This is a genomic window from Bradyrhizobium sp. UFLA05-108 (genome assembly GCF_059803455.1).
In genome coordinates, this window is sequence record NZ_JBANAZ010000004.1 from 1 (window position 1) to 57119 (window position 57119).

53 protein-coding genes (1 of these 53 running past the window's edge) are annotated in these 57119 nt (G+C 64.0%); 15 read left to right on the plus strand and 38 right to left on the minus strand.

Annotation, left to right across the window (positions count from 1 at the left end; genetic code table 11):
* Nucleotides 1-221: 221 nt before the first annotated feature.
* The 6 genes from SO140_RS03905 to ltnD form a co-directional block, all read right to left on the minus strand.
* A complete protein-coding gene (locus SO140_RS03905; protein WP_449383978.1) occupies nt 222-1424 on the minus strand; it encodes an efflux RND transporter periplasmic adaptor subunit in 1203 nt (400 codons plus the stop codon).
* Entirely contained in the window at nt 1411-4596 is a 3186-nt protein-coding gene (locus tag SO140_RS03910; RefSeq protein ID WP_449383977.1) for an efflux RND transporter permease subunit, read from the minus strand. The genes SO140_RS03905 and SO140_RS03910 overlap by 14 nt, the downstream gene beginning before the upstream one ends.
* Before the next feature lie 350 nt (nt 4597-4946).
* Nucleotides 4947-6635 (minus strand): methyl-accepting chemotaxis protein, encoded by a 1689-nt coding sequence (locus SO140_RS03915; protein ID WP_449383976.1) that lies wholly within the window; start codon nt 6633-6635, stop codon nt 4947-4949.
* A 181-nt stretch (nt 6636-6816) separates the two neighbouring features.
* On the minus strand, nt 6817-8094 hold the full coding sequence (gene otnK / locus SO140_RS03920; protein ID WP_449383975.1) for a 3-oxo-tetronate kinase: 1278 nt from the start codon (nt 8092-8094) through the stop codon (nt 6817-6819).
* On the minus strand, nt 8091-8873 hold the full coding sequence (gene otnI, locus SO140_RS03925) for a 2-oxo-tetronate isomerase (RefSeq protein WP_449383974.1): 783 nt from the start codon (nt 8871-8873) through the stop codon (nt 8091-8093). The genes otnK and otnI overlap by 4 nt, the downstream gene beginning before the upstream one ends.
* Nucleotides 8874-8883: 10 nt before the next feature.
* Nucleotides 8884-9798: an L-threonate dehydrogenase gene (ltnD, locus tag SO140_RS03930; protein WP_449383973.1), complete on the minus strand. Its 915-nt coding sequence runs from the start codon at nt 9796-9798 to the stop codon at nt 8884-8886.
* 119 nt (nt 9799-9917) lie between these two features.
* Here ltnD and otnC point away from each other — a divergent pair, with 119 nt between their 5' ends.
* On the plus strand, nt 9918-10583 hold the full coding sequence (otnC, locus tag SO140_RS03935) for a 3-oxo-tetronate 4-phosphate decarboxylase (protein ID WP_449383972.1): 666 nt from the start codon (nt 9918-9920) through the stop codon (nt 10581-10583).
* A 335-nt stretch (nt 10584-10918) separates the two neighbouring features.
* On the opposite strand, the gene SO140_RS03940 is transcribed toward otnC, so the two are convergent.
* From SO140_RS03940 to SO140_RS03965, 6 genes are all read right to left on the minus strand, one after another.
* Nucleotides 10919-11623, minus strand: coding sequence for an ABC transporter ATP-binding protein (locus SO140_RS03940; RefSeq protein WP_449383971.1), 705 nt, complete (start codon nt 11621-11623; stop codon nt 10919-10921).
* A complete protein-coding gene (locus tag SO140_RS03945) occupies nt 11607-12338 on the minus strand; it encodes an ABC transporter ATP-binding protein (protein ID WP_449383970.1) in 732 nt (243 codons plus the stop codon). Before SO140_RS03945 ends, SO140_RS03940 begins: the two co-directional genes overlap by 17 nt.
* On the minus strand, nt 12335-13312 hold the full coding sequence (locus SO140_RS03950; RefSeq protein WP_449383969.1) for a branched-chain amino acid ABC transporter permease: 978 nt from the start codon (nt 13310-13312) through the stop codon (nt 12335-12337). Before SO140_RS03950 ends, SO140_RS03945 begins: the two co-directional genes overlap by 4 nt.
* Complete coding sequence (locus SO140_RS03955) at nt 13312-14190, minus strand: branched-chain amino acid ABC transporter permease (protein ID WP_449383968.1); 879 nt, start codon at nt 14188-14190, stop codon at nt 13312-13314. The genes SO140_RS03950 and SO140_RS03955 overlap by 1 nt, the downstream gene beginning before the upstream one ends.
* A gap of 34 nt (nt 14191-14224) precedes the next feature.
* Nucleotides 14225-15475: an ABC transporter substrate-binding protein gene (locus SO140_RS03960; protein WP_449383967.1), complete on the minus strand. Its 1251-nt coding sequence runs from the start codon at nt 15473-15475 to the stop codon at nt 14225-14227.
* 88 nt (nt 15476-15563) lie between these two features.
* Nucleotides 15564-16379 carry a putative hydro-lyase gene (locus SO140_RS03965; protein WP_449383966.1) on the minus strand — a complete coding sequence of 272 codons (816 nt, stop codon included), beginning with the start codon at nt 16377-16379 and terminating at the stop codon, nt 15564-15566.
* A 119-nt stretch (nt 16380-16498) separates the two neighbouring features.
* On the opposite strand from SO140_RS03965, the gene SO140_RS03970 reads away from it, so the two are divergent.
* Entirely contained in the window at nt 16499-17416 is a 918-nt protein-coding gene (locus SO140_RS03970; protein ID WP_449383965.1) for a LysR family transcriptional regulator, read from the plus strand.
* Between the two features lie 118 nt (nt 17417-17534).
* Nucleotides 17535-18785 carry a Zn-dependent hydrolase gene (locus SO140_RS03975; protein WP_449383964.1) on the plus strand — a complete coding sequence of 417 codons (1251 nt, stop codon included), beginning with the start codon at nt 17535-17537 and terminating at the stop codon, nt 18783-18785.
* 149 nt (nt 18786-18934) lie between these two features.
* Here SO140_RS03975 and SO140_RS03980 read toward each other — a convergent pair whose 3' ends face one another.
* On the minus strand, nt 18935-20008 hold the full coding sequence (locus tag SO140_RS03980; protein ID WP_449383963.1) for a tartrate dehydrogenase: 1074 nt from the start codon (nt 20006-20008) through the stop codon (nt 18935-18937).
* 190 nt (nt 20009-20198) lie between these two features.
* On the opposite strand from SO140_RS03980, the gene SO140_RS03985 reads away from it, so the two are divergent.
* Nucleotides 20199-20975, plus strand: coding sequence for an SDR family oxidoreductase (locus SO140_RS03985; protein ID WP_449383962.1), 777 nt, complete (start codon nt 20199-20201; stop codon nt 20973-20975).
* Nucleotides 20976-21082: 107 nt separating this feature from the next.
* Here SO140_RS03985 and SO140_RS03990 read toward each other — a convergent pair whose 3' ends face one another.
* Nucleotides 21083-22180 (minus strand): amino acid ABC transporter permease, encoded by a 1098-nt coding sequence (locus tag SO140_RS03990; RefSeq protein WP_474798114.1) that lies wholly within the window; start codon nt 22178-22180, stop codon nt 21083-21085.
* A 2-nt stretch (nt 22181-22182) separates the two neighbouring features.
* Entirely contained in the window at nt 22183-23370 is a 1188-nt protein-coding gene (locus tag SO140_RS03995) for an amino acid ABC transporter permease (protein ID WP_449383244.1), read from the minus strand.
* A 106-nt stretch (nt 23371-23476) separates the two neighbouring features.
* Between SO140_RS03995 and SO140_RS04000 the strand changes: the two genes are divergently transcribed.
* The 4 genes from SO140_RS04000 (at nt 23477) to SO140_RS04015 (ending at nt 27538) form a co-directional block, all read left to right on the plus strand.
* Nucleotides 23477-24349, plus strand: coding sequence for a MurR/RpiR family transcriptional regulator (locus tag SO140_RS04000; protein WP_449383245.1), 873 nt, complete (start codon nt 23477-23479; stop codon nt 24347-24349).
* A gap of 3 nt (nt 24350-24352) precedes the next feature.
* Complete coding sequence (locus tag SO140_RS04005; RefSeq protein WP_449383246.1) at nt 24353-25702, plus strand: aspartate aminotransferase family protein; 1350 nt, start codon at nt 24353-24355, stop codon at nt 25700-25702.
* Between the two features lie 12 nt (nt 25703-25714).
* On the plus strand, nt 25715-26728 hold the full coding sequence (locus tag SO140_RS04010; protein ID WP_449383247.1) for an amino acid ABC transporter substrate-binding protein: 1014 nt from the start codon (nt 25715-25717) through the stop codon (nt 26726-26728).
* Between the two features lie 171 nt (nt 26729-26899).
* Nucleotides 26900-27538: an aspartate/glutamate racemase family protein gene (locus SO140_RS04015; RefSeq protein ID WP_449383248.1), complete on the plus strand. Its 639-nt coding sequence runs from the start codon at nt 26900-26902 to the stop codon at nt 27536-27538.
* A 97-nt stretch (nt 27539-27635) separates the two neighbouring features.
* On the opposite strand, the gene SO140_RS04020 is transcribed toward SO140_RS04015, so the two are convergent.
* Nucleotides 27636-28280: a TetR/AcrR family transcriptional regulator gene (locus SO140_RS04020; RefSeq protein WP_449383249.1), complete on the minus strand. Its 645-nt coding sequence runs from the start codon at nt 28278-28280 to the stop codon at nt 27636-27638.
* Between the two features lie 162 nt (nt 28281-28442).
* On the opposite strand from SO140_RS04020, the gene SO140_RS04025 reads away from it, so the two are divergent.
* Genes SO140_RS04025 through SO140_RS04045 form a run of 5 tightly spaced genes read left to right on the plus strand, consistent with a single transcriptional unit; the run spans nt 28443 to nt 33256 of the window.
* Nucleotides 28443-28652: a ferredoxin gene (locus SO140_RS04025; RefSeq protein WP_449383250.1), complete on the plus strand. Its 210-nt coding sequence runs from the start codon at nt 28443-28445 to the stop codon at nt 28650-28652.
* A 53-nt stretch (nt 28653-28705) separates the two neighbouring features.
* Nucleotides 28706-29926 (plus strand): cytochrome P450, encoded by a 1221-nt coding sequence (locus tag SO140_RS04030; protein WP_449383251.1) that lies wholly within the window; start codon nt 28706-28708, stop codon nt 29924-29926.
* 33 nt (nt 29927-29959) lie between these two features.
* Nucleotides 29960-31282: an MFS transporter gene (locus SO140_RS04035; protein ID WP_449383252.1), complete on the plus strand. Its 1323-nt coding sequence runs from the start codon at nt 29960-29962 to the stop codon at nt 31280-31282.
* A 35-nt stretch (nt 31283-31317) separates the two neighbouring features.
* A complete protein-coding gene (locus SO140_RS04040) occupies nt 31318-31983 on the plus strand; it encodes a sulfite oxidase-like oxidoreductase (RefSeq protein ID WP_449383253.1) in 666 nt (221 codons plus the stop codon).
* A gap of 49 nt (nt 31984-32032) precedes the next feature.
* On the plus strand, nt 32033-33256 hold the full coding sequence (locus SO140_RS04045; RefSeq protein WP_449383254.1) for a bifunctional alpha/beta hydrolase/OsmC family protein: 1224 nt from the start codon (nt 32033-32035) through the stop codon (nt 33254-33256).
* A 1-nt stretch (nt 33257) separates the two neighbouring features.
* Here SO140_RS04045 and SO140_RS04050 read toward each other — a convergent pair whose 3' ends face one another.
* From SO140_RS04050 to SO140_RS04125, 16 genes are all read right to left on the minus strand, one after another.
* Nucleotides 33258-34340, minus strand: coding sequence for a YeeE/YedE family protein (locus tag SO140_RS04050; RefSeq protein WP_449383255.1), 1083 nt, complete (start codon nt 34338-34340; stop codon nt 33258-33260).
* 33 nt (nt 34341-34373) lie between these two features.
* Nucleotides 34374-35378: a quinone oxidoreductase family protein gene (locus SO140_RS04055; protein ID WP_449383256.1), complete on the minus strand. Its 1005-nt coding sequence runs from the start codon at nt 35376-35378 to the stop codon at nt 34374-34376.
* Nucleotides 35379-35429: 51 nt separating this feature from the next.
* Nucleotides 35430-36761 (minus strand): phenylacetate--CoA ligase PaaK, encoded by a 1332-nt coding sequence (gene paaK / locus SO140_RS04060; protein WP_449383257.1) that lies wholly within the window; start codon nt 36759-36761, stop codon nt 35430-35432.
* Nucleotides 36762-36796: 35 nt separating this feature from the next.
* Nucleotides 36797-37246, minus strand: coding sequence for a hydroxyphenylacetyl-CoA thioesterase PaaI (gene paaI, locus SO140_RS04065; RefSeq protein ID WP_449383258.1), 450 nt, complete (start codon nt 37244-37246; stop codon nt 36797-36799).
* Between the two features lie 102 nt (nt 37247-37348).
* On the minus strand, nt 37349-38431 hold the full coding sequence (gene paaE, locus SO140_RS04070) for a 1,2-phenylacetyl-CoA epoxidase subunit PaaE (RefSeq protein WP_449383259.1): 1083 nt from the start codon (nt 38429-38431) through the stop codon (nt 37349-37351).
* Between the two features lie 130 nt (nt 38432-38561).
* Entirely contained in the window at nt 38562-39065 is a 504-nt protein-coding gene (gene paaD / locus SO140_RS04075; RefSeq protein WP_449383260.1) for a 1,2-phenylacetyl-CoA epoxidase subunit PaaD, read from the minus strand.
* Complete coding sequence (gene paaC, locus SO140_RS04080; protein ID WP_449383261.1) at nt 39059-39835, minus strand: 1,2-phenylacetyl-CoA epoxidase subunit PaaC; 777 nt, start codon at nt 39833-39835, stop codon at nt 39059-39061. The genes paaD and paaC overlap by 7 nt, the downstream gene beginning before the upstream one ends.
* On the minus strand, nt 39835-40122 hold the full coding sequence (gene paaB / locus SO140_RS04085) for a 1,2-phenylacetyl-CoA epoxidase subunit PaaB (RefSeq protein ID WP_092186062.1): 288 nt from the start codon (nt 40120-40122) through the stop codon (nt 39835-39837). The genes paaC and paaB overlap by 1 nt, the downstream gene beginning before the upstream one ends.
* Nucleotides 40123-40132: 10 nt before the next feature.
* The gene (gene paaA, locus SO140_RS04090) at nt 40133-41125 is read right to left on the minus strand and encodes a 1,2-phenylacetyl-CoA epoxidase subunit PaaA (protein WP_449383262.1); all 993 of its coding nucleotides are present in this window, start codon (nt 41123-41125) and stop codon (nt 40133-40135) included.
* Nucleotides 41126-41200: 75 nt separating this feature from the next.
* Nucleotides 41201-42067 (minus strand): phenylacetic acid degradation operon negative regulatory protein PaaX, encoded by an 867-nt coding sequence (gene paaX, locus SO140_RS04095; RefSeq protein ID WP_449383263.1) that lies wholly within the window; start codon nt 42065-42067, stop codon nt 41201-41203.
* A gap of 146 nt (nt 42068-42213) precedes the next feature.
* The gene (locus SO140_RS04100; RefSeq protein WP_449383264.1) at nt 42214-42984 is read right to left on the minus strand and encodes an esterase/lipase family protein; all 771 of its coding nucleotides are present in this window, start codon (nt 42982-42984) and stop codon (nt 42214-42216) included.
* 186 nt (nt 42985-43170) lie between these two features.
* Nucleotides 43171-44457 (minus strand): DUF445 domain-containing protein, encoded by a 1287-nt coding sequence (locus tag SO140_RS04105; protein ID WP_449383265.1) that lies wholly within the window; start codon nt 44455-44457, stop codon nt 43171-43173.
* A 167-nt stretch (nt 44458-44624) separates the two neighbouring features.
* Nucleotides 44625-45080 carry a phasin gene (locus tag SO140_RS04110; protein ID WP_449383266.1) on the minus strand — a complete coding sequence of 152 codons (456 nt, stop codon included), beginning with the start codon at nt 45078-45080 and terminating at the stop codon, nt 44625-44627.
* A gap of 215 nt (nt 45081-45295) precedes the next feature.
* Entirely contained in the window at nt 45296-45889 is a 594-nt protein-coding gene (locus SO140_RS04115) for a GNAT family N-acetyltransferase (protein WP_449383267.1), read from the minus strand.
* Nucleotides 45886-46968: an alpha/beta fold hydrolase gene (locus SO140_RS04120; protein WP_449383268.1), complete on the minus strand. Its 1083-nt coding sequence runs from the start codon at nt 46966-46968 to the stop codon at nt 45886-45888. The genes SO140_RS04115 and SO140_RS04120 overlap by 4 nt, the downstream gene beginning before the upstream one ends.
* A complete protein-coding gene (locus SO140_RS04125; RefSeq protein ID WP_449383269.1) occupies nt 46965-47345 on the minus strand; it encodes a hypothetical protein in 381 nt (126 codons plus the stop codon). The genes SO140_RS04120 and SO140_RS04125 overlap by 4 nt, the downstream gene beginning before the upstream one ends.
* Before the next feature lie 168 nt (nt 47346-47513).
* On the opposite strand from SO140_RS04125, the gene SO140_RS04130 reads away from it, so the two are divergent.
* The gene (locus tag SO140_RS04130) at nt 47514-48434 is read left to right on the plus strand and encodes an alpha/beta fold hydrolase (protein WP_449383270.1); all 921 of its coding nucleotides are present in this window, start codon (nt 47514-47516) and stop codon (nt 48432-48434) included.
* On the opposite strand, the gene SO140_RS04135 is transcribed toward SO140_RS04130, so the two are convergent.
* From SO140_RS04135 to SO140_RS04160, 6 genes are all read right to left on the minus strand, one after another.
* Nucleotides 48431-49105, minus strand: coding sequence for a polyamine aminopropyltransferase (locus SO140_RS04135; RefSeq protein WP_449383276.1), 675 nt, complete (start codon nt 49103-49105; stop codon nt 48431-48433). The genes SO140_RS04130 and SO140_RS04135 overlap by 4 nt on opposite strands.
* 31 nt (nt 49106-49136) lie before the next feature.
* Entirely contained in the window at nt 49137-52373 is a 3237-nt protein-coding gene (locus tag SO140_RS04140; RefSeq protein WP_474798125.1) for a bifunctional cytochrome P450/NADPH--P450 reductase, read from the minus strand.
* A gap of 130 nt (nt 52374-52503) precedes the next feature.
* Complete coding sequence (locus SO140_RS04145; RefSeq protein WP_449383277.1) at nt 52504-53499, minus strand: alpha/beta fold hydrolase; 996 nt, start codon at nt 53497-53499, stop codon at nt 52504-52506.
* Between the two features lie 23 nt (nt 53500-53522).
* Nucleotides 53523-55073 carry a WS/DGAT/MGAT family O-acyltransferase gene (locus SO140_RS04150; RefSeq protein WP_449383272.1) on the minus strand — a complete coding sequence of 517 codons (1551 nt, stop codon included), beginning with the start codon at nt 55071-55073 and terminating at the stop codon, nt 53523-53525.
* Between the two features lie 47 nt (nt 55074-55120).
* On the minus strand, nt 55121-55924 hold the full coding sequence (locus SO140_RS04155) for an esterase/lipase family protein (protein ID WP_449383273.1): 804 nt from the start codon (nt 55922-55924) through the stop codon (nt 55121-55123).
* Entirely contained in the window at nt 55924-56181 is a 258-nt protein-coding gene (locus SO140_RS04160; protein ID WP_449383274.1) for a DUF6489 family protein, read from the minus strand. The genes SO140_RS04155 and SO140_RS04160 overlap by 1 nt, the downstream gene beginning before the upstream one ends.
* Nucleotides 56182-56487: 306 nt before the next feature.
* Here SO140_RS04160 and SO140_RS04165 point away from each other — a divergent pair, with 306 nt between their 5' ends.
* On the plus strand, nt 56488-57119 hold the 5' portion of the coding sequence (locus SO140_RS04165; protein WP_474798128.1) for an ABC transporter substrate-binding protein. The gene runs 970 nt beyond the window's last position; only the first 632 of its 1602 coding nucleotides appear in the window; the start codon lies at nt 56488-56490; its stop codon lies beyond the right edge, outside the window.

Here is a 57119-nt window from a genome sequence, read left to right on the forward strand (position 1 = left end):
AGCCAGCATGGTGAATCAGAAACAAGCTGATTTGGGAATCCCAAATCGATTCAACCTAACCCCATCCCGCTTTAGTTCTCGTGTCCCGGACGCGGTGCTGCGCTTAGCGCTGCTCCGCAGAGCCGGGACCCAGATGGGCAACAGGCTGCGCTTTGGCAAGTGGGCCCCGGCTCAGCACCGCATCACTTCGTGCTGCGCTGCGTCCGGGGCACGAGACCACCCTAGCTCCTCGGCGCCTGCTTTTCGGACGCGGTGGCGGGCTTGCCCTTGGCGCCACCGTTCACCACCCGCACCTGGTCGCCGTCGGCGAGGCCGTCGGGCGGCGCGGTGATGACGCGGTCGTCGGGAGCCATGCCGGAGGCGATCTCGATCTCGCGGCCGAGATCGCGCGCGATGGTCACGGTCTTGAACGCCACCTTGTCGTCGGGCGTGACGGTCGCGACGCGCAGGCCGCTGCCGTTGAAGATCAGGGCGCTTGCGGGAATGCTGAGCGGCGCGGAATCACGCTGCAAGTGCAGCTTCACGCTGGCATAGCCGCCGGGCATCAGCTCGCCGCTGGAATTGTCGAGCCCAAGCTGCATGCGCGTGGTGCCCGAGGAGACGTCGACGGCCTGCGAGGAGGCTTCAACCGTCGCCGGGAAGGTCCGGTTCGGATACTCCGGCAGCGTGATACTGGCCTTGGCGCCGATCTTGATCGCCGGCACATAATTCTGCGGCACGCTGACGTAAACGCGCAGCTTGGTGATGTCTGAGATCACGAACATCGAAGGGCCCGAGCCGCCGCCCGCATTGATCAACGCGCCGACATCGGTGTCTCGTGCAGTGACGACCCCGTCGAAAGGCGCAGTAATCTTCTTGTAGCCGGCGAGCGCCTCGAGGCGCTCGACATTGGCCTGGCCCGAATTGACGGCAGCCTTCTTGTTGGAAAGATCGGCGGTGCGCTCGTCGATCTCCTGGGCGGAGACGAAGTTGGAGGCGACCAGCGTCTTGCGCCGGTTCAAGGTCGCTTCCGAGAGCCTCGCGCTCGCCTGCTGGCTGGCGAGATCCGCGCGGGCTTGCAGGAGTTGCTGGTCGAGGTCGGGCGCCTCGATCTCGGCGATCACCTGCCCTGCCTTGACGCGAGTGCCGATGTCGGCGCTCCAGCTCTTCAGATAGCCCGAGACGCGGGCGAAGATCGGCGCGCGGTAGTAGGCTTCCAGCCGGCCCGGCAGGTCGATGGTGGCGTTGAGTACCTTGGCGTTGGGTAGCGTCACCGCGACACTTGGAATGGCCTGGTCGTCAGTCCACTGCTTCAGCTTCGAGCCCTGCTCCTCGCGGGCGCGGATACCAGTGCCGACGACGAGACCCGCCGCGATCAGCGCCACGACGCCAAATATGCCCAGTTTCCGGCGCGACACCGGCGAGCGGGGTTCAGTGGACGGCATGCGGCTTCTCCGGTGAGGCAGCGGCGGCGGCCTTGGCGCCTTGTTTCTTGTGTACCATACTAAAGACCACGGGAACAAACATCAGCGTGGCGAAGGTCGCGAAGATCAGGCCGCCGATCACGGCGCGCCCGAGCGGTGCGTTCTGCTCGCCGCCCTCCCCCAGCCCCAACGCCATCGGCGCCATGCCGATGATCATGGCGAGCGCCGTCATCAGAACCGGGCGGAACCGGACAAAGCCGGCTTCCAGCGCCGCTGCGACGGGATCGCCGAGCTCTTCGTAGCGCTCGCGGGCAAACGAGATGACGAGCACGCTGTTCGCCGTCGCCACGCCCATGCACATGATGGCGCCCGTCAGCGCAGGCACCGACAGCGTCGTCTCGCTCGTGAACAGCATCCAGACGATACCAGCGAGCGCCGCCGGCAGCGCGGTGACGATCACGAACGGGTCGGACCAGGATTGGAAGTTCACGACGATCAGGAAATAGATCAGCACCACGGCCGCCAACAGGCCGAACAGCAGCCCGGCAAAGGCGCTGTTCATGGTCTGCACCTGGCCGAGCAGCACGACGGAAGACCCCTTCGGCACCTCCTTGGCGGTATCGGCGATCACCTGGCGGATATCGGTTGCAACCGCGCCGAGGTCGCGGCCTTGCGTGGTCGCAAAGATCTGCACCAGCGACTGGATGTCGTATTGCGACACCACCGCGCTCGATGTCGAGCGCTTGATGTCGGCGATGCCGCCGAGGATCGGCGACTGTGAATTTCCGGCAGCCGTGATCGGCAGCGTCTGGAGGGCACTCAGAGAATCGATCTGATACTGCGGCGTCTGCATCACGATGGAATAGGACACGCCGTTGTCGGGGTTGAGGTAGTAGGTCGGCGCGACCTGCGAGGAGCCGGCGAGGTTGACCACGAGGCTGTTGGTGACGTCGCGCTCGGTCAGGCCGACATATTGCGCGCGGGTGCGGTCGACGTCGATGTTGAAGGTCGGGTTGTTCGGCGACTGCTGGATGCGCGCATCCGCCACGCCGGGAATGCGGCGAACCCTGGCAAGCAGCTTGTTGGCGTAAGCGAAGTTCGCTTCGAGATTGGCGCCACGGATCTGCAAATCGATCGGCGCCGGAGCGCCGAAGTTCAGGATCTGGCTGACGATGTCGGCCGGCAGGAAAGCGAAGCTGACGCCTGGGAACAGACGTGGCAATTGCTCGCGCAGCACACGCACATGTTCCTCGGTCGGCTTGTGACCCTCCTTCAGCTTGATCTGGATGTCGCCATCCTGCGGGCCGATCACGCCGGTGTTGTTGTAGGTCATGTTGATGCCGGAGATCGGCATGCCGATGTTGTCGGTCAGCGTCTCGATCTCACCCGGGATCAGCTTGCGAATCGCCTTCTGCACGTCGGCGAGCTGGTTGGCGGTCTCCTCGACGCGGGTGCCGACCTGGGTGCGGACATGCATCAGGATATTGCCGGCATCGACCGCGGGGAAGAAGTTGCGTCCCAGGAATGGTACCAGTGCGAATGACGCGCCGATCACGCAGAGGAAGCCGATCACGAACACCGCGCGATGCGCGAGCGCGAGCGACAGCAGGCCGCGATAGCCGCCGCGGATGCGCTCGAACCGTGCCTCGAAACCACGCTGAAACCAGACGAGCGGATTGCGCGACTTCGGCTGCGCTCCGTCGTGATGGACATGCGCCTGCAACAGATAGTTCGCCATGGTCGGCACCAGCGTGCGCGACAGGATGAATGACCAGATCATCGCGAACATCACGGCTTCGGCCATCGGCACGAACAGGAAGCGCGCGACACCGGTGAGGAAGAACATCGGCACGAACACGATGCAGATGCAGAGCAGCGAGACGAAGGCCGGCGTCACGATCTGGTTGGCGCCGTCGAGGATCGACTGCTCGACCGGCTTGCCCTGCTCCAGATGATAGTTGATGTTCTCGATCGTCACGGTGGCGTCGTCGACGAGAATACCGACCGCAAGCGCGAGACCGCCGAGCGTCATGATATTGAGCGTCTCGCCGATCGCCGAGAGCATGATGATGGCGCCGAGCACCGAGAGCGGGATCGAGACCGCGATGATCACGGTCGAGCGCCAGCTTCCGAGGAAGAGGAGAATCATCACGCTGGTCAGCAGCGCCGCGATCACGCCCTCGAAGGCGACGCCCTCGATCGCGCCGCGGACGAACACCGACTGGTCGCCGATGAAGCCGATCTTCAGCGCATCCGGCAACTGGTCCTTGACCTCGATCACTTTCTGCTTGATGCCGGAAATGATATCGAGCGTGGAGGTCGCGCCGGCCTTCAGCACCATCATCAGCACCGAACGATTGCCATCGACGTGGACGATGTTGGTCTGCGGCGGGTTGCCGTCCCTGACGGTCGCGACGTCGCGCACATAGACCATCGCGCCGTTGACGGTCCTGATCGGCAGATTGCCGAGCTCCTCCATCTTCAGGGGCGAGTTGTTGAGCTGGATGTTATACTCGAAGCTGCCGATCTTCTGGGTGCCGACCGGCGTGATCAGGTTTTGCGCAGCAAGCGCGTTGGCGACGTCCTGGCCCGACAGCCCACGCGCCTGGAGCGCGGTCGGATCGAGATCGATCTGCACCTGACGCTGCTTGCCGCCGAAGGGATAGGGAATCGCGGCGCCCGGCACGGTGACCAGCGGCGTGCGGAGCTGATTGATGCCGATATCGGCGAGGTTCTGCTCGGTGAGCCCTTCGCCCGACAGTGCCACCTGGATGATCGGCACGGTTGAGGCCGAGTAATTCAGGATCAATGGCGGCGTCGCGCCCGGCGGCATCTGCTTGAGCAGTGTCTGCGAGATCGCGGTCACTTGCGCGTTGGCGGTGCGGATGTCGACGTTCGGCTGGAAGAAGATCTTGATGATGCCGAAGCCATTGTAGGAGTTGGCGGCGATGTGCTCGATGTCGTTGACCGTCGTCGTCAGCGCGCGCTGGAAGGGCGTGGTGATGCGGCCAGCCATCTGGTCCGGCGGCAAGCCGGTGTACTGCCAGACCACGCCGATCACGGGGATGCGAATGTCCGGAAAGATGTCGGTCGGCGTTCGTAGCGCCGCGAGCGGTCCGATGATCAGAAGCAGGAGCGCGAGCACGACAAAGGTGTACGGCCGGCTCAGGGCGATGCGGACCAGAGCTATCATTCGCCAGTCAGTTCCAGGTCAAGCGAGAGATGGAATCCGCCCCCGCGGGCATTCCTCTTTCCCTTTACCCGAACCCCGTCGCAAGCGCCAACGCGAAGCAGCGCCGCAGCATTCACTTCCCTGCTACCGCACTGCGGAACAAGCATCGCAGCTATGCGCCTCGCCTGCAATGTCGTCCTGGCGAACGAAAGCCAGGGACCCACACCCCAGGGAAAAGTTGAGGAGCGAAGACGGTGATCACGAGTCTTCGCCAAACTGCTCCCTGGGTAATCGCGACGAGCCCAAGGCGCTCGCGCGGGGGTCCAGGATCTGCGCTCCGCTTGTCCAGGACGACAGCAGAGACTCGACGATCACGCCGCGCGAACGTTGGTCAGGAATTTGCTGACCTCGGTCTTCAGCCGGCTCGAATCGTTGGACAGCATCTGCGCCGCCGACAGCACTTGCGAGGAGGCCGTGCCGGTCTCGGTCGCGCCGCGCTGCACGTCGGTGATGTTGGAGGAGACCTGCTGGGTACCCTGCGCCGCCTGCTGCACGTTGCGGGCGATCTCCTGGGTCGCAGCGCCCTGCTCTTCCACCGCCGCCGCGATGGCCGAGGATATCTCGGAGAGGCGTTCGATCGTCGAGGAGATTTCCTTGATCGCGCCGACGGAGTCGTTGGTGGCGGCCTGGATGCCAGTGATCTGCTGGCCGATCTCGCCGGTCGCCTTCGCGGTCTGCTCGGCGAGCGCCTTCACTTCGGATGCCACCACCGCGAAGCCGCGGCCGGCCTCGCCCGCACGCGCCGCCTCGATGGTCGCGTTCAGCGCCAGAAGGTTGGTCTGGCCGGCGATGGTGTTGATCAGCTCGACGACGTCGCCGATGCGGGAGGCTGCCTTGGACAGCTGGCTGACGCGTTCGCTGGTGGTGCGGGCCTGGCCGACGGCGTCGCCCGCCATCCGCGCCGATTCCTGGACCTGCCGGCTGATCTCGCCAACCGATGACGCCATTTCCTCGGTGGCCGAGGCCACCGACTGCACGTTGGTGGAGGCTTCTTCCGAAGCCGCCGCGACCGTGGTCGCCATTTTCTGTGAGCGATCGGCACTCGCCGTCAGCGTCGAGGCGGAGGCTTCGAGCTGGGTGGAGGCGGACGAAACTGTCTGCACGATCTCGCCGATCATGGATTCGAATTCGCGGGTGATATTGTCGACGCGGCGACCGCGCTCGATCTTGACCTCCGCATCGCGCGCGGCGGCTTCGTCGGCCGCCTTCTTGGCGATCAGCGCTTCCTTGAACACCTGGAGCGCGTCGGCCATGGCGCCGATCTCAGTCTTCTCTCCCCGATGCGGCACTTCCGCGCTCAGGTCGCCCTTGCCGAGCGCCTGCATCGGCTCGACGATAGAATTGATGCCGCCGGAGACATCACGGATCATGTAGAAGCTGAGGCCGATACCAATGACGAGTGCGACGCCGAGAATGACGGATACCAGCATGAAGGCGGAGGCATAGCTGTCGGCGGCGTCCTGGGCAGCCTGGTCGCCACCTTTGTTGTTGAGCTCGATATCCTTTCTCAGCACCTCGTCCGATCGCTGGCCGATCTTGCCAGCGGTTTTGTTCAGCTCAAGCGCTTCGTGCGGAATCTTGCCGATATCCTTGCGCGACAGCGCCATGACATCGTCCGTACTCTTCTTGTAGTCGTCCCACAGCTTGGACCATTCGGTGTACAGTGCTCGCTCCTCCGGCGAGCTGATCATCGGCTCGTATTGCTTGCGGGACTTGGCCAGTGCCTCGATCACGTCCCCGATCGTCTTTTCTGCCGCAAGCTTTTCCTCAAGCGTCTCCGCCAACAGTTGACCACGTACCATGGCGCGGTAAGCCAGGGCGTTGGCCCGGATCTCGCCGAGCACCCGCACGCTGGGAAGCCAATTCCTGGTGATATCGGCCGTGTTGGCGTTGATCGACTGCATTTTCGTGACGGCAAGCAGACCCATGCCGGTCATCGCGGCCAGGAGAAAGGCCACGACGCTGATGATCTTGGCACGAATGGAAATTTTCGCGAGCATTGCTTCAGTCTCTCGTCTTGGACCGGGGCTTTTCGGCCACGACCGCGCGTCAGGATATAGCTGCAACCCAAAGGAGTGCGGCCGCCATCCAACACCAAAGGAACTGAGCAGATGTTAACTACGACTCCGTACGAGTACGGAACGCGAAAGAAATAAACAGAGGACTAAGGGAGCCCTGCGCTCAGCGCATGAGTCCAAGCGCATCGGAGAAAAACTCCGGCCCACCGAAATTGCCTGATTTGAGGGCAAGCAGCATGCTGCCTTCCTTGGCACCGACTGCGCGCAACACCGGGACTCCCGCAGCGATCTCCGCGCCGACGAGGAAGCCCGGAATCTTCAGGCGATCGACAACGGCACCCGACGTCTCGCCGCCGGCAACGACCAGACGCCGTATGCCGGACTGCACGAGTCCTTCGGCGATATCGGCCATGGCCTGCTCGATGGCGTGACCGGCCGCATCGCGGCCGTGCCGCGCCTGCACCGCGCCGACCGCCTCCGGCGTAGCGCTCGAGGCGATCAGCACCGGACCATCAGCGAGCCGGGGCTTCGCCCAGGCGAGCGCGCGCTGCGCTTCGCCGCCGCCTGCGACAATTTGCTCGGGATCGAGATGCAACACCGGCATGACACGTTCGGCATTCGTGATCTGCTGAAGGGTCGCCTGCGAGCAGCTTCCGGCCAGACACGCCGCCGGTCCGCCGACCGGCGCGCCCGCTTCAGCGGCTGCGACATTCGGACTCACCCTTCCCGTAGAGACCAGCGCGCGCACCAGCCCAAGGCCGATGCCGGAAGCTCCGACCGACAGCCGATGGCCAGCTGCGACGAGGCCGATGGTCTCGAGGTCGCGGTCGAACACGGCGTCGATGATCGCCGCGCCGGTACCCTTGGCCGACAGCTCAGCAAGCTGCGCATGCACGGCATCCGCACCGCGCGTCACGCTTCCGAGATTGACGAGACCGACCTCGGTCCTGCTCTGCCGCGCCAGCACCCGCACCAGGTTGGAATCGTGCATCGGGTTGAGCGGATGGTCCTTCAACGGGCTCTCGTTAAGCGGCACCGCGCCGACAAAGAGATTGCCCTGATAGACGGTGCGGCCGGTCTCCGGGAAGGCCGGCGTCACCAGCACGATCGCCTCGCCGCAGTCGTCGCGCAGCGCGTCCATCACCGGGCCGATATTGCCTGCGTCGGTGGAATCGAAGGTCGAGCAGATCTTGAACAGCACGTGGCCCGCGCCGCGGCCGCGCAGCCATTTGTCCGCCGCGCGCGAGCGCGTCACCGCAAGCCCCGCTTCGATCGAGCGGCTCTTCAAGGACACCACGACCGCGTCGACCTCGGGCAGTCCCAGGTCGTCAGACGGCACGCCGATTGTCTGCACCGTGCGCAGGCCCGCGCGCGTCAGCGTGTTGGCGAGATCGGAGGCACCGGTATAGTCGTCGGCGATGCAACCCAGCACAAGTGTCACGACTTTGCTCCGGCGTAAGGCTTGAACCAGGCGAGGCCATCGGTGGTCTTGCCGCGCGGATTGTATTCGCAGCCGACGAAGCCGGCATAGCCGAGCCGGTCGAGCTCGGCGAACAGGAAGGGATAGTTCAGCTCCTCGCTATCGGGCTCGTTACGCGAGGGGATAGAGGCGATCTGGATATGGCCGATGATCGGCATCATCTCGCGCAGGCGCATGGTGACGTCGCCATGGATGATCTGGCAGTGATATATGTCGAACTGGAGCTTGAGGTTCGGGATCCTCAGCTCCTCGACCACGTCGCGCGCGAAGCCGAAGTCGTTGAGGAAATAACCGGGGACGTTGCGCGGATTGATCGGCTCGATCACGATGTCGATGCCGTGTGGCGCGAAGAATTCGGCAGCCCACGCCACCGACTTGTAGAAAGCCTCGATCGCGAGACGATCGCCGCGGTTGGCGATGCCGGCCATCAAATGCAGACGCTTGACGCCGGTCGCCCTGGCATAAGGCAACGCCGTCTCCAGACTCTGCTTGAGATCGCCGAAGCGCGAAGGCAGCGCCGCAAAGCCCTTCTCGCCGGCGTCCCAGTTGCCGGGCGGCAGGTTGAACAGCGCCTGCGTGAGCCCGTTGCGCTTGAGCCGCTCGCCAACCGCGTCGACCGGGTGATCATAGGGAAACAGGAATTCGACGGCGGTGAACCCGGCCTGTGCGGCGGCATCGAAGCGGTCGAGGAACGGCACCTCGGTGAACATCATCGAGAGGTTGGCGGCAAAACGGGGCATCGGAATCCTCCTATTTATCGCCTGGCAGCTTCACGCCGGTGACCTGCGCATACATCCGCGCCACCGACGCATCGTCGTCGCGGCCCATGCCGGCTGCTGCGGTCATGAGGAACATCTGGAGCGCCGCGGCCGAAACCGGCACCGGGAATTTTGCCGAGCGCGCCATGTCCTGGATGATGCCGAGGTCCTTCACGAAAATCTCGACCGCGCTGCGCGGGGTGTAGTCACCGTCCAGCACGTGCGGCATGCGGTTCTCGAACATCCAGGAATTGCCGGCGGAGGCCGTGATCACCTCGTAGACCTTCCGGATGTCGAGGCCCTGCTTGGCGGCAAAAGCGATCGCTTCGGATGCCGCGGCGATATGCACGCCGGCGAGGAGCTGGTTGATCATCTTGAAGGCGGCGCCCTGGCCGGCGGCATCGCCAAGCTCGTAGAGCTTTGCCGCCATGGCATCGAGCGCGGGGCGCGCCTTGGCGAACGCGGCGGGGCTGCCGGAGGCGAGAATTGTCAGCTCGCCTTGCGCGGCGCGCTGCGCGCCGCCGGAGATCGGCGCATCCAGGTAGTGCCGGCCGGTCGCCTCGAGCTGCTTTGCGAGGCGCCGGGCGACGTCGGGGTCCATGGTGGCGGAGGAGATGAAGACGCTGTCCTTCGGCATGGTCTCGGCGGCGCCGTTTTGGCCGAACAGGATCGCTTCAGTCTGCGCGGCGTTGACCACGACGCTGACGACGACGTCCGCCTCCTTCGCCGCCTCCGCCGGTGTTTTCGCACCCGCCCCGCCGTCCTTGACGAAGCGCGCCACCGCGTCGGCCGACACGTCGCAGCCGGTCACGGTAAAACCGGTGCGCCTGAGCGATGTGGCCATGCCAAAGCCCATCGAGCCAAGCCCGATGACGGCGATACGCGGATTTTGCGAGGCAGACGACATGCGATTGGTCCCTTGGAACGTTCCTCAATGGCCGGTCTCGGCGGCCTCTTGAACCGCATATCACGGCTTGGCCGCGCTGCCAAAGCGTGAGACAACGAGGCCATGAGGGCGGCCCTTTCATGAGCAATGACAGCAAACTACGCGAGGATATCTGCCGCTTCGGCCGCTCGTTGTTCGAGCGAGGCCTGACGCTGGGCTCCTCCGGCAATATCAGCGTCAAGCTTCCCGACGGCGGCTGGCTGGTGACGCCGACCAATGCCTCGCTCGGCTTCCTCGACCCGGCGCGGCTGTCACGGCTGGATCAATCCGGCCGGCTCGTCTCGGGCGATGCACCGACCAAGGAGGTTCCGCTGCACACCGCGCTCTACGAGACCCGCGGCGCGGCACGCGCGATCGTACATCTGCACTCGACCCATTCGGTCGCTCTCTCGATGCTGCCCGAAATCGATCCGCGCGCCGCGCTGCCGCCGATGACGGCCTACTACCTGATGAAATGCGGCGCCACCGCGCTCGTGCCCTATTACCGCCCCGGCGATCCCGCGGTGGCGGATGCGATCAAGGGGCTGGCGGGGAAATATTCATCCGTGCTGCTCGCCAATCACGGCCCAGTCGTCGCCGGCGACACGCTGGAAGCCGCCGTGTTCGCGACGGAGGAGTTGGAGGAGACGGCGAAGCTGTATCTGCTGCTGCGCGGGCTGAACCCGCGCCATCTGTCGCCGGAGCAGGTGAAGGATCTCGTGAAGGTGTTCGGGGTGGCGCTGCCGGAGCATGGGGAGCATCACTAGCGCCCACTGCTATGGGTACGCCCGCGGCCTCCCACCCGCCGCTGTCATTCCCCGCGAAAGCGGGGAATCCAGTACGCCGCGGCTTCTCCGTATTCGTCACCGCCTCTGGGATAGTGGATCGCCCGCCTTCGCGCCTTCGCGGGCGATGACGCAGAGATTGTTGCAAGGTCGTGTCCCGCTCGCAATGACGCAGGAATCCGTCGAGCTGGCAAGGCGACTTGTCCGCCGTAGCTCGAAGAGCGAAGGCGGAAGCGTGCCCACCATCTATGCTTCCACGAAAGCGGTGGGCACGGCGCTCGCGCGCCTTTGCCCATCTTACGAAATGTCCTTCGCGGCTACAGTCCCAGATACGCCTTGCGCACGTCCGGATTGCCCTTGATCTCCGCGGACGGGCCCTGCATCAGGACGCGGCCGGTTTGCAGGATGTAGGCGCGGTCCGCGATCTCGAGGCATTCGGCCATGCGCTGCTCGACGATCAGCACGGTCATGCCGGCGTCGCGGATACGTTTGACGGCCTGAAAGATCTCGTCAACGAGCTTTGGCATGATGCCCTGCGAAGGCTCGTCCAGCATCAACAGCCGCGGGCGCGTCATCAGGGCGCGGCCGATCGCGAGCATCTGCTGCTCGCCACCGGAGAGCGTTTCCGCGCGCTGCTCGAGACGCTCGGACAGACGCGGGAACAAGTTGAAGACGAGCTCGAGCGGTTCGTCGCGGTTCGCATCGCCGCGATAGAGATAGCTGCCGAGGCGAAGATTGTCGCGCACCGACAGACGCGGGAACAGGCGGCGGTTCTCCGGCACATAGGCGATACCGGTTGCCGTGATGTGATGCTGCGCCATGCCGTCGAGCCGCTTGCCGTCGAACGTCACGCTGCCCGAACGCGGGCGCTCGGCGCCGGCGATGGATTTTAGCAGCGTCGACTTGCCCGCGCCATTGGCGCCAGCGACGCAGACGATCTCCCCCTTCTCGACGCCGATCGACACGGACGAAATCGCAACCAGCCCCTGATAGGCGGTCGTGACTTCATGCACTCTGAGCATGTCGATCTCCCAGATATGCGCTGATCACCTTGGGATCGCGAACGACGTCGGCGGGCTTGCCCTCGACCAGCACCTTGCCGAGGTCGAGCACGATGGCGCGGTCGACCAGCGGCATCACGATCTCCATAACGTGCTCGACCATCAGCACGGTGATGCCGGCATCGCGCACCTTGCGCACCAGCGCGACGCCGGTCTGCGCTTCCGTCGGCGTGAGGCCGGTGAGGACTTCGTCCAGCAGCAGCAGCTTTGGCTCGGTCGCAAGCGCGCGCGCCACTTCAAGGCGCCGCTTCTCGGCCGGCACGAGGTCGCTTGCGAGCACGCCGGCGCGCGCGGCGAGGCCGGTGAACTCCAGCACCTCGTGCGCCTTGCGACGGGCCTCGCGCATCACGGTGTTGCGCACCAGCGCGCCGACGATGACGTTGTCGACGACCGTCATGGTCTCAAAGCTCTTGACGACCTGGAAGGTGCGCCCGACGCCGCGCTGGCAGCGCTCGGCTGCTGGCATGCGCGTGACGTCCTCGCCGTCGAATAGAATCGAGCCTTGCGTCGGCGGCAGGACGCCGGCGATGAGATTGAACAGCGTCGACTTGCCGGCGCCGTTGGGGCCGATCAGCCCGACGATCTCGCCGCGGCCGACCGAGATCGAGACGTCGGAATTGGCGACGAGGCCGCCGAAACGCTGCCAGACACCGCGGGTTTCGAGGAGCGCGGTCATCGTGCGGCTCCCTTGCGCGACGAGAACAGGCTCACCAGCCCTCGCGGCAGCGCCAGCGAGATCAGGATGATCAGTGAGCCATAGACGATGAGGTCGACGCCGCGGCCCGAACCGCCGATATAGGAGCGCGTCAATTCCGTCAGTGGGATGAGGATGACCGCGCCGAGCGCGGGCCCCCAGAGGGTGCCGATCCCGCCCAGCACCGCGGGCAGCGCCATCAGCAGAGAGAACTGGAAACCCATCACGCTCTCAGGATCGATATACGAGACGAACTGCGCGTAGAAGCTGCCGCCGACCGCGACGAGGAAGGCCGAGACGGCCGCGGCGCCCATCTTGGAATTGAACACGTCCACGCCCAGACTCTCGGCGGCCTGCGGATTATCCTTCACCGCTCGCCACCAGAAGCCCCATTTGGAATCTTCCAGCCACCAGGTGACGAACCAGGCGATGCATGCGAGCGCAAGAGCAAAATAGAAATACGGCAGCTTGCTTCGCGTGAACTGGAACTTCAACCAGCTGTCGCCGCGTACGGGGATGTCAATGCCAAGCGCCGCGCCCGCCCAGTCCCAGTTCTGGATCAGCAGCAGCGCAATTTCGGCGATCACGATGGTGGCAATCGCAAAATAGTGGCCGCCGAGGCGGAAACAGGGATAGCCGAGCGCCATCGCGATCGCTGCGGAGATCAAGCCGCCGGCGATCATTCCGAACCACGGCAGCACTCCGAACTTCATGAAGAGAAGCGCGGTGGTGTAGGCACCCAATCCGAAATAAAGGGCGTGGCCGAGCGAAATCTGTCCGCAATAGCCGGAGAGGATATTCCAGCTCTGCGATAACGCTGCGTACATCAGCGTCAGGATCATGATGTTCTGGACGTAGACGTCCTTCACGAACAGCGGCACCAGTGCCGCGATCACCGCCAGCACGGCGGCTATGATCAGGTCGCGGCGGCGCCGCGCGGAGAAATCCTTGTCCATCACATCGACCCGAACAGGCCGCGCGGCCGGATGAAGACAACGAGGAGATAGACGGCATAGATGCCGACCGATTTGAGCGACGGCGGCAGAACCAACGCGGTCGTTGCTTCGACCAAACCGACGACGATGCCGCCGGCGAAGGCGCCGAACACACTGCCGAAGCCGCCGAGCGCCACCGTGACATAGGCGATCAGCGCAAAGGATGCCCCGACATCGGGATAGATGTAGAAGAAGACCGCCATGATGGCGCCGGACAAACCGACCAGGGCCGCGCCAAGGCCCCATCCGAGCGCGAACACGCGGTTCTTGTCGATACCAACCAGCGCCACCGCGCCGGGATCTTCACGAGTTGCCTCCAGCGCGCGGCCGAAATCGGTGCGGTTGATGAAGAAATAGAGCGCGGCAAATGCTGCGATCGACACCAGAGCGCCAACCAGCTGCGGTGCCGGCAGGAAGATGCCGGCGACCGCGATGGTCTTGCCGCCGAGCCAGGAGTGGGTGACGCTGCGATAATCCGGCGTGAAGAAGAGCTGCGCCAATCCCCGCATCACGATCGCCAGGCCAAAGGTCGCGAAGATCTGCACCATGCCGGCATTGGCCTTGGCACGCATCGCAAAGCGCACAACCAGAAGATAGATCAGGGCCCCGAACACGAACAAGGCCGACGCAACCAGCGGCGCCGACAACAAGGGATCGATCGCAAAGAACGCGAACAGGAAGAAGGTCGCGTACATCGCGATCATCAGGAACTCGCCATGGGCGAAGTTCACGACGTCCATCAGGCCGAAGATCAAAGCGAGCCCGACGGCGATCAGTCCGTAGAGCAGCCCCATGAGAAGGCCGCTCGCAAGACTTTGGATAATGGTCTCGGCTGTCACAGTGCTTGGTCCCCCACCCTGCCCTGCGCCCCGGCTACTTCATCGGCCAGATCGGTTCGGCCACGGCCGCCTGTGCCGGCGAGATGGTGACGAACTTGCCGCCGACATATTGCAGAAGAACCGGATCGGCGTCGTTGTTCTGGCCCATCTCGTCGAACTTGACGCGCTTCCAGGGCATGATGGTCTGCTCGCCCGGCATGTCGGTCGCGGCCAGGGCATCGCGGATCTTCTCGCCGTCGGTGGACTTGGCACGATTGATGGCGTCCGCCATCACGATCAGCGCCATGAATTCGCGCGAGGTGTTGTCGTTGAGGTCCTTGCCGGACTTCTCCTTGAACATCGCGTTGATCTTGCCGACCATCGGCCGCTTGGCGGCGAGGTCGAGCGAGAAGCTGCCGCGCGTTATCACGCCTTCGACCTTGTCGCTCACGGCATCATAAAGCGCCTTCTCCGAGAAGCCGGCCGCCTGCGCCACGATCGCGTTCGGCTTGTAGCCGAGATCGGCCATGGTCTTGATCAGGAGGATGCCATCGGTCGTGTAGCTCGAGGGCATCAGCACGTCGGCATTGGCGCTCTTGAGCTGCTGCACCTCGGCCGACAGCGACGGCGAGTTAGCGCGGTACTTGATGTCGGCGGCGATCTTGTAGCCGCGCTCGGCCGCGAGCTTGAGCTGCGCGTTGGCGGAATCGGTGCCGAAGATCGTGTCCTCGTGAAACAGCGCCAGAGAATCGATCTTGGTGCCCTTCTTCTTCATCACATCGAGGAAGTCGAACATCGCGGCCGAGAACATCTCGTCATGCGGCGAGGGACGGAAGTAGTATTTGAGACCACGGCGATGCAGGCTGGGCGAGGAATTGTCCGCCGACATGAACGGAATCTGGTAGCGCTCGCAGATCTGGCTGACGGTTACTGCAACGGCGCTTTGATAGGTGCCGAGCACGGCGCAGACCTTTTCCTGCGTGATCAGGCGTTCGGCCTCGGCGCGACCCTTCTGCGGATCGCCCTGATGGTCGGCGAAGACCAGGCGAATCTTGGCGCCGCCGAGGCCCGGCAGTCCTTCGCCCTTGGCGAGCGGCAGGTCGAAATCGAAGTCCTTGTTGATGATGTCGACCGCCGTCTCGAATGCGCGCTGCGCATCGACGCCGATCTGGGCATTGGCGCCCGACATGGGGTAGGTCAACCCGATCACCACTTCCGAAGTCTGCGCGCGAGCTGAGAGCGGCATGAGTGCAGCAGTTGCGCTAGCAGTGGCTCCGAGCAGAACGTCGCGGCGCGTGATCGTCATTGGCAGATTCCCCTGTTCCTAATTTGCGGCTATCGATGGAGCGATTGATGTGTGCGGTAAAGCCTGAAGAAGCAGCATATGCTGCCCGCTAAATCACGGCCATGTTCTTGTTCTTCAGGTCCGTGACCAGCATCAGCCCCGGCGAATGCGTGATCGCGAACGGCAGCCTGGCGGCGTTGATGACCGACTGCGGCGTGACGCCGCAGGCCCAGAACACCGGGATCTCTTCATCGGCGACCGGCACGGGATCGCCGTAGTCAGGCTTGGCAATGTCCTTGATGCCGATCAGGTGCGGATGGCCGAGATGCACGGGCGCGCCGTGCACGGCGGGATAGCGCGAGGTGATCTGCACCGCGCGGATCGCATCCGCCGGCTTGAACGGACGCATCGACACAACCATGGGACCGGCGAACGGACCTGACACACCGCACGCGATGTTGGTGCAGTACATCGGTACGCGCACATTGTGCTCGATGTGGCGGATCGGCATGCCTTCGTCGAGCAGCGCCTCTTCGAACGAGAACGAGCAGCCGAGCACGAAGGTCACGAGATCGTCGCGCCAGTGCTTCGTGATGTCGGTCGGCTCCTCGATGACCTCGCCGTCACGCCACACGCGATAGCGCGGCACGTCGCTGCGGATGTCGAGATCGGCGCCCAGCGCCGGAATGAACGGGCTGCCGACGTCGGACATGCCGATGATCGGGCACGGCTTCGGATTGAGCTGACAGAAGCGGTGAAAGGCGCTGGCGTATTTCTCGGGCAGGATCGCAAGATTGCCCTGAACGAAGCCGGGGGCGACGCCGGCGGTCGAGCCGACCTCTCCGCCGCGGTAGGCGAGCCGAGCCTGGCGGCTCGGAAGGGTGTCGGTTGTTTCAGTTTGCTGCACTGCCACCAAAACAGTCATTTGATTGACCTGCCTATAATCTCGACAAGGACAGCCAACACCAGCCGTGCTATAAAGTCTAATCTTCCTTTCTAATATGGATCGATAAATTCTGTTTATCGGTTGGAAAACTCCTTCCAATGCTGGACTTCAGGTCGATCGAAACGTTCCTCTGGGTCGTGAAGCTCGGCAGCTTCCGGGGAGCTGCGGCGCGGCTCAATACCACCCAGCCGGCGATCTCCCAGCGCATTGCCCAGCTCGAGCGCGAGATGGGCGTAAAGCTCCTCAACCGCGATCATCGCGTCGCCTCGCCGACGCCGAGCGGCCGGCAGATGATGGTCTATGCGGAGAAGCTGATCGGCCTGCGCGCGGCGATGATGGCAGAGATCGGCAACGCGTCCGCGATGCGCGGCGTGATGCGGCTGGGCGTCGCCGAGACCATCGTGCACACCTGGCTGCCGCGGCTCGTCAAGAGCGTCAACGAGATCTATCCGAACCTGTCGCTGGAGATCGAGGTCGACATCACGCCGAACCTCACAGCGCGCCTCTTGGCGCAGGAGATCGAGCTTGCCTTCGTGGTCGGCCCGCTGTCGGCTGCCGGCGTGCACAATCGCGTGCTCTCCGACTATCCGATCGGCTTTCTCGCAAGCCCATCGCTCGGGCTCGGCCATGGTCCCGTCACCCGGCAGGATCTCGCGCGCTTTCCGATCATCACCTTCCCGCGGAAGACCAGACCCTACGAGGCCGTGCGCGAGGTCTTCGACCGGCCTGAACTCCCGCCGATCCGCCTGCATGCCTCCGCCTCGCTCGCAACCGTCATCCACATGGCGGTCGAGGGGCTCGGCATCGCGGTGATCCCCTCCGCGATCGTCGAGAACGAACTCGCCGACGGGCGATTGCAATTGCTCGATACCGACCTCAACATCACGCCACTGACCTTCACGGCAAGCTGGCTCGCCTCGCCCGACGTCATCGCCGTCGAGCGCGTTGCCGATCTCGCGCGGCAGATCGCGCGACAGAGTCTTGCGGTTGACGCGGAGGTGGCGGCGCGTCATTGAAATCGGGTTGTGACAATTTCACTGTTACTCCGGGGCTCGCGAAGCGAGAGCCGGAATCTCGAGATTCCGGGCTCGCCCTTCGGCCGCCGCGGAATGACAGCCAAGATGGACTGACCGCATGAGCCGAGCCGCCACCAATCTGCAAATCGATTCCGCCCGCCTCTGGGGCTCGATCCACGAGACCGCGCAATTCGGCGCGACGCAGAAGGGCGGCGTGCGGCGGCTGACGCTGAGCGCCGAGGACAAGCAGGTGCGCGACTGGTTCCGCAAGGCGTGCGAGGACGCAGGGCTCGACGTGCACGTCGACGCGCTCGGCTCGATGTTCGGCTTAAGGAAGGGCCGCGACATGTCGAAGCCGCCCGTCGGCATCGGCTCGCATCTCGATACGCAGCCGACCGGCGGCAAGTATGACGGCATTTTGGGAACGCTCGGCGCGCTCGAAGTGATCCGCACGCTGAACGACGCCGGCATCGAGACCGAGGCACCGATCTGCGTCGTCAACTGGACCAACGAGGAAGGCTCACGCTTTGCGCCGGCCATGATGGCCTCTGCCGCCTATGTCGGCGACTTCACCACCGACGATATCCTGTCGCGCAAGGACGCCGAGAGCGTCACGGTCGGCCAGGCGCTCGACACGATCGGCTATCGCGGCGACAAGCCTGTCGGCTTTCAGAAGCTCGGCTGCTTCGTCGAGTTGCACATCGAGCAGGGCCCGATCTTGGAGGCCGAGGGCAAGACCATCGGCGTGGTCGATTCCGGTCAGGGCGTGTTGTGGTACGACGGCCATATCACCGGTTTCGAAAGCCATGCCGGCTCAACGCCGATGCCGTTGCGCCGCGATGCGCTCGCAACCTTGTCGGAAATCGTGCTGGCGATGGAAGCGATCGCCAGGAAGCACGGACCGAATGCGGTCGGCACCATCGGCGAAGCCGTGATCGGAAGCCCGTCACGCAACGTCATTCCCGGCGAGATCGCCTTTACGGTTGATTGCCGCAGCGCGGATGCCGCGATCATGGACGCACTCGATCGCGACCTGCGCGCCGCGATTGCCGATATCGCCGCACGCCGCAAGGTCGAGGTGAAGCTTGATCTGGTCTGGCGCAAGGCGCCGACGCATTTTGATCCCAAGCTCATTGCCGCCGTCGAGAAGGCCGCCAATACGCTCGGCTATTCCAGCCGCCGCATCACCTCCGGCGCCGGTCACGACGCCTGCAACCTCAACACCGTGATGCCTGCGGCGATGGTGTTCGTGCCTTGCAAGGACGGCATCAGCCACAACGAGCTGGAAGACGCGACGCAAAGCGACTGCACCGCCGGCGCCAACGTGCTGATGCATACCATACTGGCGATCGCCGGCGTTGCGTCTTGAGGGACGAGCGCGCTAACTCAGAAATCGTAGGGTGGGTTAGCGACTTGTCCGCCGAAGCTCGAAGAGCGAAGGCGGAAGCGTAACCCACCGCTTCTGTGCCGCACAATGGTGGGGTGCGCCTTCAGTCAACCCACCCGACGCATCGAGGCCTAATCCACCATCTCAGCGACCGCCTTGCCGCAGGCGGTCGTGTCGGCATTGCCGCCGAGGTCTTTCGTACGCGGCGTGCGTTCGGCGAGCGTGCGTTCGATGGCGTCGACGATCGACTTGCCGGCTTCCTTCTCGCCGAGATGCTCGAACATCATCGCGCCCGACCAGATCATGCCGATCGGGTTGGCGATGCCCTGCCCCGCGATATCGGGCGCCGAGCCGTGCACGGGCTCGAACACCGACGGGAAATTGCGCTCGGGGTTGATGTTACCCGACGGCGCGATGCCGATGGTACCGGTGCACGCGGGCCCGAGATCGGAGAGGATATCGCCGAACAGGTTGGAGCCGACCACGACGTCGAACCAGTCCGGATGCAGCACGAAGTTCGCCGTCAGGATGTCGATGTGGTACTTGTCCCACTTCACGCCCGGAAACTTCCTGGCCATCGCCTCCACGCGCTCGTCCCAATAGGGCATGGTGATCGAGATGCCGTTCGATTTCGTCGCCGAGGTCAGGTGCTTCTTCGGCCGCGACTGTGCGAGCTCGAATGCGAATTTCAGGATGCGGTCGACCCCGACACGAGTCATCACGGTCTGTTGCGTCACGAATTCGCGGTCGGTGTCCGGGAACATGCGGCCGCCGACCGATGAATATTCGCCTTCGGTGTTCTCGCGCACCACCCAGAAATCGATATCGCCGGGCTTGCGGCCCGCAAGCGGCGACGGTACGCCGGGCATCAGGCGCACGGGTCGCAGGTTCACGTACTGGTCGAACTCGCGGCGGAACTTGATCAGCGAACCCCACAGCGAGACGTGATCCGGAATTTTTGCCGGCCAGCCGACCGCGCCGAAGTAGATCGCGTCATGCTTGCCGATCTTCTCCTTCCAGTCGTCAGGCATCATCTGACCGTGCTTCTCGTAATAGTCGTAGGACGAGAAGTCGAAATGATCGAACTGCACGGAGACGCCGTGCTTCTTCGCGGCCGCCTCCAGCACGCGCAGCCCCTCCGGCATCACTTCCTTGCCGATGCCGTCGCCGGGGATCACTGCAATCCGGTATTGCTTCTTGCTCATCGAAATTGTCCTGGAAGTTTCCCTGGAAATTGTCCTGACTTGATCTGACCGGGCCGACCATGAGCCCTGGTTGATGGCCCTGCAATGGACCAAACGCACCAACAGTGCAACGCTGCACTGCAATGTTGACCGTGGCGCGGACGGCCGCCTGCTGATTTCATCCTGTTCCCCGACGTCAGCGAGAATCCCCATGGACCTGCATCTGCGTGGCAAGCGCGTCCTGATCACCGGCGCGTCCAAAGGCATCGGCGCGGCCGCCGCCGAGGCCTTCGCCGAGGAAGGCTGCCACCTCCTGCTCGCCGCCCGCAACGGCGACCAGCTCAAGACGCTGGCTGACCGTTTGCGCGCGGCGCACCAGATCGACGCGGCGACGAGCGTGGTCGACTTGCGCAAAGCTGAAGACGTCGCGCGGCTCGCCAAGGAAGCCGCCGAGATCGATATCCTCGTCAACAATGCCGGCGATATTCCCGGCGGCTCCATCGACAAGATCGACGAAGCCACCTGGCGTCACGCCTGGGAATTGAAAGTGTTCGGCTACATCAACCTCACGCGCATGGTCTATGCGCAGATGAAGGCGCGCGGTGGCGGCGTGATCGTCAACGACATTGGAGCAGCCGGCGAGAAGTTCGACGCCAACTACATCTGCGGCAGCGCCGGCAATGCAGCGCTGATGGCCTTCACCCGCGCGCTCGGCGGCAAGAGCCTCGCCGACAACATCCGCGTGGTCGGCATCAATCCCGGCCCGGTAGGCACCGACCGCCACGTCACGCTGCTCAAGACCCGTGCAAAGCACCAGTTTGGCGACGAGACCCGCTACAAGGAATTCCAGAAGAGCCTGCCGCTCGGCCGGCCTGCGCATGCGCGCGAGATCGGCGACCTGATGGCGTTTCTGGCCTCGGAGCGCTCCGGCTATACGTCGGGGGTCATCCACACCGTGGATGGCGGGATCAGCGCGGGTTGGGGTTAGTTGACGTCGCTGGACGCCCCAGACACCGTCATTGCGAGCGAAGCGAAGCAATCCAGAAACGTCTCCGCGGCGACACCGCACCTTGTCCGGGACACAAAGCCGGAAGATCACCGCGTACTCATTGCCTCCAGGCTTCGGCTATAGCGCGACATCGCGAAGCAGAAGGCGAAATAGATCGCCGCGATGAAGATGTAGACTTCGACCGAGAACTGCTGCCAGGCGGGATCGATGATCGCGGTCTTCGCTGTCGTCAGCAGGTCGAAGATCCCGATGATCAGGACCAGGCTGGTGTCCTTGAAGAAGGCGATGAAGGTGTTGACCAGCGGCGGGATGACGTGGCGGATGGCCTGCGGCAGGATGATCAGCCGCTGCTTGCGCCAATAGGACAGTCCCAGCGCATCGGCCGCCTCGTATTGCCCGCGCGGCACGGCCTGGAGACCGCCGCGGACGACTTCGGCAAGATAGGCGCCGGCGAACAGGATGATCGCGATCTGCGCGCGGAGCAGCTTGTCGATGTTGAAACCGCCCGGCATGAACAGCGGAAACATGACGCTTGCCATGAACAACAGGCTCACCAGCGGGACGCCGCGGATCAGTTCGACATAGAGCACGCAGAGCGAGCGGATCGCCGGCAGCTTTGAGCGCCGGCCGAGCGCCACCAGGATGCCGAGGGGGAAGCCGAAGGCCAAACCGAACGTCGCCAGGATCAGTGTCACCGGCAATCCGCCCCAGCGGTCCTGCGAGACGAAGGACAGCCCGAGTACACCGCCCCACATCAGCACGCTGATCACGGCCAGAACGGCGATCCAGACATAGACGAGCTCGCGCCGCCACCACGCGCGGCGGGTCGAGACGTAGAACAGCGCGATGAAGAGCAGGACCGCGAGCGCGGGCCTCCACTGCTCGTCGAATGGATAGGTGCCGAACAGGATGAAGCGGTACTTTTCGGGGATCACGGCCCAGCAGGCGCCCACCCCACGCGCCGCGCGGCAGGCGCTGGAGTCATTCGCAGGCGTCAGCCAGACCGCGTTGGCAATGCCCCATTGCACGAAGCTGATCACGCCCTTGGCAAGCACCGCAAAGAGCACCAGCGTGATGATCCCATTCGGGATCGATGAGAACAGGTTGGCGCGCACCCAGCGCAGCACGCGATTGCCGGACTGCGGGCGGCGCATGGCGCGCGGCGTGTCGGTGATCGCGGTCATTGTCAGCGCTCCACCAGCGCGATGCGCGCATTGTACCAGTTCATGAAGAAGCTGATCGACAGGCTGATGGTCAGGAACACCGCCATGATCAGCGCGATCGCCTCGATCGCCTGCCCGGTCTGGTTCAGCGTGGTGTTGGCGATCGAAACCACGTCCTGGTAGCCGATCGCAACCGCAAGCGAGGAATTCTTGGTGAGGTTGAGATACTGGCTCGTCATCGGCGGCACGATGACACGCAGTGCCTGCGGCAAAATGATCTGCCGCAGCATGAAGCTGCGGCGCAGGCCGAGCGCGTTGGCGGCGTCCCACTGTCCCCGCGGCACCGATTGTATGCCGCTGCGCACGATCTCGGCGATGAAAGCCGAAGTGTAGGTGACGAGCGCGATCAGCAGCGCAAAATACTCAGGCGCCAGTGTCAAGCCGCCGACGAAGTTGAAGCCACGCAGCTCGGGCCAGGCAATGCTCCAGCGCACGCCGAGTTGCCACGACACCAGCGCCGGCAGCACGACGATGAGGCCGAGCGCAAAAGGCCAGGCCGGTCGCGGCTTGCCGTCGCGCATCTGCTGCGCGATCAGGGTTCGCCGTATGAGGTAGAACACGCCTGCGCCGATCGCCACCGTGCCGAGCACCCAAAGCTGCCCCTCGCCGATCGGGATCGACGGCAGGATCAGTCCGCGATTGGACAGGAAGATGCCCTCGATCGGCCGCCATGCGGCACGCGCGGCCGGCAGCGCCTGCATCAGCACATACCAGAACAGGAGCTGCAGCAGCAGTGGGATGTCGCGCAACACCTCGACATAGACGGCAGCAAGGCGCGACAGCAGCCAGTTGGCCGACAGCCGCGAGATGCCGATCAGCGTTCCCAGCAGGGTCGCGAGCACGATGCCGATGACGGCGACGCGCAAGGTGTTGGCGACACCGACGACGAACGCCCAGAAATAAGTGTCCTTCGGGCTATAGGCGAGCAGGCTATCGGCGATCGGCATACCGGCCTCACGGCCGAGGAACGCAAAACCGGTCGAGATGCGGCGCGCCGAGAGATTCTGAACGGTGTTGGACCAGAGGAAGACGATGATGGCGAGGGCAACGCCGACGACGAGGACCTGCCACAGCAGCCCCTTGAGCTGCGGGCCTCCCAGCGCGAGCGAGAATGTCCGGCGCGGCGGCGGTCTGGGGCTATCGGTCGTCACAGCACGAAATCCTCAAAACGCTTTGAAAGCAGCGATTTCCGGCCATGCGCTTCGTCAGCGCGCATCAACTGTTGCACCAAACGGTCATCTATGCAACAAATGTTTCATGGCCGAGCCCGCGAAATCCTCGCCGTTGAGCGAACTCTGCAGCGCATTGCCATCGCTCCCGATGCGACTGCAGGAGGTCGGGCGTTTTGTCGTGGCCAATGACTACGACGCCACTACCCGTTCGATGCGCGATCTCGCGGCCGAGGCCGGCGCCGACCCTGCCGCGTTCACGCGGCTCGCCAAGGCGATCGGCTATTCCGGCTGGGACGCGTTGCGCGCGGAGCTGACCGAGGCGCGACGGCCGTCGCAGACCTCACCCTTCTCCGGTCGCGCCAAAGGGCGCCGTCACGGTCCGAACTCCGACGTTGCGCTGATCACCAACAAGCTCGACGCGGAAGCTGCGGGCCTGCCGAGGATCTCGGCCTCCTCCGTGGCCGATGCCGCAAAGGCATTGCACGGCGCAAAGCGCATCTGGATTGCCGGCTTCCGAAGCTGCCGCAGTGTCGCGGAGCTCCTGAACTATGAACTGCGGCTGTTCCGTGCGGGCGACGTGCAGATCGTCGGTGGTTCCGGCCCTGACGATCTCGACCTCGGCGCCTTCCGTGCCGGCGACGCGGTCGTGGTGATCGGCTTCACGCCCTACACGGGCGCAAGCGTCCGGGTGGCACAAGCCGCCCATCGCGCCGGCGCGACGCTGATTTCGATCGCGGACAGCGTTGCCGCACCGATGGCCGAAGGCGCGAACTACGTGCTGCTGTTTGAAGCTGCGTCCTCGCCCGGGTTCTTCCCGAGCCTCACCGGCGCGATCGCGATCGCGCAGTCGCTCGCTGCGGTGACGTTCTCGCTCGGCGGCGCGGCTGCAAAGAAGCGTCTTCAGGACACCGAGGCGCGATTGACCGCGACCTCCATCTACGTCTCAGAGAAAGGTTGACCCATGGGCACCCGCACGAGCCGCGTACTGCACCGTTCCTTGCGCGAGACGCCGCCGAAGGCGATCGGCGGCGAAGGCGTTTACCTCTTCGCCGAAGATGGTCGGCGCGTGCTCGACGCATCCGGCGGGGCGGCCGTCTCCTGCCTCGGCCATCAGCATCCGCGCGTGATCGCGGCGCTGGCGAAGCAGGCCTCGACGCTGGCCTATGCGCACACCGCGTTCTTCTCCTCCGAGGCGGCGGAGCGGCTGGCCGAAACGCTGGTCGGCCATGAGCCCGGCGGTCTCGCCTACGCCTATTTCGTCAGCGGCGGATCGGAAGCGATCGAAGCGAGCATCAAGCTCGCGCGGCAATATTTCATTGAGCGCGGCGAGCCGCAGCGGCGGCACTTCATCGCCCGGCGCCAGAACTATCATGGCAACACGCTCGGCGCGCTCGCCGCCGGTGGCAATGCCTGGCGCCGCGAGCCCTACGCGCCGCTGCTGTCCAGCGCTTTCAGCCACGTGACACCGGCCTTTGCCTATCACGAGAAGCGCGACAACGAGTCCGATGCGGCGTTCGTGGCGCGGCTGGCCGCCGAGCTCGAAGCCGAGTTCCAGCGGCTCGGTCCCGACACCATCGCAGCCTTCCTTGCGGAGCCGGTCGTGGGCGCCACTGCCGGTGCCGTCACTGCGCCCGACGGCTACTTCAAGGCCGTGCGCGAGATCTGCGACCGTCATGGCGCGCTGCTCATCCTCGACGAGGTCATGTGCGGCATGGGCCGCACCGGCACGATGCACGCCTGGCAGCAGGAAGGCATCGCACCCGACATCCAGGCAATCGCCAAGGGTCTTGGCGGCGGCTACCAGCCGATCGGCGCGATGCTTGCAAGCGGCAAGATCATCGATGTCATCCGCGCCGGAAGCGGCGCGTTCCAGCACGGCCACACTTATCTGGCCCATCCCCTCGCCTGCGCGGCAGCACTCGCCGTGCAGGAGGTGATCCGCGAAGATGCCCTCCTCGATCGCATCAAGGAGCGCGGGCGTCAGCTTGAGCAACGATTGACCGAGCGCTTCGGCAATCATCGCCATGTCGGCGATATCAGGGGCCGCGGCCTGTTCTGGGCGATCGAGCTCGTTGCCGATCGCGCGACACGCACCTCGTTCGATCCGGCGCTCAAGCTGCACCAGAAGATCAAGGCGGCCGCCTTCGCCGAGGGGCTCGGCTGCTATCCCGGCGGCGGCACCGTCGATGGCGTCCGCGGCGACCACGTGTTGCTGGCGCCGCCCTATATCGCCTCGGCGGACGAGATCGACCTGATCGTCGACAAGCTCGGCACGGCCGTCGACAACGTGTTGCGTAGTGTCAATCACTGAGGGGAGAGTAGCATGATGAGGAACGTGATTATCGCGGCAGGCTTGCTTGCGGCTTCGAGCAGCATGGCGTCAGCCGCAACGCTCGACACCGTGAAAAGCCGCGGCACGCTGGTGTGCGGCGTCAGCGCCGGCTTTGCCGGATTCTCCGCGCCGGACTCGCAAGGCAACTACAAGGGCCTCGACGTCGACTATTGCCGCGCCCTCGCAGCCGGCGTGCTGGGTGATCCCAACAAGGTGCGCTATGTCGCGCTGACCGCGCAGAATCGCTTCACCGCGCTGCAATCGGGCGAGATCGACGTGCTTTACCGCAACTCGACGCAGACCTATCTGCGCGGCACGACGCTGGGCCTGCGGCAGGGACCGATCAACTTCTACGACGGCCAGGGCTTTGTCGTGAAGAAGGATCTCGGCGTGAAGGAACTCAAGGACCTGAAGGGCGCCACCGTCTGCGTCGCTCAGGGCACCACGCATGAGGTGACGCTGGGTGACTACGGCCGTGCCAACGGCATCGACTGGAAGCCGCTGGTGTTCGACCGCGTCGACACCATGTACCAGACCTTCTTCGGCGGGCGCTGCGATGCCATGACCCAGGACGCTTCGGCACTCGCCGGCGCAGTGACCACGGCCGCACCGAATCCGGCCGACTACGTCGTGCTGCCGCAGACCATCAGCAAGGAACCGCTCGGGCCCTTCACCCGCAATGGCGACGAAGTCTGGAGCGACATCATCACCTGGCTGCATTACGGGCTGATCGAGGCGGAAGAGCTCGGCGTGACGCAGGCCAATGTCGAGGAGATGGCGAAGTCGCAGACACCAGCGGTGCAGCGACTGCTAGGTGCCTCCGGCGATCTCGGCTCCCGGCTCGGGCTCGATAACAAGTGGCTGGTCACGGCGATCAAGGCGACCGGCAATTATGGCGAGATCTATGAGCGCAACGTCGGCAAAGGCAGCCCGCTGAAGCTCGAGCGCGGCCTCAACGGCCTCTGGGACAAAGGCGGCTTGATGTACGCCATTCCGTTCAAGTGAAGTTTCGAAGCGCAGCGAAATCCGGGACCAGTTTCACCCGGTCGTGCACTTTCCCCGGATTGCGCTGCGCTCCATCCGGGCTACGGGAAATCCATTCCTGCGGACAGAGCCTCTCACCCAGCCCTCTCCTTGTAAGAACGGGGAGAGGATTGAGAAGGAGCGACAAACTTCATGCGCATCACCCTGATCCACGCGCTCAAGCATTCCATCGCCCCGATCGAGTCGGCGTTTGCGCATCTTTGGCCGGAAGCGCGGCTGATGAACCTGCTCGACGACAGCCTCTCGGCGGATCTGGCGCGCGACGGCGCGCTCACCGACGCCATGACCGACCGCTTCCTTGCGCTCGGGAATTATGCGGTTGCGACCGGGGCAGATGCGATCCTGTTCACCTGCTCGGCCTTCGGACCCTGCATCGAGGCGGTTGCGCGCGCGCATGCGGCGATGCCCGTCCTGAAACCGAATGAAGCGATGATCGAGCAGGCGGTGACGATGGGCCGGCGCATCGGCCTGCTCTCGACCTTCCCGCCGACGCTGCAATCGATGCCGCCGGAGTTTCCGGCCTCGGTCGAGATCGTGCCGAAGCTCGCCGATGGCGCGCTCGCTGCGCTCGACCGCGGCGACCGCGCCACGCACGATCGCCTGATTGCGGAAGCCTCAAGAGACCTGCGCGGCTGCGACGTGATTGCGCTTGCGCAATTCAGTATCGCAGCTACCGCGCCCCTGGTCACTGATGCCACCGGCAAGCCGGTGGTGACGACGCCTGACAGCGCCGTGCTTAAACTGATGAAACTGTTGTCGGTGACGCGCTAAAGCATGATCCGGAAAAGTGTGAAGCGGTTTTCCGGAAAGATCATGCGCAAACAACAACCTAAAGCGCGATGACGATTCATCCTGATCTCATCGCGCTTTAATCGGTCTTGCCGCTGCGGCGCGCTCCCTTGATCGCAACCTCCAGCGCAAGCTTGGTCTCGGCCACAAAGTCCTCGACCAGTTCCTCAAGCGTGGTGTGCGCCGACCGGCCGGTGAGCATGCCCTGCTCGGCCAACATCACCACGCCGTGCAGCGCGGCCCAGATCTTGAGGGCGTGCCTCTCGCGCAAATAGCCGACGGCCGGGGCCTCCAGCGCCTCGATCACGAGCGCGAAGGTCTCGTTCGTCGCCGCGTGCAGCTCGCTCCCCACGTCCGCGCAGGAGACCGTGCGCGAGGCGAACATCAGCCGGTAGATGCCAATGCGGCGCAGGCCGAAATCCAATGTGGCCTGGGCGAGCCGCGAAAGCTTCGACTGTTTCGATGGCCTTGCCATGGCTTCACGCAGCACAGCGGTGAACTGCCGGAAGGCTTCAGCCGTCACCGCGGCGAGCAGCGCCTCACGATCGGCGAAATGACGATATGGCGCAGGCTGGGAGACGCCGAGTTCCTTCGCCAGCGCCTTGATGCTGATCGCCTCCGCCCCGCCCTGCTCCGCCTCACGCAAGGCGGCCTTGATCAGGGCGTCGCGAAGATCACCATGGTGATAGGCATTTTGCGGCTTGCGGGCGAGTTGTGTCGGCATGTTGAGCGGAAACCTATAAGTTTGCGCTTGACAGGGAAAGCCCGTCCGCAATGTAATATACTATAACTTGTTTCGCGGACATCGCTGCGAAGAAGAATCAATGAGGAACGCGCCCGGCCCCCTTGAGGGGCGGCCCGCATGCGCACGACCGAGGGAGCTTAAATGGCAGAACGACTGAGGGTTCAGGTCGATCCCGACAAGTGCCAGGGCCATGCCCGCTGCAAGGCGCTGGCACCCGAACTGTTCGAGCTCGACGAATACGGCAATGCGCATGCGGTCGGCGACGGCACGGTGCCAGCCGGCCTGGAAGACAAGGCCTGGCTTGCCAAATCCAACTGTCCGGAAATCGCGATCGAAGTGACTGAGGAATAGCGCGCCGCGCGTTCCTGCGTTCTTCCGTGAACACAATCCCCGAGGATCCAGAGATGTCCGACGTCAGCCAACCCGCCGCCCATCCGCCCGTTACCGATTGGCTCCACGATTTCGACCACACCGATCCGCACTGGACGGAAGATCCCTTCCCGATCTGGGACCAGATGCGTGCAGCAAGCCCGGTCGTGCATACCGAGCGCTTTCTCGGCTGTTATCTGCCGACAACCTACGAGGCGGTGCGGCAGATCGCCAACGACACCGAAAGCTTCTCCTCGCGCCGCATCATCGTTCGCGATGAGCGGCCCGAAGTCGCCAAGAACGCGGCGCCGCCGATCACCTCCGATCCGCCAGACCACAAGCCGGCCAAGCAATTGCTGCTGCCGCCGTTCACGCCGGATGCGATGAAGAAACTCGAGCCGCGCGTCCGCGCCATCTGCAACGAGCTGATTGACGAATTCATCGCCGACAGCAAGGTCGACGCCGCTGCGAGCTACACCAAGCATATCCCGGTGCGCGCGATCGCCCACATGCTCGGCATCCCCGAGGGCGACGGCGACCTCTTCATCAAGTGGATCCACATGATCCTCGAGCTGAGCATCAAGAACGAGATGATGCTGAAGCAGGCGGCCGACGAGATGACCGATTATTTCGCCGGCCATGTCGAAGCGCGCAAGAAGACGCCGGGCGACGACCTGATCTCCTATCTCCTCAATGCCCGTGACAAGAACGGGCAGCCGCTCGAGGACACCCACATCTACGGCTCGCTGCGGCTGCTCCTGATCGCAGGTATCGACACCACCTGGAGCGCGATCGGCTCCTCGCTCTGGCACCTCGCGAGAACGCCCGCCGACCGGGAGCGCCTGATCGCCGAGCCTGAGCTGATGCCGATCGCCGTCGAGGAACTCCTGCGTGCCTATTCGCCGGTGACGATGGCGCGCGAGGTGGTGAAGGAGACGACCATCTCCGGCTGCCCGGTCAAGCCGGGCAACATGGTGCTGCTGTCGTTCCCGGCCGCCAACCGCGACCCCAAAATGTTCCCCGATGCCGACAAGGTCGTGCTCGACCGCCGGGAGAACCGCCATGCCGCCTTCGGGCTCGGCATCCACCGCTGCGTCGGTTCCAACCTGGCGCGGATGGAGATGCAGGTCGCAATTGAGGAATGGTTGAAGCGAATTCCGGACTTCCGGCTCGACCCGGCCGGCACCGTGACCTGGTCGCAGGGGACCGTGCGCGGGCCGCGCCAGTTGCCATTTCTGCTTGGAAAGTCCATGTAGCCTCTTGAGAACAAAAGTTCTGGGAGGCCGGTGATGACAGACCAAGCAATCAAGCCGGCCTCCGAGCACTTCGACATTGCCGATGCCCAACGCCGCATCAAGGCGATCTTCATCGGATCGATCGGCAATCTGGTCGAATGGTATGATTTCTACGCCTATACGGCGTTCGCGCTGTATTTCGCGCCGGCGTTCTTTCCCGGCAACGATCCCGTCGTCCAGCAACTGAACGTCGCCGTCGTGTTCGCGGCGACCTTCCTGATGCGCCCCCTGGGCGGCTGGTTCTTCGGCTATCTCGCCGATCATTTCGGGCGCCGGATCTCGCTGACGCTCTCCGTCGTCTTCATGTGCTTCGGCTCGCTGATCATCGCGGTGACGCCGACCTATGCCTCGATCGGTCTTGCCGCGCCGGCCATCCTGGCGGTCGCGCGCGTGATCGAGGGCTTAAGTCTCGGCGGCGAATATGGCGCCAGCGCCACCTATTTGAGCGAGGTCGCCGATCCCCGGCATCGCGGCTTCTATTCAAGCTTTCAGTACGTCACCCTGATCGGCGGACAGTTGACCGCGATCATCGTGCTACTGCTGTTGCAAAAGGTGTTTCTCACGCCCGATGAGCTGAAGGCCTGGGGCTGGCGCATTCCGTTTGCGATCGGTGCGGGGCTTGCGATCTTCGCCGCGGTGATGCGGCGTGGCCTGCATGAGACCGAGGCATTCGAGGAAGCCAAGAAGGTGGTGAAGCCGACCGGCTCCATCGCGAACCTCCTGAAATATCCGCGTGAGCTGTTGCTGGTGGTGGGCCTCACGGCCGGCGGTACCGCGGCATTCTATACCTTCACCACCTACATGCAGACCTTCGTCAAACTCTCGGTCGGACTGACCGAGGACCAGACCACTTTCGTGATCTTCGGCACGCTGATCTTCGCGACCATCCTGCAGCCGATCTATGGCGCGATCTCCGACAAGATCGGACGCAAGCCGCTGCTGATCTTTTTCGGCGTCGCCGGCACACTCGCAACCGTCCCGCTGCTGATGACGCTGAAGGAGACGAAATCGCCCTTCATGGCGTTCGTGCTGATCTGCTGCGCCTGGCTGTTCGTCGCCGGCTACACCTCGATCAACGCGGTGGTGAAGGCCGAGCTGTTCCCTACCAACGTTCGCGCGCTCGGTGTGGGACTGCCCTATGCGATCACGGTATCCCTGTTCGGCGGCACCGCGCCGGCGATTGCGCTCTATTTCAAGACCATCGGGCACGAGGACTGGTTCTATTACTATCTCAGCGGCATCATCTGCCTCTCGCTCATCATCTATGCTACGATGCGCGACACCAAGCATGCCTCCGCGATGCACCGTCACGAGTAGACATCGTCACGGCTAGACATTGCCACGAGTAGATCATGGCTGACGAGAACGAGCCGCCGCCCGAAAGCAAGCTGACGCGGACCAAGGAGAAATGGGCGCGCGAGGGCCGCTTCCTCACCGGCAGGATCACGCGCCCGGAAGACCAGCGCCTGCCGCCCGGGCAGCATCTCACCAAGGATTGGCCCGTGCTCGATCTGGGCCTCACCCCGGAAATCTCGCGGGAACGCTGGCGGCTCGACGTCTATGGCGCGGTCGAGAACCCGGTGTTCTGGACGTTTGCGGAATTCACGGCGCAGAAGCAGGCGCAATTCACCTCTGACATCCATTGCGTGACGACCTGGTCACGCTACGACAACCAGTGGGAGGGGCTTGCGACGCGCGAGCTGCTGGCGACCTGCCAGCCGCACGATGATGCGCGCTTCGTCGTGCTGCATTCCTATGACGGCTACACCACCAATCTGTCGCTGGAGGATTTCGCCGCTGAGGACGCCCTGCTCGCCCATAGCTGGTCGGGCCAGCCGCTGTCCGAGGAGCATGGCGGTCCAGTGCGGTTGGTCGTGCCGCATCTTTATTTCTGGAAGAGCGCCAAATGGCTCCAGGCGATCGAGTTTCTGACCGAGGATGCGCCCGGCTATTGGGAAGTTCGGGGCTATCATAACCGCGGCGATCCCTGGACTGAGGAGCGCTATTCCGGAGGCTGACCTTCCCACCTCATAGAGAGAGGTGGACGCCCACAGCGAGGAGATGCCCATGGCGATGGAACGCTTTCAGTTCACAGGCGAAGGCGGCCATCTGCTGGCGGCCGCGCTGGAATTGCCGGAGGGCGACCCCGCGGCGTACGCGCTGTTTGCGCACTGTTTCACCTGCGGCAAGGACGTGCTCGCCGCACGCCGCATCGCGGTCGCGCTCGCGGCAAAGGGCATCGCCGTGCTTCGCTTCGATTTCACCGGGCTTGGCTCGAGCGAAGGCGACTTCGCAAACTCCACCTTCTCCTCCAACGTCGCCGATCTCGTGCACGCCGCCGATCATCTGCGCGCAACGCGCAAGGCACCGGCGATCCTGATCGGCCATAGCCTCGGCGGCGCTGCGATCCTGGCGGCAGGCGGAAAGATTCCGGAGGCCAAGGCGGTGGTGACGATCGCGGCGCCGTCCGATCCTGCGCATGTCACGGGATTGTTCCGAAAGCATCTGGACGATATCCGCAAGCAAGGCGAGGTCGAGGTGTCGCTTGCTGGGCGGCCCTTCCGCATCAAGCGCGAGTTCCTCGACGACATCGTCGAGCACGAGCTGATGAAGGACCTCACCACACTGCACAAGGCGTTGCTGGTGATGCATTCGCCGGTTGACGACACCGTCGGCATCGACAATGCGACGAAGATTTTCGTCTCGGCGAAACATCCGAAGAGCTTCATCTCGCTCGACCATGCCGATCATCTGCTCGGCAAGGCGAGCGACGCCGTTTATGCCGCCGACGTGATCGCGGCCTGGGCCAGCCGCTATGTCGAAGCGGCAAGACCGGCAAAAGTGGCAGACCTCCCTGAAACGCCGCGCCAGGTCATCGTGCAGGAGACCCGCAAGAGCAAGTTCAACCAGATGATCTCCGTCGGACCGCACCGCCTGGTGGCCGACGAGCCGGTCGCGGCCGGCGGCGAGGACGCCGGCCCCGGCCCCTATGATTTTCTGCTCGCTGGCCTCGGCGCCTGCACCTCCATGACCATGCGGCTCTATGCCGACCGCAAATCCCTGCCGCTCGATCGCGTCACGGTGACGCTGAAGCACTCCAAAATCCACGCGAAAGATTGCGAGGAGTGCGAGACGCGCGACGGCATGCTCGACCAGATCGACAGCGTGATCGCCATGGAAGGCACACTCGACGCCGAGCAGCGCAAGAAGCTGATGGAGATCGCCGACAAGTGCCCGGTACATCGCACGCTGACGTCAGAGATCAGGATCGTGACCAAGGCGGCGGAGTAGTCTAAGCCGGCCGAGAACTCGCTTCCGCCGCCGTCTTGAGCGGCTGCACCCGCAACGCGCCGCGCAGGCCAGCGGTCGTGCCGAGCAGGATGCCGGCGACGGCGACGAACGACGCCAGTGCCAGCGTCGAGAGCCCCGTGAGCCCCTGCCCGATCGAGCAGCCAAAGGCCATGACGCCGCCAATACCCATCAGCGCCGCGCCGCCCGCCGAGCGCAGCATGTGGCGCGGCGACGTGTAGCCCTCGAGCTGGAAACGCCCCGTCGCAAGCGCCGTGACAAGGCTACCGGCGAACACGCCGGCGACCGTGGCGATGCCGAAATTGAGTGTCAGGCCGGTCGACAGCATGGCATATTGCAGCGCGTCCGCGATCGGCGCGATGAAGGTCAGCGAAGTCACCGGTACCGGGTTGAAATCGTCAGCGCCGAGGAAGCCGGTGACATACCAGCCGCCGGCGATCAGGAGACCGACGATAGCGCCTGCCGCGATCTGACCCGGTGAGCGGCGGAACGCCGCGTGGGCAAAGGCGAACAGCACCAGCGCTGCGGCGACCACGACAGCAGCGAGCGTTCGCGAGGCAGCATCGCCGAGCTCGAAAGCAGACAACAGCGCCGGCAGCGAATTCGCGCCCACGGTGGCCTGCGAGGCCTGCACCAGCGCAATGCGCGCGGGAGCGATCAGGCCTTTCAGCGTCATCTGCGCTGCGATCGCCAGCACGATCACGACGACGAAGGAGCGGAGATTGCCGCGGCCAAGCAACACAAGCGCGCGCGAGCCACAGCCGTTCGACAGCACCATGCCGTAGCCGAACAGGAGCCCGCCGAGGAAGAGCACCGGCGCCGAGAAGGTCTGTTGCAGATAGATCGACTTGCCGAGATCGACCACGCCGCTTCCGGCGAGGAACTGGCTCGCGGCGATCGCGACCGCCATCGCCAGCGCGTAGGTGCGCGCAAGGCGGCCATCGCCATCTGCGATGTACCCGCGCATGCTGCTCATCAGGCAGAAGCCGCTGAGCAGGCCGACGGCGCCGTAGACGAGGCCGATGGCAAGGCCGGCGAAGATGACAATCGCAGCAGCAGATTCCATGTTCAAATTTTGGGTCGTTGCTTCGACGACATGTTACGGCTTCAGGATCACGCGATCGCGCGAGGAGCCCGCGACAGCGACATAGGCCTCCTTAGCGTGCTCCAGCGCATAGATCGCGCCTTCCTTGATGGGGAACGGCTTCAGATGCCCGCTGGCAAAGCCGGGACCGAGATCGCGCAGCACGGCTCCCGTCGCGATCGACGACAGACCGAGCGTGTCGATGCCGACATAGGTGTGCTGGCCGCGATAAAACTCCAGAATGTTGAACTGCACGATACGGTCGATCGCCGCGATCAGGATCTGCCGACCGCGCAGGGCCAGCGACTTGTGCGCGGCCTGGAAATAGGGATCGCCGACCGTGTTAAAGACGATATCGGCGCCCTTGCCGCCGGTCACTTCGCGCACGCGCGCTGCGATATCGGTGGCTGAGGCGTCGATCACCTCTACGGGCGCGTTCCTGTGGCCTTCATAGGCTTCGGCCTTGCGCACCACGCCGATCACGCGCGCGCCTTGCCACGTCGCGATCTGCACGGCGGCCTGGCCGACCTTGCCGTTGACGCCCATCACCAGCACGGTCTCGCCCTGCTTCGGCAGGCCGGCGCGACGAAAGCCTTCCATTGCGGTGACGAAGGGCACGCCAATGCCAGCAGCTTCCTCCCAGGACAACGCCGCGGGCTTTTCCACCACCGCCTCGAGCCCGACGACGAGATGCGTCGCGTGGGTGCCGTCGCGGCGGATGCCGAGGTCGCCGGATGAGCCGAACACCTCGCGGCCGACGGTGCCGGCCGGGCCATCGACCACCACGCCGGCATAATCGCGGCCGGGCGTGCGCGGGAACACGGCATAGGGCATCAAGCCGGTCGCGGCCTTCACGTCGGACGGATTGACGGCGGCGGCTTTCACTTCGATCAGGATATCGTTGACGCCACGCGCGAGCGTGTGATGCTCGACGCGAGGTGCAAGCGCCGCTGCGTTCTCGACCTTGGCATTGAGGCGCACGCAGCGCGCTTCGACGGTTTTGCTATCGGCTGCCGACATCGAAAGACCCACGATTTCTCGCAGGCCTTGTCGCCTTTGGGGCCGGTCAAGTCAATCCTTCGGCCGCTTGTCGTAGAGGCGCTTCGCCTTGCCCAGCGACCGCTCCAGCGTAGCCGGCGCGACGGCCCGCACCTTGGCGGTGATGCCGATTGTGTTCTTGATGTGGGTCGATATCCGCTCGGCGTGGTCGACGAGCCCGCGGCCGTCCCAGCTCTCGGGACGCGCCTCCGCGATGATGGTCAGCTCATCCATCCGGCCCTCGCGGGTCAGTTCCAGGATGAAATGGCCGCCGCACCAATCGGTCGCGAGCAGCACCTCCTCGATCTGGGTCGGGAACAGGTTGACACCGCGCAGGATGATCATGTCGTCGGACCGTCCCGTCACCTTCTCCATCCGCCGCATTCCGGGACGAGCCGTGCCTGGCAACAGTCGTGTCAGGTCGCGGGTGCGATAGCGTATCACCGGGAAGGCCTCCTTGGTGAGGGAGGTGAACACCAGCTCGCCCCTCTCGCCGTCCGGCAGCACAGCGCCGGTCTCGGGATCGATCACTTCTGGGTAGAAGTGATCCTCCCAGATGTGCAGACCGTCCTTGGTCTCGATGCATTCCTGCGCGACGCCCGGACCGATCACTTCGGACAGACCATAGATGTCGGTCGCATCCATGTCGAAGGCCTCTTCGATCTCGCCGCGCATTGCGTTGGTCCAGGGCTCGGCGCCAAAAATGCCGACCTTGAGCGAGCATTGGCGCGGATCGAGCTTCTGGCGCTTGAACTCATCCAGGATCGCCAGGATGTAGCTCGGCGTCACCGTGATGATGTCGGGTCGGAAATCGTTGATGAGCTGCACCTGCCGTTCGGTCATGCCGCCGGAAATCGGCACCACCGTGCAGCCAAGCTTTTCCGCGCCGTAATGAACGCCGAGGCCGCCAGTGAAGAGGCCATAGCCATAGGCGTTGTGGATGATCATGCCGGTACGGCCGCCGGCAGCGCGGATCGAGCGCGCCATCACCTCTGACCATGTGTCGATATCCGCTCTCGTATAGCCGACGACGATCGGCTTGCCCGTCGTGCCGGAGGAGGCATGCACGCGCACCAGCTTTTCGCGGGGGACCGCGAACATGTCGAAGGGATAGTTGTCGCGCAGATCCGTCTTCACCGTGAACGGAAACTTTGCGAGATCGGACAGCTCTTTGAAATCAGACGGATGCACGCCGGCCTGGTCGAAGGCTTTGCGATAATGCGCGACGTTGTCGTAGGCGTGCTTCAGCGACCAGGCCAGTCGCTGCGTCTGCAACGCCATGATCTCGTCGCGCGATGCGCGCTCGTGCGCGTCCATCTCGGCGCTATAGGCGTTGCCACCTGCCTTCAGCCTGGTCAGAGCCATCCTCGTTTCCCCACATCATTTATTTGTTTTTGTGTTCACTGATCCTGCGGTGGCAGCCACGTGCCGGGAATGACACGCGAATGCCCGCGGAATTCGGCGATGACGGCCTCGCCGGCGGTGACGCGCACGTCATAGATGCCGGAGCGGCCGCTGCGGGTGACCTCGCGCGCTCTTGCAATGAGGCGATCACCGAGCTTGCCCGGCCGGATGAATGTGATCTGACCTTGCGCCGCGACGACGCGTTCATTGTGCGAGTTGCAGGCGAACGCGAAGGCGGAATCCGCGAGCGTGAAGATGAAGCCGCCATGGGCGATGCGCTGGCCGTTGACCATGTCCGGCCGCACCGTCATCGCCAGCGTCGCAAAGCCCGGGCCGATCTCGACGACCTCCATGCCGAGACCTTGCGAGGCATCGTCCTCCGCCCACATCGCATCGGCGCAGGCGCGGGCGACGTCTTCCGGTGACAGGGCTGCTTTGACGTTCACTCGCGTCTCCCACTTGTTATTTTTGTGTGCGATGTTCTGCCGATCGCTCAAGACTGTCAAATAATGCGACGCATTTGCACCATCAGGTTCTGATGCACCTTCTCAGACATGGTCGTAGTCGACCACGACCCGCTCCGACGAGGGTTTTGCCTGGCAAGTCAGGACGAAGCCCGCCTTCAGCTCCCAAGGCTCCAGCGAATAGTTGATGTCCATCGGCGCCTCGCCCTCGACCAGCTTGGCGCGGCAGGTCGAGCACATGCCGCCCTTGCAGGCAAACGGCAGATCGACGCCGGCGCGCAGTGCGGCATCGAGGATGGCTTCGTCCTCGGCGACCGGAACATCGCGGCGCTTGCCGTCGATGATCAGCGACGCGACGGCCTTGGGCGGCGCATCGACTGCGACCTCCTTCTTCGGACGCGGCTTGCCGCCGAACTCGGACACGAAGCGCTCGACGTGGATGCGATCGTCCGCAATGCCGAGGTCGCGGCAGGTCGCCTCGATCTCCTCGCTCATGCCAAGGGGGCCGCAGACGAAGACGTGATCGACGCTCGCGGCCGGTACGAGCGAGCGCAGCAGCACCCTCACCTTCTCGCCGTCGAGCCGGCCATGCAGGATCGGGATATCCTGCTCCTCGCCGGAGATGACGTGGAAGATCGAGAGCCGATCGATGAACCGGTCCTTGAGTTCCTCGAGCGCCTCCAGGAACATGATGTTGTCGGTCGCGCGGTTGCCGTAGAACAGGAAGAAGCGGCTCCTGGGTTCGCGCGCCAGCACGCCTTTCACGATCGAGAGGATCGGCGTGATGCCAGACCCCGCGGCAAAGCCGACATGGACGCGCGCGGCGTCGCCTTGCGGGATCGCACCGAAGCGCCCGGTCGGCGTCATCACGTCGAGCTCGTCGCCGCACTTCAATTCGTCCGCGGCCCAATTCGAAAACGCGCCACCGTCGACTTTCTTCACGGCGATGCGAAGCTCACCGTCGTCAGGACCCGAGCAGATCGAATAGGAGCGGCGCACCTCCTCACCGTCGAGCATGGTGCGGAGCGTCAGATACTGACCGGGCGTGAAAGTATAGTCGCTCGCGAGCTCGCGCGGAATGACGAAGGTCATCGACACGGCGTCCGAGGCTTCGCGACGGAGGTCGTTGACGGTGAGGCGATGAAAACGTGGTGCGGCTGCGGACACCGTGGACACCTAGATTTGGCCCACCGCCGTCATTGCGGGGAGCGAAGCGACGACGCAATCCAGAATCCCTCCGAGGAGACAGTCTGGATTGCTTCGCTCGCAATGACGATGGGCTGGCATTGTGCGTTTCTCAATGGCACTTGAAATAATCGAACGGTTCGCGGCAGGACTTGCAGCGCCAGAGCGCCTTGCAGGAGGTCGAGCCGAATTCGGACAACAGCTCGGTATGCACAGAGCCGCATTGCGGACATGCGACGGCTTGCTCGCCGAACAGCGCACGACGCGAGCTCGAGGCCTGCGGCGGCGCGATGCCATAGGCGCGGAGTTTCTGGCGGCCGTCCTCGCTCATCCAGTCGGTGGTCCAGGCCGGCGACAAGACCGTGCGCACCTTGGGCCGCGCGAAACCGGCGCGCTCCAGCGCCAGCTCGATTTCGAGCGCGATCATGTTCATCGCCGGGCAGCCCGAATAGGTCGGCGTGATCGCGACCTCGACGCGATCACCGTCAACGACAACATCCCGCAGCACGCCGAGATCGGCAATGGTCAGCACCGGGATCTCCGGATCGACCACGGTTGCCGCAGCGTTCCATGCGCGCTGGCGCAGATCGCTCTCGCTGTCGAGAGCCGTCACCATGTCAATCCCGGGAAGGTCCGCTGCATCGACTGCAACTCGCTGAGGAGATGGCCGAGATGCTCGCTGTGTCGGCCCACGCGGCCACCCTGCTGCATCCAGCTGTTTTGCGGTAGCGTGAGTGTCGCCTCGCGGACGACATCGGAGAGCGTCGTCAGCCAGCGATCGCGCAACGTCGCCGGATCGATCGCGATGCCGGCATCGATCAGGCCGCGCTCGCCTTCGTCGACGGCAAACATCTCGCCGGTGAAGGCCCAGAGGTGATCGATCGCTCCTTGCGCACGCGCGTGGCTCTCCTCGGTTCCGTCGCCGAGGCGGATGATCCATTCCGAGGCATGGCGCAAATGATAGGCGCTTTCCTTCTCGGACTTGGCGGCAATCGCAGCGAGCGTCGCATCGCACGAATTCATCATCGCCCGCCAATAGAGATCTGCGAAGGCGGAATAGAAGAACTGCCGCACCAGAGTCTGGGCGAAGTCACCGTTCGGCTGCTCGACCAGCAGCAGGTTGCGGTACTGCCTGACATCACGCAGGTAGGCGAGCTTGTCCTCGTCATTGCTTTTGCCTTCGACCTTGGCCGCATAGGTGTAGACCTCGCGGGCGTGGCCGATGAGGTCGAGCGCGATGTTGGAGAGTGCCATGTCCTCTTCCAGCATCGGCGCGTGTCCGCACCATTCCGACAGCCGATGCCCGAGGATCAACGCATCATCGGCGCGGCGCAGGGCGTAGAGCACCAGCGGCGTCTCGGAGACCTGGATGTTGGCGACGGGCATCACATGTGCCCCACTTCTTCCGGCACCTCGTAAAACGTCGGGTGCCGGTAGATCTTGGATTCCGCCGGCTCGAACATCATGCCCTTCTCGGCGGGATCACTCGCCGTAATGGCAGTGGACGGCACGACCCAGATCGACAAACCTTCGCCGCGACGGGTGTAGATGTCGCGCGCGGCTTGCAAGGCCATGGTGGCGTCGCTCGCATGCAGCGAGCCGACATGCTTGTGCGCAAGACCGTTGCGGCTGCGGATGAAGACTTCCCACAGCGGCGTGTTCGGCGTCGTCATCGTGATCTCCCTATTCGGCGGCTTGCGCGGTCTGGCGATGCAGGCGCTTGGCTGCATAGCTAGCTGCTGCCTCGCGCACCCAGGCGCCCTCGTCATGCGCCTTGCGGCGCGCGGCGATGCGGTCGCGGTTGCAGGGGCCGTTGCCGGCGAGCACCTGCTTGAATTCGGTCCAGTCGATCTCGCTGTAGCGCCAGTGCCCGTCGTCATCCTGCGTCATGCCGGGGTCGGGAATGGTAAGGCCGAGATACTGCGCCTGCGGCACGGTCGCATCGACGAACTTCTGGCGCAGCTCGTCATTGGAGAAGCGCTTGATCTTCCATTTCGTCGAGGCATCGCTGTGCTGGCTCGCGGCATCGGGCGGGCCGAACATCATCAGCACCGGCCACCACCAGCGATTCAATGCGTCCTGCGCCATCGCCTTCTGCTCATCCGAGCCGCGGCACAGCGTCAGCATGATCTCGTAGCCCTGGCGCTGGTGGAAGGACTCTTCCTTGCAGACGCGGATCATCGCGCGGGCGTAGGGGCCATAGGAGCAGCGGCACAGCGGGATCTGGTTCATGATCGCGGCGCCGTCAACCAGCCAGCCGATGGTACCGATATCGGCCCAGGTCAGCGTCGGATAATTGAAGATCGAGGAATACTTGGCCTTGCCGGCGAGCATCGCATCGACGAGCTCCTCGCGCGAGGAGCCGAGCGTCTCGGCGGCGGCATAGAGATAGAGCCCGTGGCCACATTCGTCCTGCACTTTCGCAAGCAGCGCCGCCTTGCGGCGCAGCGTCGGCGCGCGGGTGATCCAATTGCCCTCGGGCAGCATGCCGACGATTTCGGAATGAGCGTGCTGGGAGATCTGACGGGTGAGCGTCTTGCGATAGGCCGCCGGCATCCAGTCGTTCGGCTCGATGCGCTCCTCGGCATCGACGCGCGCCTGGAACTGTGCAGCCTTGGCGGCATCCTCGAGGCCGCGATCATCGGCCTCGGCCGTATTCAGCGCCTGGGTGTACATGCGCATCCTCCCGATTTATTGGGAGGCAAGATATAACAGAAATTAGATCATGCAAGATATTTCTGTAACATAAACTCAAACCTCGAATCTCCTTTCCAGGAGCTTCCGGGCGGCCGGCAATGACCCCTTTTCATTGGTTCCATGACCATCAAGCCATTGTTCCGACGGGGCGAGCAGTGCGCGATAGATCTCAGCACAGAGCTCGCGAGCCGCCCTGCCCGGCCAGTCCGCCGGCAACAATTCACCTGGCAGGAGTGGATCGCGCAGCACGACGCGGCGGTAGTAGTGGATCAGCAGGATGCGCGCGGTGAAAGCGTCGGCGTCGGCGAGGTCAGTGCCGCGCGCAATCGCGGCGCGCAACGGCTCGAACATCTTCATGAATCTGAGATAGGCATCGGCCGTACGATCAAGCGGCCAGCTCGCGCGGAGCAGGCGGCGGCCGCTGTCATCCTCGGCCGAGACCTCGAGGCGGATCGCGCCGGCAGCCTCGTCAGGCACCGCCACGCCCGATGGCGCAACCCATACGCCGGGCAACGGGCTGCCAAAGCCGGCATTGCGCAGCGCTTCACGCGAGGCGTCGCGGTCCTCGCCATTGGCGATCAGCAGCAGTTCGAAGCGGCCGGTCCAGTCGGATGGCGGCGGATCGTAGATGTGGCGCGTCGCGGCCTCGAAGGTCTGGCGGCCTTTTTCAGCGAGGCGATAGAAACTATTGCGGCCGACTTTCTCGCGCGTCAACCAGCCGTCGGCGGCAAGCCGCGACATCGCAGTGCGGACGACGCCGCTGTCGATGTCGAGACCTTCAAAAAATTCGAGCAACGTGCCGAGCCACACCGAACCGCCGCGCGGCACGATGGCATCGCCGAACACGGTGATGACGATGGAGCCGGTGCGCGACGGCTCGCGCTTGAGCTGGTCGATGATGCGGGAAAGCGGATGCGCCATGCGTCAGGCATAGCGCGATTTGCGCTAATGCCAAAGCTGGGCTCGATCCTCAGGATGAGGTCGAACAGCTACCGTTAGAGATTCGATCTCAACCCTCATGGTGAGGAGCGCGGCAAAGCCGCGCGTCTCGAACCATGCAGGCCCGCTCAGCGATGCGGATCCGGGTAGACCAGGCTGCGCCAGCCGCCGCGATCGAAGGGCTGCCACTGGCCCTCTTTCTGCGCCAGACGATCAGCCACCGCGTAGACCGCCGCAGGATGGTGCCCCATGCCGCAATGGCTGCTCTCGACCTCGATGCTCTCGCTCTCAGCGCCCGTCTTCTCCATGCAGCCCTGCCAGGCGCAGACGCCGTCGGTACGGCTGAAGATGGCGGTGGTCGGCACCGGCGGCGGAACGGCGAGGTCGCCGCCGAAACGCGGATCGACCTCGTCGGCTTTGCGACCGCTCGCCCATTCATAGACGCGCCAGGCATTGGTCGAGCGCGGATCGCCCGCAAAGGGACTGCCGAGCGTGATCACCTGGCGTACGCGCTCCGGCATCATCTTGGCAAGCTGGCGCGCATAGAGGCCGCCCAGGCTCCAGCCGACCAGGCTGATCTTGCGACCATGGGTGTCGCTGAGCTCCTGGACCAGATCGACCATCGCATGCTGCACGCCCGGGCGCAGGCCATAGTTGCGGCCCTGGCGCCAGCCGCTCACCGCATAGCCCTTGCCCTTCAGGAAGGAACGCAGAGGACGCGTCGAGGCGTCGGATGCGACGAGGCCGGGCAGCACCAGCACCGGATGGCCGTCGCCACGCGCCGCGAGGCTTAGGAGCGGTAGCGCGCCGAGGAAGGCGCCGAGCTCGTGGATCGCCCGGCCCTCCAGAAACATCAGGGTGCGGGACGGCGGACGCAGCGTCTGGGCAGTAGCGGTCATCACTATTTCCTCTGAAGGCGCCGGCCGCGGTGCCGGTCAATGGGCATGAATTCCAAGACGCCGGCTTCTTGATCGTTCCGCAGCGCAACATGAATCAACTAGGCGGCCGGTTCCCGACATTCAAGCCGGGGAAATCGGGAGCGACAATAGGCCCGCGCGTTAATGCTAACGGTCGTGACGCAAAAGTCACAGCAATCGAAGCAGGAATTCTACGGAGTAGAGCGCAAGACCCGCCAGCCCGCCGATCATCGAGCCGTTGAAGCGGATGTATTGCAGGTCGCGGCCGATGTTGATTTCGATCAGCGAAATCAACTGCGTCATATTCCACGACTTGACCTGGTCGGAGATGAAGGTCGAGACGCCGCTCTTCTGGTCGGCGATGAAGCTGCGCAGCACCGTGACCAGGCCTTTGTTGATCTCGCCGCGCAGCTCCGCATCGCCCGCGAGCGCCTCTCCGGCCGCGACGAACATGCCTGCAAGATGATGCTGGAGCACTTGCGTCTCGCCGGAGGCACTGCGTTCGATGAAGGCGCGCGTGTTGGCCCACACTGTGCGCGCAAGGTCAGCAAGCTCGGGCCGCGCCAGGAGATCCCGCTTCAGACCGTCGATGCGGTCGATATACGTCTGGTCGGTGCCGAGCCGGTCGACGAAGGTCAGCACCATGCGGTCGAACTCGCCGCGGAACGGATGCTTGGGATCGCTGCGCACCTCCTCGAAGAAGGCGCTGGCTGAGGCCACGATCTTGTTCACCAAAAACTTGTCGGCACGGTATAGCGTGAGCAAAGTCGGCAGCTCCGCGCGCACCTTCTCGCGGATCATCGCCATGGTCTCCTTGCCCGTCAGCGTGTCGTGCATGACGCGCAGGAGATCGTCGAACAGGACCTGGTGTCGCCCCTCCGCCACGAAGCCGCGCAACGTCCCGGCCGCAAGCGGCGCGAGGTCGATGGCCTGCAGTTGCGAGGACATGCGGCGGATGATGAAGGTCATCAGGCCCGAGCTTTCCGTTGCGGAGAAAGCCTCCGGCAACAGCCGCAGCGCAAAGCGCGCGAGATCGTCGCTGCGCTTGCGATCGCGCAGCCAGTCGGCAATGAAGGAGCCGAAGTCGATTTCCTTCAGCTTCGCCTCGACCGGACCCGCCTCGAGGAAATGCAGCTGGATGAATTCGCCGAGCTTGTCGGCGATGCGGGCCTGATTGCTCTGGATGATCGCGGTATGCGGGATCGGCAGGCCGAGCGGCCGCTTGAACAGCGCCACAACGGCGTACCAGTCGGCGAGCCCGCCGATGGTCGCGGCTTCCGCAAACGCCGCGATGAAGCCGAATACGGGGTGCACGTTGAGCAGCCATTTCGCGACCACGAACAGCGCGAGCGTCGAGGCCAGCACGAACGTCGCCAGCGCCTTCACGCGCCGCAGCTCGGCTGCGCGCTCGGCGTCGCCGGGGACATCGAAGGAGAAGGTGCCGGATGTGGTCATGACTGGATCACAGTACCCGTCATTGCGAGCGAAGCGAAGCAATCCAGAATCTTCGCGCGGAAAGACTCTGGATTGCTTCGTCGCTTCACTCCCCGCAATGACAGTCGTCCAAAAAACAAGGCCCGCCGAAGCGGGCCTTAAAAACTCAATTGCTGAACTCAACGCACTTAGGCGGTCTTGTTGTAGACCTTCGCGAAATTGTCCTGAGCGGACTTCGCGCCATTGGCGGCGAGCTTGCCGAGATAGTCGGTGGTCGCCTTGGCGCGCGAGACGAACGCTTCGCCGCGGGCACGGAGCAGGCTGGACTGGATCTCGACGGCTTCGCTGACCGACTTGGCCGAAGCGAGCTTGTCGATGCCGGAGAAGAACGCCTCTGCGTCCTCGTAGATCGCCTGCTGGATGTTGCGGCTGATCTTGCCGGCCTCGGTGATGGAGTCAGCAGCCGCGTTCTCGATGGCGGCGGTCACCCGCTCGGAGCCAGCGAAAACCTCGGCAGCACGATCCTTGGCGGTGTTGGCAGTCTTCTTGACGAATTCGCGGGCAGCCTCGGGAACTTCCAGGTTCTGGATGTTCTTGAACGCGTCCTTGAAGCCCTCGAAAGCGGTGTTGGTTTCGGTCGTCATGGGGGTCTCTCCATCCTCAATTGTTTGAGCTATGGGCTCACCCCGTCCGGATTGGCCCGGGGCACGCCTTATATGGCACAGTTAATTGTGCGATGCAATATCCATATTGCACTGCGATATCACGAGATCGTGAACAGCCTCAACGGAAGGCATTGTGATGCCTCCCTAGCCATTTCGGGATCCGTTGCATCCAAACTGGGTCTGATTGCCGGATTCTAATGCCGGACGGCGCCTGGCAGCCCGTATGCCTCCATCTGGGCCTGGACCTGCGCGATGTTGTGCCCGAGCACGACGATGTCGTGGGTCTTGCCTTCGATATCCCGGACATGGTCGCGCAGCAGCGCTTCGGCCTTGAAGCCAAGGCTCTCGAACAGCGCGATCGCTGCCTGCTGGTCGACCGTCATCTGGACCGAGAGCTTTTCAAGGCCGGCACCGAGCGCGAGCGCAAACGTCTCCTGCGACACTGCCCGTCCAACTCCCTTCCCGCGCACGTCTGATGACACCACCATCCGGATCTCGCCGACATGGGGCGACCAGGAATGGGGGTCACGTACCAGCGTGCCGCAGCCGACGACCGTGCCACCCCTCACCGCCAGCAGGCTTTGAATCGCACCGCGCTCGATCTCCTTGACCCAGGCCGAGAGCACCTTCGGCTCGCTGATGTTGCGCGGCAAGAACAGGAGATCATGCGTTGGCAGCGCCTTGCCGAAGGCGAGCACGGCGGCTTCATCCGCCGGGGACATCAGGCGGATCTCGACGTCTCCAGCATCCGTCTTGACGTAACGCGGATAGGAACGGGCTTCACTCATGTCGACCTCTTCCCCAGCCAGGAGTCCAGCTTCGGCCATAGCCGCTTGATCGCGTTGGCACCCGCGACGAGCGAGACGTGGCCGCCCTTCAGCATCACCTCTTCCTTGTCCTCGGACCCGATCCTCGTGATCAGGTGCTTTGCGGCGTCATACGGCACGATGTGATCGTGCTCGGCGACCGCGTGCAGGATCGGCACCTTGATGTTTTCCAGCTTTGCCGCGCGTCCCCCGACCGACATGGTGTCGTTGAAGAGCTTGTTGTCCCACATCAGGTCCTTGGTGATGGCGCGGAAATATTCGCCGGCGAGCGGCAGCGTGTCGGTCGCCCAGCGGTCGAACATCCGGTAGGACTTGACGAACTCGTCGTTCCAGATGTTCTCCCAGAGTTGGATCTGGCTTACCGCGCGCGAGGCCGGGCGAAGCAACTCGAAGGAGGACAGGATCATCTCCGGCGGTACATTGCCGACGCTGTCGACGAGACGATCGACGTCGAAATAGCGGCGGTCGGAGAAATTTGAGAACAGCTTCATCTCGCGGAAATCGATGGGCGTGGTGAAGCAGATCAGATTCTTCATCGGCCCGTCGTTCACAATCGAGCCGTAGAGCAGCGAAAGGACGCCGCCGAAGCAATAGCCAATGATGGAGACGTCCTGCTCGCCGGAATCCTGCTGCACGCGGCGGATGCAATCGGGGATGAAGTCGAGGACGTAGTGCTCCATCGCCAGGCTCTTCTCCTCCGGCCGCGGCGCGGTCCAGTCGAGCATGTAGACGTCGTAGCCGCGTTTGAGCAGAAACTCGATGAAGCTCTGGCCCGGCACGAGATCGAGGATGTACCCGCGGTTGGTGGTGGCCATCACGATCAGCACCGGCACGCGGTAGATTTCGTCCGACATCGGGCGGTAGTGATAGAGGCTCATCGTGCCGCGCGAATGCAGCACGTCCTTCGGAGTCGAACCGAGGGTGGGACCTGAGGTCGAGAAATATTCGACGCCCTTGATGCTGCGCATGATGGCGCGCTGCACCTCGGACTGGATGCGCTCCGGGATCTCTGCGAAATCAAGTCCCGTCGGCGCATTCATTTTTGCTCTCCGCTTTCGGATGGCGGACGCTTGGTGCGCGGCGGCCGCGGTGCGCCGCCCGACTGCGTCGTGCCTGATGCAGCCGACATCTGGCTCAGCATCGACCTGATCTCGGCGAGCTGGCTTTCGATGGATTGCAGCCGTTCGGCAATGCCGGTCATCTGCTCGCGGCTCGGCAGATTCATCGAGAGAAGGTATTTCTCCATGAGATCGCCGAATTGCTTCTGAGCACCCGCAGCAGCGCCGCCGGCCCGGTTCATGGCCTGCGAGAATTCGGGCGTCTCCATCGCTTTGGTGGCGAACGAGTTGAAGCCTTTCTCCATCTCGCCAATCATCTTCTGCCACAAGGCGACCGGATCATTGATCTTGTCGGTCATCGGCGTCCTCCAGGTCGAGGGCTGTGTTGCCCTTCTTTTCCCGCCATACCACACCGTTGTGACGGGCGGGTCAACCCACGAGCGGCGGCCTGTTGTCGCGCACGCGGCTTCTTTGCAGCGGCAAACCGTGCGATACAACGTTGGTCGCCAGCAAGGGGGAACACGCCCGTGAATGCTTCCGCTCATCAGCCGCCGCAGACCGTCCGCACCAACGGCATCGACATCTGCTACGAGATTTTCGGCAACGACAACGCCGAACCTCTGCTGCTGATCATGGGGTTAGGGGCCCAGATGATCCACTGGGACGACGCGTTCTGCGAACAGCTCGCCGCACGTGGCTTTCGCGTGATCCGCTTCGACAATCGCGACATCGGCAAGTCCAGCCATCTGACCGGCGGCAAGCGGCTGACGCCGTTCGAGCTGTTGAAGCTGCGCCTCCTGAAGATTCCGGTGGCCGCAACCTACAAGCTGATCGACATGGCCAGGGACACGGTCGGCCTGATGGATGCGCTCGGGATCAAGTCGGCACATGTCGTTGGCGCCTCGATGGGTGGCATGATCGCGCAGGAGATCACGCTGTCGTTTCCGCAACGCGTGCGCTCGCTCACCTCGATCATGTCGACGACGGGCAATCCCCGCGTGCCGCCGCCGACCCGCGAGGCGGCTGCCATGCTGATGGCACCGCCGCCGCGCAGCAAGGAGGAATTCATCGTCCGCTACGGCCAGACCTGGAAAGTGCTGCGCGCAGGCCATTTTCCGGAGGAAGAGGCGCTCGATCCCGGCCGCGCGGAACGCGTATTCGCGCGCGGGCTCAATCCGGCCGGCGTCGGTCGGCAGCTTCGCGCCGTGCTCGCCTCGGGCAGCCGCAAGGAGCGCTTGCACGGCGTGAAGACGCCGACGCTGGTCATCCACGGTACCGTGGATCCGCTGGTGCACCCCGAAGGCGGCAAGGACACCGCAGCATCGATCCCCAACGCAACACTTCTGATGATCGACGGCATGGGGCACGCACTGCCGATGCGCTTCTGGCCGCAAATCATCGACGCAGTCGCCAAGCACGCCCATGGCGCCGCGGCGAAAGCGGCCTAACCTTTCCCCGCGATCCAGATTACATGGCGCGCGCCACCGCCTTTTCCGGTGGCGCGGACGTTGACTTCGTTGACCTCGAAGCCCGCGGCGCGAAGATGGCGTGAAAATTTCGCATGCGGCCCGGATGACCAGACGGCGAGCACGCCGCCCCGCCGCAGCGCCGTGTGAGCTTTTTTCAACCCCGCGGCATCGTACAAGGCGTCATTGGCCTTGCGGGTGAGACCTTCCGGACCATTGTCGACGTCAAGCAGGATCGCATCGAACCCGAGCGGATGCCCTTCGATCAACTGCCCAACATCTGTTTCACGTATGTCAACGCGAGAGTCGTTGAGACTGTCGCCAAAAATCTCGGCCATCGGACCTCGCGCCCATGCCACCACGGCAGGGACCAGCTCGGCCACCACGATCAGCGCCTTGCTTCCGAGCACGGCAAGCGCCGCACGTAGCGTAAATCCCATCCCCAATCCGCCGATGAGGACAACGGGTTTGGCTACCTTCTCGATCTGTTTGGCTGCAAGCGTCGCGAGTGCGGCCTCCGAGCCCGACAGGCGGCTGTTCATCAGCTCGTTGGTACCGAGCATGATGGAGAACTCTTTGCCGCGGCGCATCAGGCGAAGCTCGCCATCGGAGCCGGGAATCCGAGTGGTATCGATTTTTTCCCAGGGAATCATGCGCAACGTTTAGCACGATCGAGGCCGGCGGCTATCCGCCCGCCCAGACGTCGAGCACGTAGCGGTTCCTCGCGCCGAGCTCCTCGATCCAGCGCGTGCCAGCGGCAGTGTCGCTGCCACTCTTCTCGCGATAGATGGTCACCAGTGCGGCCTTCACGTCGGGCTCCATCTTGCTGCCATCGCCGCAGACATAGACGATCGCGCCCTGCTCGATCAGGCCCCACGCCTTGTCCTTCTGCGCGGCCAGCACGTGCTGCACATAGGTTTTCGGCCCCTCGGCACGCGAGAATGCAGTGAACAGCTCGGTGACGCCGCTCGCGGCCAATGCCTTCAATTCATCGGCATAAAGAAAATCCTGGTCGGGGTGGCGGCAGCCGAAGAACAGCATTGCCGGCCCCAGCGCCGCACCCTTGGCTTTTCGCGCGGCGCGCTCCTGGAGGAAACCGCGGAACGGCGCAAGCCCCGTGCCGGGGCCGATCATGATGATCGGCACTGACGAATCATCCGGCAGACGGAACCCTGCCTTGGTCTCACGCACCGTGGCGTAGATCGTGTCGCCGGCGCGGCGATCGCTGAGATAATTCGAGCAGATGCCCTTGTAGATGCCGCGACCTGAAGCAGCCGGCCCGCCGACCACGCCGACGGTGACGCTGCATCGCGCAGTATCGACCGACGGCGAGGACGAGATCGAGTAATAGCGCGGCGCCAGCAGCGAGAGCATTTCGAGATAGACATGGAACGGCAGCTCGCAGGCCGGATGCTCGACCAAGAGATCGAATACCGATTTGCGCTTGGCCAGGATCTCGGCACGGTAGCGCTCGCCAGCCTCCGCGTCGTCTCCGACGCAGGCAAGCAGCTTCGGCTTGGTCACCGGGCAGCGCGTGTGCTCCGACATGATCTGGATCTGCTTGCGCGTCGCGACCTGCTGGAGCTCGACGAAATCGGTGAGGAGCTGACCGACGGACACGCTCTCGCCGACCGGCAATTGCGCGCGGCGACCTTCAGCCACCGCGAGCTTGATCTGGTCGGCCGGCAGGAAGCCGAAGCGGCGCGCCACGGCGTCAACCAGTGCCGGATCGTTGCGCGGCACCACGCTGAGATGATCACCGACGCGGTAGCTCACGCCTTGCGGCAACTGCACCTCGATATGGCGAGTCGAGCGCTCGGACGGGTTGGGACCGCTCTTGCTCTGAAGCTCGTGGTTGACCAGGACTTTCATCGCCGCCGTGCCGCCGAGCGCAGCGATCGCGTTGACCGCACCTGGTGCGACCGGCTCGACCTTGTAGAGCGGCTCATCGTCGGCGTTGCGGCGGAAGTCCGCCGTCAGCCCCCACTCCTTCACGGCCGCGGGCGCGGCGGCGGCGAACCATGTCTCAAACTGGCCATCGAGATCGCTCCGCGCATCACCCTCGCCGCGCGCATAGAGGCTGCGCGCGCCATGCGCAGCCAGTTGCTCGTCGATGAAGCGCGGCACGGATTGATAGGTGGCGGCCCAGTCGCTGTTGCCGCAACCGAATACGGCGTAGCTCACTTTTGAGAGCGCGTCCTTCGGCATCTCGCCATGGAGCCATTTGACGAACTGCGTGGCATTGTCCGGCGGCGCGCCGTTGTAGGAGGCGCAGAAGATCAGCACACCGCCCTCCTCCGGCAGCTTGCCGGCGTAATCGTCCAGCGGTGCGAGCTTGCTGGCAAAGCCGTTGACCTGAGCAAGATCGGCAACGCGCATCGCCAGCTCTTCAGCCGTGCCGAGATTGGAGCCATAGAGCACCAGCAGCGGCGTGTTGTGCCCGGGGCGCGTGGTGGCGCGTGGTACAGCCGCACCGGCACTCGTGGTCGCTGTCGCAGCGCCGGAATAGGCGGCGCGTTCGCGATCGGCGCGCGCATGGACCTTGATCTTGAAGCCTTCCGGCTTGATGGTCAGCGTTTCCTTCAGGTGCATCTGGTAACGCTGGTGGTCGATCAGCCTAAAGCGCTGGAGGATCATGCCGAGCGCAAGTGCGGCCTCGTGCATGGCAAAGCCCCGACCGATGCAGGCGCGCTGGCCGTTGCCGAACGGCTTCCAGGCATTGACGGGACGCTTGGCTTCCGCCTCGCGGCTGAAGTTCTCGGGATCGAACGCATCGGGGTTGGGTCCCCAGATGCTGGGATCGCGATGCAGCGCGGTCACCAGGATTGTGGTGAAGGTGCCCTTCTTCAGCTTGTACTTGCCTCCACCGATGGTCTCGTCCTTCAGCGGCGAGATGCCGTAGGCGGGCGCGGGCGGCCACAGCCGCAGCGCCTCCTTCAAAACCTGCGTGATGTAGGTGAGCTGCGTGACCTGCTGATAGGTCGGCCTGGCATTGACGTCGGGACCGAAGACGCGGTCGACCTCGTCATAGGCTTTCTTGAGAATGTCCGGGTGCTTGAGCAGCGCGTAGATGGTGTAGGACAACAGACCGCTGGTGGTCTCGTGTCCCGCGATCAGGAACGTATTGATCTGGTAGCGGATGTTGACGTCGTCGAGCTGCTGGCCGGTCGAGCGGTCGACGCCGGTCATCATGGCCGCGAGCATGTCCTTCTTGTCGTCCGAGCCTTCCGCGCTTTTGCGCCGTTCGGCGATGATCTCATCGACCATCTTGTTCATGAAGGCCACGTCCTCGGCAAGCGTCTTCCGCCGCTTCTGCATCCAGAGCTGCTCGAACGGCAGGCCGCGGGTCATCATGATGGTCTCGAGCGAGCGCACCAGCGACTCGACGAAGGGATGGTAGTCGCGCCGGTAGAAGGAATTGAAGCGGTAGTCGAAGCCACACAGACCGATCGTATCCAGCGTCAGCGCGGTCATGTCGTGGACGACGTCGATCTCGTCGTCCGCGTTGAGCCGCTCCCATTTCTTGACGAGCTGCTCTGCGATATCGACCATGCTCGGGTGATAGGATTGCATGGCCCGGTTGCCGAACGGCTGGAGCAGGATGTTGTGGGCCTTGCTCCAGTTCGGTTCGTTGGTGTCGGCCGTGAAGAGACCATCGCCACCGACGGCGCGCACCCGGCGCAGCGCGCCGCGCACCACCTTGTCGAAGCGCTTCTCGTCCGAGAGCTCGTCGACGAGGTCATGGCCTGAGACGATGACGATCGGCGCCCCCATCATGTCGAGCCAGAAGATCGGACCTAGCTCCTTGGCGAGACGCGTCAGATGCTGCACGGGTGCAGCCGAATCCAGCGACAGCATGTTGCCGACCACCGGTTTGGTCGGCGGATGCGGGATCGGGTCCAGACGGTTCTTGGATGACATTAAGTGCGCTTCCCCCAATTGCGTCATTCCGGGGCGATGCGCAGCATCGAACCCGGAATCTCGAGGTTCCGGGTTCGGTCCTTCGGACCGCCCCGGAACGACAGCTCAACTCACACCGATGACCGCGTCGTCACCCAAACCGCCTTCTACGCCATTCGATCAGCTTGGCGCTGACCTCTTCCGGCTTTTCCTGCTGCGTCCAATGGCCGCTATCCCGCACCAGATATTTTTCGAGATCCGGCACCAGCCTCTCCATGCCGTCTGCCGCCGAGGGCGGCAGCACCGCGTCGTTCTCGGCCATGATCATCAGCGACGGCACGCGCACGTGATGATCCAGCTCCTTGGAGTTCTGCCAGTTGCGGGTAAAGTTGCGGTACCAGTTGATGCCGCCGGTGAAGCCGGTCTTGGTGAAGGCATCGACGAACACCTTCTTCTCCTCGGCCGACAGGATCGGCGTGCGCGCATCGAATTTTGCATCGTAGGCCGCAATCATCTGCGGAAACGCGAGGTTGGTTTTCGACGACGCTCCGACCCCTGCAACGGGCGGCTCGGTCGGCTTCGCGTCCGGCCGTGGCAGCGGCTTGCGCATGAAGGCATCGAAGGTCTGCTCGACGCGGCTGCCAAAAATCCTGTCCGGCTCGCGCGCCGGGTCCTGGAACTGCACGATGTACATCTGATCGCCGAACCGCTTGCGGAACAGCTCGATCGGATCGGCCGGCGCACGGTCCCAATGCGGCGTGTTCACGCCGACGACGCCGGCGACCCGCGAAAGGTGGCGCAGCGGCATCTGCCAGACGATGAAGCCGCCCCAGTCGTGGCCGACGAAGATCGCCTTGTCGATCTCGAGATAGTCGAGCAGACCGACGAGATCGCCGGTCAGGTGTTCCATGTCGTAGTCCTCGACCGGCTCCGGCCGATCGGTCGCGCCATAGCCGCGCTGGTCCGGCGCGATCACGCGGATGCCGGCCTCGCTCAGCGCCTTGATCTGGTGACGCCAGGAGAAGGCGAGCTCCGGCCAGCCGTGGCACAGCACCATCGGCGGCTTGTCGCTCTTCGGGCCCGCCTCGTAATAGCCCATGCGAATTCCGTTCGTCTGCACGAACTTGAGCGGCGGCATTTCAATCATCATGGGCTTCCTGGCAAACTTTCCTACTCGGCGGCGCCCTTGACGTCGGTCGCAGGCGGCGCGTAGGCCGCTTCCAGCGCGGCAAACTCTTCCGGCAGCATGTCGCACATCACCTGCACATGCGGGATGATGTTGGCGCCGACAATGAAGCCGAAATCGAGCTGGTCGCGATAGCTCTGCACGGTGATGTTGAGCGCCTGCCCGTGGGTGGAGATCGACACCGGATAGATGTGCAGCAGCTCGGCACCCGCGGCATAGAGCGTCTGCCGCGGCCCCGGCACGTTGGAGACGGTGATGTTGGCGGCCGGCGGCAGCACGTCCGACAGGTTCGAGCGGCTGTAGAGCAGCGCCAGGATCTGCGTCATCATCGGCGCGCCAAGCATCGAGATGTTGGAGACCTGCGGCATCAGCGCGCGCAGTGGATGCGACATCTCCTTGGCCTTGGTCGACTGTGCGATGATCGCCTCAAGCCGTCCCTTGGGATCGTCGACATTGGTGGCGATCGAGCAGATCATGCCGAACACCTGATTGTTGGCCTCGGTATTGCCCTCCTCGCGGAGCGAGATCGGCACCGCCGCGGTGAGCGATTTCGCGGGCAGCGTGCCGTATTGCTGGAGATAGCGCCGCACCACGCCGGAGGCGAGCGCGAGCACCACGTCATTGAGCTTGCCGCCGGCCTGCTTGGCGAGCGCCTTGGCACGCGAGAGCGGGATCGAGACGCCGGCAAAGCTGCGCTCGGAAGAGATCGACTTGTTGAGCATGGTCGGTGGCGAGACCATGCTGGCAAGGCTTTCGCGCGAGTTCGGATCGGATATCTTGCCGAGCACGTCGGAGACGCTCTTGAGCACGGTCGGAATGTTACCGGCAAAGCGCACCGCGCTTTCGATCTGGTACATCGCATTGTCGAATAGGATCGAGCCGATATCGCTCTTGCCCGTGCGCGGCAGTTGCAGGTTCTTGGCGGCTTGCGAGGCCTCGAGCGGCTGGGTGAAGAGTTGCTGGTAGGAATCGAGCAGATTGGCGGCGATGTCGCGCGGCTCCTGGCCGGGCTTCGCACCGCCCACCGGCGGATCGACCGTCCGCGGGATCGGCGAGATGTCGTAGATCATGTTGGTCAAGGCCGCGCCGGCGCCGCCGTCGATGGCGGCATGGTGCATCTTGGAATAGAGACCGACCTCGTTGTCCTTCATGCCCTCGAACACGTAGAACTCCCAGAGCGGACGGGCGCGGTTCAACAGCTTGGCATGCATCCAGCCGACGATGCGCTCGAGGGTGGCGCGGTCGCGCGGCGCCGGCAGGCTGGCGCGGAAGATGTGACGGTCGATGTCGAACTGGTCGTCCTCGACCCAGGAGGGATGGTCGATGTCGAGCGGCGCCTTTTCGAGGCGTGCTTTCAGGATCGGCGCGATGTGCAACCGCGAGGCGATCATCGCCTTAAAGTCTTCGAAGAAGTCGCCCTTGTAGTCGTCAGGCAGGCGAAAGATCGCCATGCTGCCGACATGCATCGGCATCTCCGGCGTTTCGAGATAGAGAAACGACGCATCCAGCGACGACAGCTTCTTACCGTCACCCATAGTTCCCTCCGACTTACATTGGACAGGCGCCTTACCGGCGCTTCTTGTCAGGCCGACACTGTAGGGGCCGGCGGGGCATATGCAATGGCAAACGGGCCTGCCGCCCGGTCGAATGGCCAGAACTCCCCTTCCGGTTGCGCCAGCCGATCGGCCACGGCCCAGAGCGCTGCGGGGTTGACGCCGAGCCCGATGTGGCTGGCGAAATAGACCTCGATGTTCTCGGCACGCTCGCAGGGCCGGCACTGGCAGGTTTGCCAGTGCACGATCCCGTCGCTGCGCGAAAAGATCGAGCTGCTCGGCACCGGCAGGTCGCCGGCGATGGCCTCGCGCAGCTCGGAAAAGTCCTCGACCCGTTCGCCCGACAGCGTCTCGTAGAGCCGCGTCGCATTGGTCGCCCGCACGTCATTGGCGAAGGGGCTGCCGAGCGTGACGACATAGCGGACCATCTCGGGCGCCTGCAGCGCGAGGTCGCGGGCATAGACGCCGCCAAGGCTCCATCCGACGAGGCTTACCTTGCGCCCGGTCGCGGCATGAATTTCCGCCAGGCGGACACGAAGCGAGTCCCGGACGCGCGCCAGCCCGCCGAGATTGCGGCCCATGCGCCAGGCCTGGGCGTCATAGCCGAGTTCGCGTAGATAGCGGCGCATCGGCGCCATCGAGAGGTCGCTGGCGAGAAAGCCCGGCAGTGCCAGCACCGGATGGCCGTCGCCCTTTGGCGCCTGCATCAGAAGCGGCGACAGGAACAGGCTGGCGTTGAATTCGAACAGGCCGCGCGCCTCCGCGAGCAGGAGCCCGAGGCCCGGCGGACGAAGCCGGGGCGGCACCTCTGCTCCGTCCTGCCCGGCCGGCATTATTTCTTCTTGTCGCTGCTGCGCGGGGCACCGAGACCGGCCATCGTCACGAACATGTTCTGAAACTGCTCGGCGATCTTCGGATCGAAGGTGAACCAGCTCTGGATCAGCGATTCCGGCGAGACCTTTTCGATGTTGCTCAGCACCTGCTGCTGCAACTTGTCCATCACCGCCGTCTGCATCGGCCCCACGTCGGGCAACCCGAAGAACTGGCGGGCCTCGAGAGGGGTGCAGTCAATTTCGATGTTAACCTTCATGTCCCCTCCTGATCGGATTCGGGCGGCCCTGCCGCAGTATCACCGCGAGTTGTGGTGCGACGCAAGCGACCTGATGCGGGCGCCACATGGCCCATCCCGCAATCAGTCAATATGGTCAATCAAAAGTCGAATGTCGCCGGCGGGCGATCTGTCGGACTATCGGTCAGCATTGCTGCACAGCGGCGCAAGTTGGCGCGTTCCTTGCTGGAATGGCGCTTGCACGGTGCAAAAACTCTGGGCAACATGGATTCATCAACCGGCCGAACAATCAAAAATCACGGCACGGCAGAGTGGAGAGGGTCAAGAATGTCGGTACGTCAGGGTCTTTTAGCGATGACGCTTGCCTCGGCGCTTGCGTTGGCGGTCTCACCGGCCATCAGCCAGACACTGCGCTACGCCAACCAAGGCGAGCTGAAATCGCTTGATCCCTACACGCTGAATGAAAGCACCACCCACGCCCATCTCGGCCATGTCTATGAGGGTCTCGTCGAGCGGGACAAGGACCTGAAGATCATCCCGGCCTTGGCCGAAAGCTGGGAAATACCGGAGCCGACCCGCTGGCGCTTCCATTTGCGCAAGGGTGTGAAATTCCACAATGGCGATCCCTTCACCGCTGATGACGTGGTGTTCTCCGCCGACCGGGTGCGCGCCCCGGGCTCGAACTTGCAGAACCGTCTCCCCGCCGACGCCAAAGTCGTCAAGGTCGACGACTACACCGTCGATTTCGTCCTCAGCTCGCCAAACCCCATCCTCCACGGGCAGTGGGACGTCTGGTACATCATGGACAAGAAATGGGCCGAGGCGAACAATGCGGTGGCACCGACGCCGGTCGCCGCCACGACCCCGAGCTACGCCTCGCTGCATGAGAACGGCACAGGCCCCTTCACGATCGAGAGCCATCAGCCCGGCGTAAAGACCGTTTTCAAGGCCAATCCGAA

What these genes read in the sequence shown, in the direction of transcription:
- SO140_RS04015 (WP_449383248.1), top strand. Translation starts at nt 26,900, where the DNA reads ATGCGCATCACCCTGATCCACGCGCTCAAGCATTCCATCGCCCCGATC.
- SO140_RS03985 (WP_449383962.1), top strand. Translation starts at nt 20,199, where the DNA reads ATGGACCTGCATCTGCGTGGCAAGCGCGTCCTGATCACCGGCGCGTCC.
- SO140_RS03990 (WP_474798114.1), bottom strand. Translation starts at nt 22,180, where the DNA reads ATGACCGCGATCACCGACACGCCGCGCGCCATGCGCCGCCCGCAGTCC.
- paaK (WP_449383257.1), bottom strand. Translation starts at nt 36,761, where the DNA reads ATGGCTCTGACCAGGCTGAAGGCAGGTGGCAACGCCTATAGCGCCGAG.
- otnC (WP_449383972.1), top strand. Translation starts at nt 9,918, where the DNA reads ATGAGCAATGACAGCAAACTACGCGAGGATATCTGCCGCTTCGGCCGC.
- SO140_RS03915 (WP_449383976.1), bottom strand. Translation starts at nt 6,635, where the DNA reads ATGCTCGCGAAAATTTCCATTCGTGCCAAGATCATCAGCGTCGTGGCC.
- SO140_RS03975 (WP_449383964.1), top strand. Translation starts at nt 17,535, where the DNA reads ATGAGCCGAGCCGCCACCAATCTGCAAATCGATTCCGCCCGCCTCTGG.
- SO140_RS04005 (WP_449383246.1), top strand. Translation starts at nt 24,353, where the DNA reads ATGGGCACCCGCACGAGCCGCGTACTGCACCGTTCCTTGCGCGAGACG.
- SO140_RS04025 (WP_449383250.1), top strand. Translation starts at nt 28,443, where the DNA reads ATGGCAGAACGACTGAGGGTTCAGGTCGATCCCGACAAGTGCCAGGGC.
- SO140_RS04045 (WP_449383254.1), top strand. Translation starts at nt 32,033, where the DNA reads ATGGCGATGGAACGCTTTCAGTTCACAGGCGAAGGCGGCCATCTGCTG.
- SO140_RS04160 (WP_449383274.1), bottom strand. Translation starts at nt 56,181, where the DNA reads ATGAAGGTTAACATCGAAATTGACTGCACCCCTCTCGAGGCCCGCCAG.
- paaX (WP_449383263.1), bottom strand. Translation starts at nt 42,067, where the DNA reads ATGGCGCATCCGCTTTCCCGCATCATCGACCAGCTCAAGCGCGAGCCG.
- SO140_RS04030 (WP_449383251.1), top strand. Translation starts at nt 28,706, where the DNA reads ATGTCCGACGTCAGCCAACCCGCCGCCCATCCGCCCGTTACCGATTGG.
- SO140_RS04125 (WP_449383269.1), bottom strand. Translation starts at nt 47,345, where the DNA reads ATGACCGACAAGATCAATGATCCGGTCGCCTTGTGGCAGAAGATGATT.
- SO140_RS03965 (WP_449383966.1), bottom strand. Translation starts at nt 16,379, where the DNA reads ATGACTGTTTTGGTGGCAGTGCAGCAAACTGAAACAACCGACACCCTT.
- SO140_RS04110 (WP_449383266.1), bottom strand. Translation starts at nt 45,080, where the DNA reads ATGACGACCGAAACCAACACCGCTTTCGAGGGCTTCAAGGACGCGTTC.
- SO140_RS03945 (WP_449383970.1), bottom strand. Translation starts at nt 12,338, where the DNA reads ATGACCGCGCTCCTCGAAACCCGCGGTGTCTGGCAGCGTTTCGGCGGC.
- SO140_RS04055 (WP_449383256.1), bottom strand. Translation starts at nt 35,378, where the DNA reads ATGTCGGCAGCCGATAGCAAAACCGTCGAAGCGCGCTGCGTGCGCCTC.
- SO140_RS04100 (WP_449383264.1), bottom strand. Translation starts at nt 42,984, where the DNA reads ATGACCGCTACTGCCCAGACGCTGCGTCCGCCGTCCCGCACCCTGATG.
- SO140_RS03980 (WP_449383963.1), bottom strand. Translation starts at nt 20,008, where the DNA reads ATGAGCAAGAAGCAATACCGGATTGCAGTGATCCCCGGCGACGGCATC.
- SO140_RS04135 (WP_449383276.1), bottom strand. Translation starts at nt 49,105, where the DNA reads ATGATTCCCTGGGAAAAAATCGATACCACTCGGATTCCCGGCTCCGAT.
- SO140_RS04145 (WP_449383277.1), bottom strand. Translation starts at nt 53,499, where the DNA reads ATGATTGAAATGCCGCCGCTCAAGTTCGTGCAGACGAACGGAATTCGC.
- SO140_RS03970 (WP_449383965.1), top strand. Translation starts at nt 16,499, where the DNA reads ATGCTGGACTTCAGGTCGATCGAAACGTTCCTCTGGGTCGTGAAGCTC.
- SO140_RS04150 (WP_449383272.1), bottom strand. Translation starts at nt 55,073, where the DNA reads ATGGGTGACGGTAAGAAGCTGTCGTCGCTGGATGCGTCGTTTCTCTAT.
- paaB (WP_092186062.1), bottom strand. Translation starts at nt 40,122, where the DNA reads ATGACGACGCCGAACACGCCGCTGTGGGAAGTCTTCATCCGCAGCCGC.
- SO140_RS04035 (WP_449383252.1), top strand. Translation starts at nt 29,960, where the DNA reads ATGACAGACCAAGCAATCAAGCCGGCCTCCGAGCACTTCGACATTGCC.
- SO140_RS04000 (WP_449383245.1), top strand. Translation starts at nt 23,477, where the DNA reads ATGGCCGAGCCCGCGAAATCCTCGCCGTTGAGCGAACTCTGCAGCGCA.
- SO140_RS04120 (WP_449383268.1), bottom strand. Translation starts at nt 46,968, where the DNA reads ATGAATGCGCCGACGGGACTTGATTTCGCAGAGATCCCGGAGCGCATC.
- SO140_RS03940 (WP_449383971.1), bottom strand. Translation starts at nt 11,623, where the DNA reads ATGCTCAGAGTGCATGAAGTCACGACCGCCTATCAGGGGCTGGTTGCG.
- SO140_RS03905 (WP_449383978.1), bottom strand. Translation starts at nt 1,424, where the DNA reads ATGCCGTCCACTGAACCCCGCTCGCCGGTGTCGCGCCGGAAACTGGGC.
- ltnD (WP_449383973.1), bottom strand. Translation starts at nt 9,798, where the DNA reads ATGTCGTCTGCCTCGCAAAATCCGCGTATCGCCGTCATCGGGCTTGGC.
- paaD (WP_449383260.1), bottom strand. Translation starts at nt 39,065, where the DNA reads ATGGTGACGGCTCTCGACAGCGAGAGCGATCTGCGCCAGCGCGCATGG.
- SO140_RS04040 (WP_449383253.1), top strand. Translation starts at nt 31,318, where the DNA reads ATGGCTGACGAGAACGAGCCGCCGCCCGAAAGCAAGCTGACGCGGACC.
- SO140_RS03960 (WP_449383967.1), bottom strand. Translation starts at nt 15,475, where the DNA reads ATGACGATCACGCGCCGCGACGTTCTGCTCGGAGCCACTGCTAGCGCA.
- SO140_RS04050 (WP_449383255.1), bottom strand. Translation starts at nt 34,340, where the DNA reads ATGGAATCTGCTGCTGCGATTGTCATCTTCGCCGGCCTTGCCATCGGC.
- SO140_RS04140 (WP_474798125.1), bottom strand. Translation starts at nt 52,373, where the DNA reads ATGTCATCCAAGAACCGTCTGGACCCGATCCCGCATCCGCCGACCAAA.
- paaA (WP_449383262.1), bottom strand. Translation starts at nt 41,125, where the DNA reads ATGTACACCCAGGCGCTGAATACGGCCGAGGCCGATGATCGCGGCCTC.
- SO140_RS04010 (WP_449383247.1), top strand. Translation starts at nt 25,715, where the DNA reads ATGATGAGGAACGTGATTATCGCGGCAGGCTTGCTTGCGGCTTCGAGC.
- paaC (WP_449383261.1), bottom strand. Translation starts at nt 39,835, where the DNA reads ATGCCCGTCGCCAACATCCAGGTCTCCGAGACGCCGCTGGTGCTCTAC.
- otnI (WP_449383974.1), bottom strand. Translation starts at nt 8,873, where the DNA reads ATGCCCCGTTTTGCCGCCAACCTCTCGATGATGTTCACCGAGGTGCCG.
- SO140_RS04155 (WP_449383273.1), bottom strand. Translation starts at nt 55,924, where the DNA reads ATGCCGGCCGGGCAGGACGGAGCAGAGGTGCCGCCCCGGCTTCGTCCG.
- SO140_RS03950 (WP_449383969.1), bottom strand. Translation starts at nt 13,312, where the DNA reads ATGGACAAGGATTTCTCCGCGCGGCGCCGCCGCGACCTGATCATAGCC.
- SO140_RS03910 (WP_449383977.1), bottom strand. Translation starts at nt 4,596, where the DNA reads ATGATAGCTCTGGTCCGCATCGCCCTGAGCCGGCCGTACACCTTTGTC.
- SO140_RS04020 (WP_449383249.1), bottom strand. Translation starts at nt 28,280, where the DNA reads ATGCCGACACAACTCGCCCGCAAGCCGCAAAATGCCTATCACCATGGT.
- SO140_RS04115 (WP_449383267.1), bottom strand. Translation starts at nt 45,889, where the DNA reads ATGAGTGAAGCCCGTTCCTATCCGCGTTACGTCAAGACGGATGCTGGA.
- SO140_RS04105 (WP_449383265.1), bottom strand. Translation starts at nt 44,457, where the DNA reads ATGACCACATCCGGCACCTTCTCCTTCGATGTCCCCGGCGACGCCGAG.